Raw genomic sequence first — 57,671 nt, forward strand, 5'->3', positions numbered from 1 at the left:
ACCAGCCGCCGGTCAAGTATCGGCAGCTGGCTGCTTAAAGGTGTTTTGATCCCTGTCTCAAAAACGGGGTCAGTCCCCATACCCGTTTTCAACTTAAAGGTGTTTTTATTTGCCTCACTCTATGGGGTCAGTCCCTAATGACTAGTCCGGCTTTTTCGATTGTTCTGTAAAGCCCCTTCTTATTTCATATAAATATAACACAAGATGAAAGACAGATTTTATTATAAGAGAAAGCTACCCTTAACATGGTGCCAACTGTATTTTTCATTATCAGAAAATAGTCGTGAAAATTCAAAGTGTATTTTATTTGTTTTTGTAAAACGATCTATAAAGATGAAGGATTTGGAACATTTGTGTGGAATAAGTTATAGTTCAAATAAAATAAAGATTTAAGGAAGTAGTAAAAAGAAGGGGAGTAGTAAAAACGAAATATGAATAAAGTAAGTGTAAGTAGGAAGATTAGACAAAAGTATATAGGAGGATGTCATGGATAGGTTATTTAAAGGGTTGAATGTTTTTATGATTCTTTTGTTGATTGGTTCTCTTTTTCCACAGTTCGTTGCTGCGAATGAAAGGGAGACACCTAGTGCTGATATTCAGGCGGAAGCTGTGGTAATTGAAGACCCCTATTTAGAATGGATTATTCGTGCACAGCTTAATAAACCATCTGATCCGCTTACGGTGGAGGATTTAGAAAGTCTGACAGGGATTTCAGCCCAAGACACCAGTATAAGCAGCTTAAAAGGGCTTGAACCGGCCGTAAACCTTGAAATCCTTCATTTGGGTGGAAACGATATTACAGATTTAACACCAATCCGTAATTTTCAGAAGCTGAAAGCACTCACTATTAATGGAAACAAGGTGGAAGACCTGCAGGCGTTAGAAAATTTAAATGCGCTAGAATACTTAGACCTCTCTGGCAATCAAATCAGTGATATCAGCATTTTACATAACAAGACAAGTTTAAAAGAACTTTCTTTAAACGACAACACAATCAGTGATATCTCAGCATTGCGTGCATTAACAAACCTAGAAAAACTGTCACTTGATAAAAACAATATTGATAGTATTCAGGCCTTAGGTGAATTGACGAAGATCAATGAACTGTCTGTTTTTGCAAATCCGATCAATATTTTTACAGATCAAGCATCGGCAAATGTGGCAGCTGCTTTAATTGAACGGAAAGCTATTGTTATGGGGAATGATGAAACACCTGTCAATATTCCGGATGCCAATCTTGAAAGTGCAATCCGTGCAGAGATTGAAAAAACCGATGGCCCATTGAATAAAGGAGATTTGTCTAAGCTGTCCACTCTGGTGGCCGTTAAACAGGGAATCAGGGACTTAACAGGACTTGAGCAGGCTGTAAATTTGCGATCATTAAACGTAGATCAAAACCAAATAGAAAGTCTTATACCTATTAAAACACTGACCGCTTTGGAAGAACTAGAGTTGTTAGGAAACAACCTAACAGATTTAAGCCCAATAAGTGAAATGACTGACTTAATCAAATTAGACCTTGGCTCAAATAAAATTACAGATCTTCGTCCACTTGAAAATCTTAAAAAAGTAACAGAATTAACAATCAGTTCGAATGACATTACTAATTTAAACGGTATTTCCAATTTAACCGAGTTAGAATGGCTGGATCTAGAGGCCAACAAGGTAAAGGATTTGTCCCCTTTGCAGAATATGGAGAGTTTAAGTATGCTCGACATTTCGCAGAATGAAATTTCTTCAATGACCGAAATTAAGAATCTTCCAATCTCAGAGAAATCAGTGGAGTTTGCTGAGAATCCAGTTTCACAATTTGCTTCTTTGCCCGGTTCGGAAGAAGCCGTAACGGTTGATAGAAGAAAAGAGTGGACAATTACATTTAACCAGGCCGTAGACCCGGAAAGTATCCAACGAAACAGTGTTTATGTCATGGAAGGAAATGTACGGATTGAAAACGACCTTGTACCAGCTGTAGACGGAAAATCTGTAAAAATTTTACCGGTAGAAGGCGGATATGCACCGGGACAGGAATACACCATCTATATAACAAAATCGGTGAAGACGAAAAACGGGAAAAATTTAAAGCAGCCAATCATAAAGAAATTTCAAATAGCTCCTGAGGAAACTAGAGGTTCACAAAACTTTATTGCAGATCCTGCCATATCCGAAAGAAAATTATTGAAATTTGCAGATCTCGTTTATTTAGATTTCCATAAAGTCGATCATAATCAGCCGACAATCTACAAGGCTATGGGAAGAGAGCATTTAGAAGGGAATATCGAGTATCCTATTTCCACAACGCTGCAGAAAAAGTGGGAAAACTATTCAGATAAAACTCGGGAAAATTTAATCGAGCATGACAGAAACACCTCAGAACAAGATCGTTTCTACATTACTGGAATAGACTCAACAGTTAGCCTCAATGAAATTTACTTTTGGAAGGTATTGGATACCCGGAAAGGGAAGTCTGGATTTTATGCTGCGGCATTTCAAAGTCCTGATAATTCAAAAATTGTTATTGCTTACAGGGGATCTATTTCAGTAGCCAAACCGTTACGGGACCCTGGAGATTGGTTTGGGGATTGGATAAAAACAAATGGGTGGGCGAATTGGGGTCATGAAAATAGTAAACAAATAACACAAGCTATCGAATTTTATCAGGAAATAGAGGAAGAATATTCACAAGATTCACAACCGGATATCTTCCTTACAGGGCACTCTCTTGGTGGGTGGTTAGCGCAACGGGTAGCAGCAGAACAATTGGAAATATCTGAAGATAATCAGTTTAAAAAAGCTGTGACCTTCAATGCTCCAGGTTTTGAGAAACCGGAAGACGAAGTAGATAATAACTACTTAAAACCTGAGCAATGGAAGAATAAAGGCAAACAATCATATAGAGAGAAAATAGATAATATTTGGATAAATTACGATTTTACCGGAGGATGGAGAGAACATTTAGGTACAGATATACTTTTTCCGATTGATCACATAAAAAAACCTCTAGGAGAACCAGATAGTTGGTTAGATGAACGCGTACACTGGCATGGCATAGGACATTTTTATTCCCCAAGAGCGTATTTAAGCCTAGCGGAGATGAATGAAATTGATTACAATGAATCGGCTATTATTAGAGATTTGTGGAAATCAGACTTTGATGTTTGGTATCGTCCAAATCAAAACCCAGAAGATAGTTTATTCATGGAGTTACCCTTTACTTACAATGTACCGTTAGATATTTTTCTTGCAAAAAAGCCGGGTGAATTAGATGGAAGAAAAGGCTACAAATTTAAACTTCCAAACGAAGTAACAAGCTTTGATAAGTTAATTATTTCCCCAATTAAACCGGAGACAATGGAAGATTCCTTGAACATCAGAATTGAGGATAAAGATGGAAATATGATTATTCAACCACATGACTTCACTACTGAAGATGAAAAAATGGAGTTAGATATTTCAAACTTAAAACCGGACGAAACATATTTCCTTTTCATAAATGGGAGCAGTGGGGATGCGTATAAGCTTAAAATTGGTTCTGAAGGTTTAGGTAAGATAACCGGCAAAATTACAAATGCTTTAACAGGCAGAGGACAGGAAGATTTGACTTTAACCTTCCGAAATGGCACAAAAGATCGCCCGGGAGAAGTTGTAGGGTCTAGCTCTACAGATTCTTCAGGTAATTATTCTATGGACTTGCCAGGCGGTAATTATGTTTTAGAAATTGCTGGAGAGGGCTTTTTTACGGAAACGATAAACGTTGTATCTCTAGGGAATGGACAGATAAAGGAAAATCAAAATGCATCTGTTTCCCCGGTTTTACCGGACGGCGAAGTTAGGATTGTCTTAGAATGGGGTGAATCGCCATCAGATTTAGATTCCCATTTAACTGGGCCAATACCAAATTCAGCAGAACGTTTTCACGTTTATTATTCAAATAAACAACAGCAGTTGTCTGGAGCAACGCTTGCAGAGCTGGATGTAGATGATCTCGACTCGTATGGACCAGAAACAACCACTATTTATAATCAAACAAGCGGTACCTATAGATATTCGGTACATGATTACACAAATAAATCTAATACAAGAGAAAGCACGGGACTCTCAAGTTCAAGAGCAAAAGTGAGAGTGATTTTTTCAGATGGAAGAGTAGAGACATTTAGTGTGCCCCAAAACACTCCAGGTACGCTATGGACAGTTTTTGAGCTTAATGGAAATCGAATCAATCCCATCAACAGATTGAGCTTTGGAGAGAGCACATCTAGCATTCAAGAGGAAGGTCAGCAAAAAAGCAGAAGTGAAGAGAGCATTATTATTAATGATGTTAATAAAAAACCAAAAGAATAAACCAATCAAACAAGCAAACAAAGATAGCTGAGCTAAGTTTTTAAAGCAGCCTTTTAAGAAAATAAAAGGGCTGCTTTTTTTATGAAGTCATTTGGTCTGTTAAGCTATAACACTCTAAGAGTTGTCTATGTCCCTGACGCTCTACTGAGCAGCCTGAGAGCACATCGTGAGTGTGTCCTTCGTGAGCGAGCAGTGCTGGGAGATAAGTATCTTCCATGTGACTTAGTCGTATGCACGAAAGGCGGAAACTGGGTACATCCGAATAAATTTAGACGGGCGTTTAAAGTGACAGTTGACCAGTAATGAATTAAAAAGAATATTGAACCAAAATAGCATGAAACCATAACTGATTTGCGGTATTATACAGGTGAATACACATCTGAAGGGCTTTGGATGTGATAATTGGCTAATCGTCCATAACATTAATACTACGCGCCCGTATTTTGAATGGCCTTGAGTTTATGGGCGTTTACTGGGATCCAGCACTGAACAATACAGGCGGTAAAGAGCAGTTTATCAGCTACCCGCACTCACCAGTTAAAGTCATCGTTATTCCAACGAACGAAGAAGTCATGATTGCGCGTGACGTTTCCCGTTTAGCTGGTGTGTAAGGCGCTGCAGCAGCGTTTTACGTGAATGACTGGTTATGGTGACAAGTCAGGAAATGAGCTTTTGGATAGAACATTTGGTGAAATAAACCATGACCTGAATGTCACTTTAAAACCCTCTTATGTGTTGAAACCATTACACACTAAGAGGGTTTTTTCATTGGTAAAAAAGAAACGAAAAACACAGGCTCAGGAAACACTGTCGGTTGAAAAAGCCAGAGAGGCTGTTACAAGAATGAAGAAGCTTGAGAATCTATCAAAGCACACGCTGGAGAGCGGTCAGAAGCTGTTTAATGACCTTGAATGCCGCTTTTCCAACAGAAAGCTTGTTTCTAACTTTACCATTGCAGATGCCAGGCGATTACAACTAGAACATTGGATTTGCTTGAACAGTTTATCCCTGAAACAGAGGAATTTGATTTTAAGTATATCTTTTTAACGAATACGGGAAAACCGCTGGTGAGCGGCACAGTGCGAAAGCAGCTAAGAGACATTGCCGAAAAGGCAGGGGTTAAACGAAGAATTTATCCTCACTTATTCAGGCATACAGCATCTAAAATGTTTTTGGAACGTGGAGGCTTGATGGGGGTATTGCAGAAGATTCTCGGGCATCGTGATATTCAAACGACAATGATTTATTCTCACGTATTTGACACGGTTATAAAGAGTCAGCACGAACAGTTCCTGTATCCGGAAACGTTGATAACCGGTAAGAGGTGCGGGTATGAGCGTGGTTATACGAAATTGGCTGAAATGTGGCCGCGTCATATACGTAAAAAAGAGGTGTCTCCAGTTGGGGATGTCTTTTTTATAAACAAATATTTTTGTGAACAAGCTTTTACTAAGATACAGGGCAGTTTATACGGTTTCGGTTTTTGAAAAAAAGTATATTTTAGAAATGGATAAAATGGCACGATAGACTTGTGCCTGCCGTCGTGATGTAAGTTGACGTTTATGGTTTTAAACCAATAAATATAAAAATAATATAATAAGAAGAAACAAAAATGCTTTTGGAGAGAGATGGAAAGAGTGCCGGAATGGTGCCAGCATCGGATTTATCCAGGCAAAGCACAAGGGAAATCCATGGAGTCGTTTTACGGAGATGAAAATGGACAAAACAAGATTTGTTTATGTTTACTATTTTTTTCACTCAAAGGGCTTATTTTTCTTTTTTTAAATACGGAATAATTCGAAAGCGAGTGAGTGGGTTTTATGAAAAATTTATTCAATAAAGACGTGCAGTCACTCGAAATTTCCGGGATCATAAAAATGTCTGAAATCATTAAAGCATATGATGATGTTGTGGCACTAACAATAGGCGAACCTGATTTTCAAACGCCCTTTTTAGTAAAAGAAGCAGGGAAGGCTGCCATAGACAACAACCGCACGTTTTATGCACCAACGGCGGGGGAATCTGTACTGCGAAAAGCAGTATCATCATTTATGGAACGGAGATACCATTTATCGTATAATCCCGACACGGAAATTATTGTCACGAATGGGACAACAGAAGCCGTTTTTCTTACATTGAAAACCCTTTTGTCACCGGGTGATGAAGTGATCCTTGCAACACCCGCTTATCCAGGGTATGAGCCCGTTATAAAGTTGTGCGGCGGTATGCTCGTGCCTATTGATGTTAGCGGTACTCGTTTTAAGTTAACAAAAGAACAACTGGAGCAAGCCATTACACCTAAAACGAAAGCAATCATTCTAACATCCCCTTCTAATCCAACAGGTGCCATCCTAACAAAAGATGAGTTAATGGATTTGGCGAAAGTCATCGAAAAACATCATGTTTTCGTCATTTCAGATGAATTGTACAGTGAATTGGTTTTTGATCAGCCTCATCAATCCATCGCTTCATTTCCCTCTATAAGAGAAAAAGTAATTGTGATTAATGGAGTGTCCAAGTCTCATGCGATGACGGGATGGAGAATCGGATATACGCTTGCCCCTTCCTATATCACCAATGAACTGTTTAAAGTTCATGAATACCTCAATACAAGTATCTCTTCTATCTCGCAAGAAGCCGCTGCCTATGCCCTCAATCACGGAGAAAAAGAAGTGGAACAAATGAAACGTGAATATCAAAAACGGAGAGATTACCTGTGTAAACGATTAAATGCCCTGGGATTCGATACAATGGTCCCTGATGGCACGTTTTATGCATTTCCGAGTATAACAAGATTTCATCATGATTCCTACGCATTCAGCATGGAACTGTTAGAGCAAGCGAAAGTAGGTCTTCTGCCCAGTACCGTTTTTACAAAAGGAGGATCGGATCGGCTACGTATCTCCTTTGCTTATTCGATGGAAAAGTTGAATGAAGCGATGAATAGAATCGAGCAATACTTAAAAATAAATAAAAAAGGCATGTAACAGGATCCATTCATCCGTACACGAACTACGGGAAGCCTGGCACGAAACACGGGAAAATGGCGGAATACCGCATGATGAACCTGCCCTGTATCCAGAGACGGTGGATAGCCGGTAAGGAGAAAGGGAAGAGGATGGCCGCGCGAAAATTGGATGAAAGGTGACCAAATGTGTGGCCAGGAAAACAAAAAATATTGCAGGATGCGACTACGGTCATTTGCGTGAAAGAGGTGTCTTAATATGGCATCTCTTTTTTGTTCTGGTTGCTATACGCCTTACAGCCGCAAAAAGCCTGACGATGGCTCGAATCTATTAAGAAGCAACTATAAAAGCCAGTTGATGCCTATAGACTGCGGTGTGTACGTGGATATTGTGCTTTGCCATTCCTTTCATTTCACGCAGATTTAAAGAGTTTGTTTGGGAGGCAGCCAGGCACTCATCATCCGTTTATTTGGCTGGTATATAGCCCATAGAATCGGAACGAATCTTGCAGCACGTACACGCTATAAGAAAAACGATATGAACGACGCCATAAACAAATTATCAAAGGCTAAAGGCCAAGGCTTTAAAACTATGTTTGTTAAGGAGGCGTTTGAGAAGGTACTGCGTGAGAAATACGGCTGGGATCCGGATAAAGACCAGGACGGCTGGCCGAACACATAAAAAAAAGCGGTCTAGTGAAGTGACCGCTTGAATCGCAACTGGAGATACATTTAGTATATGCTTTATATTAAAGCCGTTGAGGGCGGCTGCCACAGTGTTTAGCAATCCATATAAAAAAAAGCCGCGGAAAGCTCCGCAGCGACAAAAATGCCATTTCTAAGCGCTTGAGAACTCCGGGGGGGGAGTCGCTGAAATGGCGCTGGATCCTTTAACTTAGCACTTGCCGTAGCCGCCTTTGAATGAAGCGCCGATGATAATTAAAAGAATGAACAACACTACAATCAGTGCAAAGCCATAGCCGTAGCCGCCGCTAGAACCGCCACTGCAACCGCAGCCTCCGTAGCCGCCGCCGTAACCGCCGCCGTCGTAACCACCGTAGCCGTAACCACCGAAGAAACCCATACTATTTCACCTCTTTTATAGAAAAGTAGTGAAGCAATTATATAAATCAATTTCATTGAATTGATCTATAATAATTGAATCTATGTTATAGGATATGAACAGATATACGTATTGGATTGAGCGGTTGTCTCCTCTGATCATCTTTTTCTATGAAAGAGAACAATAATTTAAACTGGAAGTATTATACGTACGACAAAACGTAAAAAAACGCAGCAATCAGCCCTCGCAGGTGCCGCCGCTGGAGGAACGGCATTACCTTGCCATGGAGCTGATGTTGAAGCCGTATTATGACCGAAAACGTGACCGTAACCACTGGCTAAACCGTTCAGAAATTGCGGAGGCCGCCGGCGTATCCTGTATACAGCTTGATCGTTGGGATCAGCGCAGAAACTTCCGGCATGAAGGCACCGCGTATACTTGCGTAAGACAACTCCAAAGAGTCCCAACGCAGGCGGAAATGGCTTTAAAAGGCTATGCAGTTCATTTCAGTGCCATAACTGAAAGGACTGGTACCGTTTTACAAATGCAGTAATACCATCTGCTGTACAAAGGCCCTCTCTGTCTTCATCTCTCATGCATCCAAGTACATTATTATGCGAAATGGATTTGGAACATCAAACCATTTACTGGCAGGTTGATAAAGAAAGAGACAATTTTAAAGCGGCAGTTTGCATAGAGGAGCATCGGGAAAGAGCTTGCTGCGGCCAGTATACCGCCAGTCATAATAAATCCCTTTTGCCTTATTCATCTACGCAATGCGGGGGGCTCGCCTCCACACCCCCAGCCAGCTGCCGCCCAAAAACAAGGGAAGAACACATAAAAAGAGCGGCTTAAACCTAAGTCGCTCTAGAATTATCTAAAACCCTTTATCGAATAGCCATATATTTTTGCTAATTCTTGGAATGATTTGTATGAATAAGTGATTGTCACAGGTGTTCCGTTAGCGACTTTATCATATAGCTTAATAATGTCGCTGTTATACATTCTGATACATCCAGAACTAACGTAACCACCGATAGAGGCCGGTTGATTGGTTCCGTGAAGGGCAAATACATTTCCTGTTTCAGTTCCCCAATTTCCCGGCACGCTGAAGCCAATCCATCGTGCGCCAAGAGGATTATTTGGTGAACCACCAGGGATATTTTTTTTGTAATAAGGTCTATTTTTGACCATATTCACCACTTTAAACTGCCCGACAGGGGTGAGCTCCCATGTGCGGCCTGTTCCTACTGGTGCAACCATTTCAATAAACCCATCGTTTATAAACACCATCTTATTATAAGCTTTGTTGACTATGATAAGGTCATTGTTTTTTTCATTACCAGCTTCCGCTTTCGTGGATAGAATACTTACGCCCAGTGCAAATGATGTTAACACTACAAATAGGTTTTTGAATAACTTTTTCATCAACAAATATATCACTCCTATGATTCTGCAACCCAGCCATCATAGTTTAAAACCTTAGACCTGTAGCTTTGCGTCCCAATCTTTTGAATGGTTTGCCTTTATCTTTTTAAAATTTAAAAAATACATTATTACAATTATATTACATATTTTTCAAATGTAACGAAAAATAACTTTAAAAATTAATTACATTTGAGGAAAAAGACGGTAAATAACGCAGTTTGCTTTATTGATCTGCACCATGCAGGGACTTGCCCCCGCCCTGCTGCAGGCTGCCGCCCAAAATCAAGGAGGAATTATTTAATTTGGAGAAACCGGCCAAACGGTATAGTCAGGTTATTAAATTTATGGGTAATGATGTCCGAATCTAAAATTTCCGCAAAAAAGGAAGCATTTTCAGTGCTGCATCAACGATTGTGATGGAAGAAGGCGTTACACAATTGACATTGGAAGCTGTTGAAAAAAACGGCTTAAGCAAAGGAGGATGGTTATATCATTTTCCGGGCAAGGACGCCTTGATTAAAGGAATGGTTGAAGACTGGAGTAATCAGTATTTTAAAGAAATACAAGAATTAGCTGCAAATGCGAACGGGAATGACGGGAAATGGAAGAAAACGTATATTAATCTGTTTTTTTCGATTTTGTTAAGAGCAAAAAATCGAATTCTGCACTAATGACTGCAATCAAATTCATTTCTTTATAATAAGAAAAATTGGTTAATGGATGATGGATGGTATTGGCGCTGAAAAAACAAGAAGTTAATGTTCAAAATGGTTCCATTACTTTCAATGAAACAAAAAACAGTTTGTACAGGATCATTGCCGGTCTCCCAAAAAACATGAGCCCTTTTAGAGAAGCTAAACGATCCTAATTGATTCACATGTTCTTGATGACACAATTAAAGAACAATATGAAACACTCAGTCCTGTAAAAAATTTAAACGATGGAAAAAACAAAAATACGAACTTCATAAGTAGGTTCCAAAAAAAGAACATAAAAGACTCCATTTTATAAAATATCTCATTTCCTTGTGTATGATGGATCGTGGCCTGTATACAAGACAGTGGACAATCGATAAGGAGCAGGGGAAAGAGTATAGCCGTGTGGAAGCTGAAGGAGAGAATCGCACCCATAAGGATTTTCCATGTTTCCGCGGCTTCGGCAAATACACACGCTGCCACGAGACCGGATATCAGACGCTTTATTTTGTTCACTCATTTTTCTCTGTTTCTTTTCTCAAATGGCTGTATAATGAGAAATAGACAATGAGAGAGGCAGGATACTGTGAATTACATCGTACTTGATATTGAATGGAATGCGTCCAAATGGAATCCGCACCACCTGGAAGAAATTATCGAAATCTCGGCTCTGAAAGTGTCACCCGCTACATTGGACGTGGTCGATGTCTTTTCATCCCTGGTGAAGCCGGCAGAACGGTTAACATCGTTTACGAAAAAACTAACAGGCATCACGGAGCGGGCTGTGTCTTCCGCCCCGACTTTTCCGGATGTATTAAAGAAGTTTAAGGCGTTTCTTGGCACGGAGGAATCTTGTTTTGTGACATGGGGGAAAGAAGATTATCGGTTCTTGGAAAAGGAATGCCAACGTTACCGGCTTCCTTCTCTGAACCTGTCCACCTATATTGACATATTGCCGATTCTTCAGTTTGGCCTGTATGATACCTTTAACGGCAACACCCCCAGCCTGACTAAAACCATGGAGGTGTTCCAAATCGAGGCAGACGGGCAGGCACACAACAGCTTAGATGATTCGATGAATACCTTAAAGGTGTTTCGCTATCTTCACGGAAAGCTGGATGTTCATGCGGCGTACAAATCAAACAAAACACCCGAAGAACGGTATCTGCACGAGGATACACTGAAATCCAGCGGAAAAAAGCAATTAATGAAATGCATCTTCACGTATATGAAAAAGCATGACGTAGACGATGTGGCATTCGATGCCTTTTTTAAGAGCCCTATCTGGCTGGATCGGGCCGCTGCACTTGATTTGAATGAACACGTAACGGCTGTTTTTAAAACTGATTTTGACGCGCAAAAACAAAAGGCATCCGAGAAATATATATCCCACAAAGCATTGCTGCTTGCCAAAAAATGAAATGTCAAGACGATAGTCTGCTTAAGAAGAGGTGCCCTGGCAAGGCATCTCTTTTTGCTGATCACACTTATGCACCTTGCAGCCGCATTTTTGGAATTCACTTGTAAAAGCCGGCTGGCGTTTATGGACCTCATCGTATATCTGGATCGCCAAAATGGAGCAGCGCAGTGTTACATCACGTAATGTTTCGTTGTGGTGGATTGTGGTAATATCCTTAAAAAAGGAGGGACAAAAATGCCCAATTACAAAGTTCAATACTATGAAAAAATACCGTTAGATTTAAAAACTATTGAGGTCGTAGAAGAAACCGCAGCTAAAGCCAAAGAAATCGCAATGGACAGGCTGGATAACCAATCCGGTGTAGGGCACTATACAATCCATAAAGTTGTTGAAATACGGAGCTGACTCTTTTAAGGAGTTAGTTCTTTTTATATAAAGCCCGTTAAACGATAGTGTTGATCGTTGACCAAAAGAAAAAGGACTGTTTTTTTATCTCCTTGTTTACCTCTTCTTTAACTGAAGACTCTGTTCATTTAAGTGCATTTCTTCACCATTATTAGGAAAAGCCTCAACAACCTTACACATAAAACATCCTCACTCTATCTTATTACTTAAATATTCTTCGAATGTAATTTTCCCTGCTTTTTGAACAGTATTAGTATTTTTTCCATCGAGGAAAGATCTATATAGCTTTCCTGGCAGGGAAATGCTTAAAATTTTATTTGTTTCATGATTTACTTTGATTTTCAGTTCAGCCATTTCTCTTAATGTCATTATATCCGGTCCGCCAAAATCATTCGCTCTTCCTTGTGGACCTTTATCCACTAAATCTATTAAATGACTGGCAAATTCACTTACATCGACACTTTGACATTTAATATTTCCAGGGACAATATATCTTTTAAAAAAAGGTTTTGATAAAAATGAATTTTCAACAAAGTGATGGAACTGAGTTGCACGTACAATTGTATAAGGGATAGAACTATTCTTTAATAAACCTTCTGCTTCATATTTTAGCTTATAATAATTGAGTGGTATTTCATCTATGCCAACAATTGATGGATAAATAAAATGTTGTATGTGTGGAATCCTTCTTAAAAATTCCTTAAAACCTGAAACCTCAACGCTTTTTGAATTTTTAATCGGGCTTGTTGCTGCATGAATAATGACATCTACATCCTTTACGGCTTCTTCTATACCTTTACAAGACAATAAATCGCTATAAACCCAATCGAAATCTCCTATTTCTTCAGGTTTTCTTCTCGAAGTTATTTTAACTGTATAACCAGAACCCTTAAGTTGATTTAGCAAAGCTGAACCCAGTTGTCCTGTTGCACCTGTAACCAATATCCTCAATTACAACACCTCTGTTTTTTGAATGATCGTTGTATTGTAATATTCAGATGTCGGGAGCTTTATTCAGTGAATCTGCCCGTTTATTCAACAAGAAAATCAACAGCAGCATGTAACAGAGCTTATATAAAAAATTATATTGTGAGCTGCGTAAATTACCGGCAGCAAAGCAGAAATGGAAATGGATACACCTTTAAAACATTTTGCCAGAGACTAGACAGCCTTTCATGGACAAGTGAATCGATCCTACGAAAAAGAACTGCACGAGCCAGCTGACGTTTACAGGCTATAGTGTTTACGTGGTAAACCCAGCGGAAACGAGACCGGAATATATGTGTTCAATGTGGCGTCCAAATTACTGTAAATGTAAAGAGCTATGACAGCAATCGGAGATAACCAGGCGGCACTTGCCAGGCGGCTATATGGTGTGTATAAAACATATTCTAGGCTGCTGGCTAAGTACGGAGTATTCGAGCAGGCAGCCGTTGAACATGCAGGGTGGGAAGCGTTATGGGCAGCTGTAAGGATGATGAAGATGAGGTAGATCCGGAATGTAGCTGGATATTATAACAGTACGCTTGATCGGATGCTGGACCATTTTATGTACAAAGATAGTCAGCGTTTGTTTACAGAAGCAGCGTCGTTAATCGCGCAAAAAAAGCCGCGGGGATAAATCCACAGCAGTAAGAAATAGGGGGGTCATTAGTTGGTGCGAAAACGATGTGTATCGTTACCCGTTTTGGCAATAAAATAAACCGCATACAAAAAAAGCTGCGGACGCGACTCCGCAGCAAAAGTCAGATGAGTGATGAAGGATAGGTGGTAAGAACCTTGCTTATTGTTACCCGATCTCCAGAACGATAAACAGCAAATGTGAAATTTGTGAAATAAAGCTCAGCGGACGCTATACAAAAAAAGGCCACGGAAAATCCGCAGCAAATCGTAACACATATGTAGAGAAACTAGGAGGTGGCAGGGTTGCCATGTTTAATCCTTTACCCGCTGCGACGAGAAGTTAAACCAAATACATAAAAAAAGCTACGGAAGCTCCGCAGCAAAACCCAGCTAGATATGGGGCAACGATTAATGAGGTATCCAAGATGTTAACATATCGCTGCATGTTATTTTTACCCGCTGTGATGAGAAAATAAACAATAAATGACATTTACAGGCCATAGTATGAACATGGATAAAGCCGCCGGAGAGGAGCCCGGAGTAGACGGTGCTTCGCCGCGCCTGCAATCGAAGGGCGGCCAGGCGCTCGTCAGTCATTTGTTTAGCGTGTATAAGGCATATTCTGCACTGTTGACAATCGAAAAGACTGACGTTGAAAACATCACCTGGTCCGCTTTATATATGTCTGTGATGCCCAAAAAAAGAAGCGTACCGTAAGCTGCCAGGCTTTTTCAACAGCTTGCTGAATAAGGCGATGGAACATTATGTACTCGGCGAATAAAATCCAGTGCTTGCGGGGGAGGAAGAACCGGCTAACTTTAGGGTTAAAGCCCGGATAAATGTAAAGAAGCCGGAAAATATTAACCCGACCTCAACCTGCTAAATTAAGAATTAAGCGGTGTTATAAAGATAAAGGCACTAATTTCACACAACGAAATATAAATGAATGTAGGAGTAGGTTCATCTATATCTTTGAGTACAAGGATATAGGAATCCACTCTTATTAATCTGCCGGTAAATTCAATATCACTTTTCGTTATGACAGAAATAACCTGACTTTCTAATTTTCTTAATTCACTCTCGAGTCCGGGGATGCAGCAGCAGTCACACCCTTTCTCTTGTTGCTCAATATTTTGATCTTCTTGTGAAGAGGAAGACATTCTTTAATCACTCCTTTCTTTAATAACTTATGAAGAAGTGTTTAAGTTTGTAACGATAATTACCTAGGTTTAAACTGTTTTTGAAGATATAGATATATCCGCAGGCATTATTTGACGTGCCTTGGATGAATTACAATATTTGAATGATAACGATAGCCATAAAAAAGGCGGGGTTTTAATAAAAGAAACCGCTAAATTACTAAAGTCATATTTCGTGGAGAGTGCTGTTATTTCAGGGGTTGGCTGGCGGGGACGAGTTCGCTGTCATTTTAGTAAATACAGATCAAGCACAGGGTGGAGCCTTTGTAAAAAGCTTCCTGAAAAAATAAAAGAATATAATATAAATAAAAAAGACGTAAAACTCAACATGTCGATTGGGTATGCAGTTAGCGGCCATTCTATAGGACAAATGGACATGTTATTTGCGGAAGCTGATAAAAATACCTATGAAGATAAGAAAGCGAAAAAGGAACAGCATCAAATTAAATTGGACCGGTGATGATTGAGACTGCATAAATATTATAGGGATAATTTGATCGAAATTATGCACCATAAAGCCGAGAAGCCAAAAGAAAATCAAAAGGTAAAATCATTTTAAAAAAGCTATTCTGATGAACGCGAAGGTCGCGGCCACTCGCGGCGTGCTTCAGTTAGCTGGTATTCCGTCCGCCTTTTTGAACATACTCATTCAGCCCCTTTTATTTGTAAAGCAAATCGCCACACAAAAGGAAGGGGCTTTTTGCGGCGCCAGCATTTTCCGCGTATACATTCGCCCGGCTCATTCAAAATATAAAGAGCGGACTGTAAAGCGAAAGGAGCTGGGCAAGATGAAGAAATATGTACTTCTTAGGATGACGTTATTATCGGTTGTGGTCATACTGGCTGCCGGCTGTGCCAATCAAAATGAAGAGGCCCATCAACTCGACTATGAAGAAACGAAAAAAATGGTTGTGGATATATTAAAAACAGACGAAGGAAAAAAAGCACTGCAGGAAGCGATAAAAGACAAAGAAGTCCGGCGGGAAGTGATCATGGATGAAAAAGTGATCAAGGAAACGGTTCAAACGACGTTAACATCTGATAAAGGCAAGGAGTTCTGGCAAAAAGCCTTTGAAGATCCCAAATTTGCCGAAACGTTTGCCAAAAGCATGAAAAAGGAACATGAAGCACTCCTCAAAGAGCTGATGAAGGACCCTGATTATCAAAAAATGCTGATCGATGTTATGAAAGACCCTGAAATGCAGAAAACGATGCAGACAGCGATGAAAAGCCAGGAATTCAGAAAATATCTTCAAGGCGTCATAGAGGAAACGCTGGCTAGTCCTTTGTATAAAGCAAAAATGGAGGAAGCCATTAAGAAAGCGGCGGAAGAAGCGCAGAAAAAAGAGCAGGGCGGAAGCTAAGAAGTGTTAGCTTCCTGTTTTTTTGCCGTAAAGTCCCTTTTTAAAGGGCCTTTTTTCTTATTTATAAATGTAAGCGATTTAATTGATTCTTTTTCATTTTGGACATGTTTATACAAGTAAAAAGGGAGGTAGATGTAGTTTTACCTCCTGCACTTCTTTGCAACTAGGTACATATAAACCATAACGATCATGAAAGGGAGAGGGGATAAAATGAAAACAACGAAAGAAAATGGTACAGGAAGGCTTATGTCTGCGGATGGAGCTCCTGTCGAAACGGAAGTGCCGCAGAAAAAACAGTCTTTATCTCAAAAAGCTTACTTAAAGCTCATTACGCTCATTTCAACATTCGGCGGTCTTTTGTACGGATACGATACAGGCGTGGTGAATGGAGCACTTCCTTTTATGTCCAGGGAAGACCAGTTGAATTTAACGCCGTTTACACAAGGACTTGTGACCAGCTCACTGCTTCTTGGAGCCGCGTTTGGAGCCATATTTGGCGGAAGGATGTCTGATAAAAAAGGAAGACGGAAAACCATTTTAAGTGTTGCGTTTGTTTTTTTACTTGCTACAATCGGCTGCGCCGTTGCACCAAACGTGGAAATAATGGTTTTTTGCCGGATCGTATTGGGTCTCGCTGTTGGAGCCACTTCGGTTACCGTCCCCGCTTTTTTAGCGGAAATGGCACCTGCTGAACGCAGGGGGAGAGTCGTCACCCAGAACGAGTTGATGATTGTTACAGGCCAATTGCTTGCATACATATTTAATGCCGTTTTAGCCAATTCTTTCGGTGAACTTGCTCATGTCTGGAGATATATGCTTGTTATTGCGACCTTACCGGCGGTGGTGCTGTGGATCGGGATGCTGATGGTTCCGGAGAGCCCGCGCTGGCTCGCTTCAAAAGGAAGATCAGTTGAGGCATTGAATGTACTAAAAAAAATTCGGGAAGCGCAGCGGGCGAAAACGGAATTTAATGACATTGAACATACGATTCAGGAAGAGGGCAAAATCAAAAAAGCGACTTTTAAAGATTTGAAGCTGCCTTACGTCCGCAGACTCGTTTTGATTGGAATCGGGATTGCAATGATTCAGCAGTTAACGGGCGTCAATTCGATTATGTATTACGGAACCGAAATTTTAAAAGACGCAGGATTTTCAACAGAAGCGGCTTTGGTCGGCAATATCGCCAACGGTGTGATTTCTGTATTGGCGACCTTTGTGGGTATTGCGCTGCTTGATAAAGTAGGAAGGCGCCCAATGCTGTTTACCGGCATGGCGGGCACGAGTACATCCCTGCTGTTAATCGGGATCTTGTCTATTGTGCTGAAAGACAGCAGCATGCTGCCGTACATCATCCTTGGTCTCACCGTTGTTTTCCTTGCTTTCCAACAGGCAGCTGTTTCTCCGGTAACCTGGCTGATGCAGTCGGAAATCTTCCCGCTTCATCTGAGAGGGCTGGCAATGGGGATTACTGTTTTTTGTCTTTTCATGATGAATTTCCTTGTGGGACTGCTGTTTCCAGTTTTGTTTGATGCATTTGGTTTATCGAATACGTTCTTCGTTTTTGTTGGACTCGGTGTTTTATCACTTTTATTTATTAAGCGGTTTGTACCGGAAACAAAAGGGCGTACACTTGAGGAAATTGAGCATTCTTTCCAGGCATCGGAAGAACGTTATCTGGCCAGGGCAAAAAGAAAATAAACGCATTGTTTTCCCCTTCATGCCTTTTCAAAAGGTAGGAGGGGTTTTTTCATTTCTCTCTTACTTGTAGTTGTGTACATATGCAGGTGGGGCCATAAAACGGAATGGTAGACAAGCAGGCGCTTTGTGCTATTTCGGGCAAAAAGAAATAGAATCATATGGTTGTCGTTATTTGACGACCGAAAAAGATTGATTATGTAAACGCTTTCTTTTATAGTAGAACTTGGGTTGGATGGCACGCGTGGCCATCACGGTATTTGGCGTAGGCGGGGCCGATACTAAAGGAAGCAATATGTGCAGGATGCATCAGAAAACGTTTTTAAAAATGAAAATATACAGAAAGGCGGATGAAAAAGAAAGAGAGACTTTTAAAATATTTTGAACAAGACAGCCGAAGGCCGAAGCAAAAGAGATAAAGAAACACATGCTTTAGTGAGAGAAAAGATGATGGTGCTTTTAAGCGCTTTTTATCTGAAATATGAATGAGAATGGCCGCAGACTAAAATGATGTGTGGATGAAAAGGTTTTATAAACACAAAGATTGCTATGAAAGAAAAATCTTGATTAGCAGCTTCCTGCTTTTTATCACTGCTGGGTAAAACATCCTCGTTTTCTTCAAAGAATCATTATCAGGGATGAAGATTCTTCCGTTTACTTTTTAAACGGCTCATCATCAGATCCTCTTGAACAAAATTCTATCGGAAGGCCGTTGGTGTTTATGCGCCGGCGGCCTTCTTTCGGTTTTGTCTGCTTTTTGTTATGGATTACCCAATGGATTCCTCTATGTTTTTCACCCGGACATTTTCTTTTTATTTTCACATGCAGTTGGAGAATAAATAAATATTCCTATTTAATGGGAAGGTTTCAGGAAAATATGATATAATGCTCACAATACAATTGTATCGTGTGTGTGCGATTTGCTGTAAATGAGCAATAGAACAGAAATCTCCGATAAAGGCAAACTTTCCGAAAGGCAAGGACGCAAAGCCAAGGGTCTAACGTTTTAAACTATGACAGCCGGTTACCGAAAAGGATTGGATTATTGAAGTCAACAGGGTATCGTATCATGCTTATAGCAGATAAAACTCTTTATTTATTGACGCTTCCTAATCTTTTTAGGAAGCTTTTTTTGCATTCTGACTTTTATGAATCTTTACAAAGCCGGCTTCGTTTAAATTCATACCAGCAAGGAGTAGAGAATCGTTGAAAATTGGGACGAAACTATGGACAGGGTTTAGTATAGGGCTTGTTTTTGTCAGTATCATTGTTTTATTAGGCTTTGGGCAGTTTTTTCAGTTTAAGGATACACTGCACGATTTATCCGGCAGCCAGTACAGGAAACTCGATTTAACGACCACGATTCGAAGTGAAGGCAACACCATTGCAAAATCTATGCGTGATCTGCTTCTCGTTGATTCTTCTGCCGCAAAAGAGCAGCTCATAAATGAAATCGAGGACACGCAAAGAAAAATGGATACAAACCTATCCGAATTGGCTGCTATTACGACAAAGAATGATACAAAAGCTGCCGCTGAAAACCTTGAAAAGAACTATGTATCTTTTATTGGCCTGAGCGACCAAATCATATTGGATGTTAAAGCTGGCAGAATGGCGGAGGCTTCGGGTTATCTAGCAGGAACAGGAGCGCAGATCGAAAAAAGCTTTTTTGAAAATATTAACGAGTTGAATGATTTATACGAAGCAGGAATGGAAGAAAAATTGAATGCGTCTTTAAATGAATACAACAAGGCTTTACGTTACATAGGCTATCTTAGCCTGTCCGCTTTCATCGTCGTGCTTGGATTTCTGATCTGGATGCAGCGTACGCTTACAGGCGGATTAAAACATGTCTCAAATGTCATGTTGAGCTTTGTGGATGGAAAAGCCGGTCTCTCAACGAGAATTCACCTGAAACGCAAAGATGAAATTGGCGATGCAGCCAAAGCGTTTAATACAATGGCTCAATCACTGGAGGAACATGTACAGGAAATTGAAAAGCAAGGATGGTTAAAAGCCAACCTGGCTGAAATCGCGACGAAACTGCAGGGGATGGAGTCTGTTTTCCCTGTAGCCAATACCTATATCCAAACCATTACGCCGCTTGTTGGGGGAGTTCAAGGAGTATTTTATTTAAAAGAGGAGGGGCAGGAGGATCTGCAGCTGGCCGGCTCTTATGCTTTTAATGAAAGAAAGCATATGGAGAATCGGTTTTCAGTTGGCGAAGGCATAATCGGTCAATGCGCTCTTGAACAGCAGCCCATTCTGCTGAAAAAAGTGCCATCTGACTATATTACAATCCGGTCAGGGCTTGGGGAGTCGGCTCCTCTTTCCATTATGGCTCTTCCCGTCACGTTTGAAGGAAAACTGTGGGGGGTGGCAGAGATTGCTTCTTTCGATGGTTTTACCGCCATTCAGCAGGCCTTGCTGACGGAAACCGCGCAGGCGCTTGGAATCATTCTGGACAGCATTTACAGCAGAACGCAATTAGCCAAACTTCTTGAAGAATCCCAAGTAATGACAGAAGAACTGCAGGTTCAAACGGAAGAGCTGCAAGTGCAGCAGGAAGAACTGCGGAAGCTAAATGAAGAACTAGAAGCGCAGGCAATGGAATTAAAAGCGTCGGAAGAATCTCTTCAGCAACAGCAGCAGGAACTCGAGTATATGAATACAGACCTGGAAGAACAAAACAGCAAATATGAACAGAAAAACAGAGAAGTGGAAATGGCGAAGGCGGATTTGGAGCAAAAAGCAGAGCAGCTTGCCCTGAGCTCAAAATACAAGTCAGAATTTTTAGCCAACATGTCTCATGAATTGCGGACGCCGTTAAACAGTTTGCTTATTTTATCCCAGCTGCTGCTTGATAATCCACAGCGCAACCTGACAGAAAAGCAGCTGGAATTTGCCCGTACGATCCACTCTTCGGGCAAGGATCTCCTGCATTTAATCAATGAAATTCTGGATTTAGCCAAGATTGAATCAGGGAAAATTGAAACAGATGCGCAACCAGTTTCCCTCGTCCAAGTGGCTGAAGCGCTTCATGCCAAGTTTTCTTTTATGGCTGAACAGAAAGAAATTGATTTTAAAGTAGTAGTAGAAGAAAACGTTCCTGCCCACATATTCACAGATTCTATGCGTCTGCATCAAGTATTAAACAATTTGATCAGCAACGCCTTGAAGTTTACCGGGAAGGGACATGTAACAGTAAACATCAAACGGGAGGATGGCCATATCTCGTTTATCGTCAGTGATTCAGGAATCGGGATCCCTAAAGACAAGCTATCGTTAATTTTCGAGGCTTTTCAGCAGGTAGACGGCACGACAAGCCGCAAATATGGAGGCACAGGCCTTGGATTATCCATCAGCCTTGAGCTGGCCCGCCTTCTTTCTGGAGAAATTCATGTAGAAAGCGAAGAAGGAAAAGGAAGCACATTCCGTTTGTCTTTGCCGTATGAAGAAGCAAATCAGGTCCAAACCGTTCAAGCACCTGCATCATGGTTAATGGCCGAGGGACAGCTGGCATCCGCAGCTGAAGCGGCTGCGCCGGTAAGGGAAAAACCGGCTGGGACCCCGGAAAAGGAACAGGACGACCCGTTAAGAAAAAAGCTTCTCATTGTAGAGGATGAAGAGGGGCAGAGGATGAGCATAAAAGAGCTGATGAGCGTTTATCCAATTGATATTTATACAGCGGGAACGGGAGCAGACGCGATGCAGTCCTTAGCAGCGCATCGTTTTGACTGCATGATTTTAGATTTGCAGCTTGCCGATGTCTCAGGGCTTGACCTTCTTCAGCAACTGGAAAAACAGCCGGCCTTCAAGCCTGCCCATATGATCATTCATACAGGCAGGGAGGTCACGATAAAAGAAGAAATACATTTAAACAAGTATACAAACACGATTATTATCAAAGACACAATGTCGCCTGAAAGACTTCTTCAAGAAACGGCAGCTATCTTTCAGCTGCCGGCGGATTCCCTGCCGCAGAAAGCAGCATCTGCCGCAGCTTCCATAACAGACAATGTGTTAAAGAAGAAAAAGGTTTTACTAGTAGATGATGACGTTCGCAATTTGTTTGCTGTATCGAGCATTTTAGAAGATCACGATATGAATGTGACTTTTGCAGAAAACGGGAAGGAAGCTCTCCGGCTGCTGGAAGAAGGCATGTCATTTGACTTGATTTTAATAGATATTATGATGCCGGAAATGGACGGATATGAAACGATGCAGCATATCCGCCGAAAAATAAACTGGCGGTCACTGCCAATGATCGCTTTAACGGCCAAAGCGATGAAGGATGACCGGGAAAAATGCATAGAAGCCGGAGCATCGGATTATATAGCGAAGCCGATCAACCCGGAACAGCTCATTTCGCTGTTAAAAGTTTGGCTGTACGGACAGGGTGAAAAGCAGCATGAGGCATGAAGAAATAGAAAAGCTTGAAATAGAGCTTTTGTTAGAAGCGATTTTTCGAAGATACGGATATGATTTCCGGAATTATTCTTATCCATCGATCAAACGGCGTACCTGGCATCGAATTGCCGCAGAAAAACTGGCGGGTATCGCGGCGCTTCAAGAAAAAGTGATTCATGATCCGTCCTGTATGAACCGGCTGTTTTATGATTTTTCCATCAATGTGACAGAGATGTTCCGCGATCCATTATTTTTTCTTTCTATGCGTGAAAACGTGATGCCGCTGCTTCGGACCTATCCTTTTATCCGCATTTGGGTGGCGGGATGCTCGACCGGCGAGGAAGTTTATTCGCTGGCTATTTTGTTAGAGGAAGAGGGTTTGCTGGAAAAGTCTAGAATCTATGCCACAGATATGAATGCCCGCGTCTTAAAGCAAGCTGCAGAAGGGCTGTTTTCACTGAAAACAATGAAAGATAACACAGATAACTATATTAAAGCAGGCGGCAAACGGGCATTTTCTGAGTACTATACGGTGAAATCCAACGAAGCAGTGTTTCATCCGCGGATTAGAGAATGCCTTGTGTTTGCCCAGCACAATTTGGTAACAGACAAGTCTTTTAATGAATTTCACCTTATTTTGTGCCGGAATGTTTTAATTTATTTTAACCGGACGCTCCAGGAGGAGGTTCACGATTTGTTTTACAACAGCTTAAGCCCTTTCGGATTTTTAGGCCTGGGAAACAAAGAAAGCATCCGCTTTACAAAACATGCAAAGCAGTATGAGGACGTGGATGTTCAAGAAAAGATCTATCGAAAAATAAGGTGAATGCAGACAAGAAGGTAGGGAATTTAACATGGATAAGAAAAGCAAAATTTTATTAGTTGATGATCGTCCAGAAAATTTATTTGCCTTGGAATCTGTTTTAGAAAATGATTCTTATGAGCTTGTGAGTGCGTATTCAGGAGAAGAAGCCTTAAAGCTGTTATTAAAGGAAGAATACGCCGCTATTTTGCTGGATGTGCAAATGCCCGGGATAAATGGCTTTGAAACAGCCAAAATTATTAAAATGCGGGAGAAAACGAAGCATATTCCCATTATTTTTGTGACGGCTATTAACAAAGAGGTCGAACATGTTTATACGGGCTACTCTGTGGGTGCCATTGATTATATGTTTAAACCGTTTGAACCGGAAACACTCCGGGCTAAAGTCAGCCGGTTTGTGGATATTTATCAAAGCCAGAAATTGCTGAAAAAGAAAAATGAGGAATTGCAGCAAGCCCATATGGAGCTTTCGTCTCTGGCTAAAGAATTGGAAAAAACAAAGTCCCTGTATGAAGTAATCAGCGAAACCCATTTAGATGCCATTATTGTTTTTAATGAAAAAGGAAAAATTATTATGGCAAATCCTGCCGCCCACCAGATTTTTCAGTATGAAGGGATGAAACTGGCAGGTCAGCCGATTGAGATGCTCCTGCCGTTTTTTCAAGCGGAGGGATACAGACAAACAGAAAAATTAGTTGAAAAAAAGGGGAAGAAACGCGACAGCAGCACTTTTTCAACTGAATTGCAAGTGGCGCAGGCATATGTGGAGCAGGGAAAAGAGCGAATTTTTGTTTGTGCCCTGCGTGACATTACGGAAAGAAAAGAGCAAGTGGCAAAATTAGAATACCAGGCTACACACGATTCTTTAACAAACTTGCCCAATCGGTATTTTTTATACAAATGTTTAAAAGAAATGGTTGAGGGGCATTGTGCGGAAGAACCATCGTTCGCCCTCATCTTATTGGACTTGGACCAGTTTAAAACGATTAATGATACGCTTGGCCACCATATGGGCGACCAGCTTTTAAAAGAAGTAGGATACTGCCTCCGGCATGTAAGCAGCACCGGGGGCATTGTGGCCCGGCTTGGCGGTGATGAGTTTGCCCTGCTGGTGAAGGATGCGGCAAAGGAAAACGTAATGGCAGTTATTCAGCGTATCCAGCGCGTTTTATCTCAGCCATTTATGATTGGAGGAAAACCTCTTACCGTTCATTACAGTGCAGGGATTGCCCTGTTTCCTGAACATGGGATTGATGAAGAAACCTTGTTCCGTAAAGCAGACATCGCTATGTATACAGCTAAAACAAGCGGCAGCGGCTATTCTTTTTATACGGACGATCAACAGCAGCAATCGAATTTGAATCAAGTGATGCTGATGGGGGAATTGGGCTCTGCTATTCAAAATAAAGAGCTGCAGCTGCACTATCAAGCTAAAGTGGATATTAAATTGAATATGGTAGTGGGGGTGGAGGCGCTTGTTCGATGGAAGCACCCGAAATTAGGATTGATTTTTCCTGACGAATTTATTCCGCTGGCAGAGCAAACGGGATTAATTCATTCGCTGACCCTTGATGTGTTTGACCAGGCTGCTTGCCAAATTCGACAATGGCTGGATAATGGATTAAATATCACTGTTTCCGTCAACCTCTCTGCCCGCAATCTGCAGGATGAAGGGCTTCCGGAAAAGCTCAAAGCAGTTTTAGATAACTATCAAGTGCCTCCTCAATGTTTTACTCTTGAAATTACAGAAAGCATTATTATGACGAACCCTGAGAGAGCGATGCAGGTACTGACACAATTACATCATATGGGGGTAGTGCTGTCTATCGATGATTTTGGCACCGGCTATTCTTCTTTAGCTTACCTAAAGCATTTGCCTGTTAATGAAATTAAAGTCGATAAATCATTTGTAATGGATATGATGCATGATGGGAACGATATGATTATTGTTAAATCCATTATCCATCTAGCGCATAACCTCTCGTTAAGGGTAACCGCAGAAGGAGTAGAAAACGAGGAAATACTAGAAAAGCTTCGGGAGTTTGAATGCGATACAGCCCAGGGGTATTTCATCACCAAGCCTTTGCCTGCCGATCAGATTTTTCAATCACTGGAAAAATCCGACTGGAAAGTGAGAAAAGTGAATTTAATATAATAGACACTGTATACAAACAGGGAAAAAAAGAAAGCCTGAATAAGCATTTTTTCAGACTGTAGACAAATGATATGGATGACCGTGCACATGAATAGGATCGGCGGCGTCCAGGCAGCTCTGCTTTCCACGGGGCAGGTGCTGAGCCCATAGGAGTCTGCGCGCCTCTCCCGCCGCCAGGTGGCTTGCGGCAAGATGATATAAGAGCGAATAAGGTCGCAATCTTTCTGTTTAAAAAAGAGAAAATGTCTATTCATTTTTGCCTGTGGATCTTCCACGCTGCCCTAAGGGGTGCGAAGTCCGGCAGGCTCGGCTTATTGGCTCTTTTTTAAAGCGAAAGACTTTTGCTGCACACTGAGAACGCCTAAATAGGCGTTCTTTTTTTAGTTATTCTTCGCTTTCATTTATTCATTAGCCATTAATCCAGCACGTTTTTGATTTGTGTTTTTTACATTTGCCTGTACTTCACTTTTGTATGGATCGTGTACGCTAAAAGCGCTTTTTAAAACGCTGGAATCGGCCGAACGTGTATACAAAGCACAAATCCGGGGAAACTGTCGATGATTGCTGGCAAGGCGAAAGGAGAGAGATTATGAAGCGGAAAGCCACAAAAGACGCGGTGGAAAAATATGCGAAAACACCAAAGAAAAACGTTGAAGAAACCGATTATTCCGTTGAATTTGCCCGCGGGGAGGACCCGATGAAAGGGGCAAACCGCAATTCAAAATTGGGGCGAAAAGGCAGAAGCTAACCATAAGAAAAGAGGAGGAAAAGGGCATTGTCACAAAACAACCAATTTAAGCCGGGACAAAAAGCGCCGAACAATGGTGTTTACATTGAAATCGGTGAAACAGGTTCGTCGGTCACCAATCCTCAAAAAATCGAGCTGAAAGCAGGCGATGATTTTCCGGACACAACCAATAAAGACCGAATTTGGACAAGGCATACAAAATCATAAAGCCAGCAGCCCTTCTTAGATTTCTTTTCTAAGAGGGCTTTTTGGCGCGTGAAAAAAGAAGCCTTTTTACTTTGTTTGCATATAAAAGGGACAAGCCGCATACATTTGATCATGAGAAGCAAATGTTTTTTAAGAGGAGAGGGGACGGGAATGGAGATGAAAGAAGACATTCAATTCATAAGGGATATTATGGTAGATAAGATTGAAGAATTAAATGATGTGATTGAAATGGGCGGGACGCTCAGCCCTAAAGTGGAATTAACCTTTGCCATCGGCCTTCAAAGCCTGCTCAGCCAGTCGATTCAAAAAGGAGATAAAGCGGGCAGAAACAATCCGCCTCCCGCCAAGAAGTCAGAGTATGAGACCCTTTCTTCCATTGCGAACAAGTAGCGGATGGACAAGCCATTAAAAACGGATCCTTTATGGGATCCGTTTTTGATTAAAGGAATGTGCGCTGTACTTTATGCCAGAATGAATTGTTTTTTAATTTAACCGTTTTAATAATGCTGCCGGTCATTTCTACTTCTATGTTTTGGATGTTTTGGATGCTGAGCGCTTCATTGTCTAGGCCAATAACCGGGTAGTTATTGCCGTCTTGTACGATGCTCAGCGTCAGCTTGCGGTCGCTGTGTAAGATAAATGATGAACCGAGCGTACGGAATTGGTTATTGTTTAGAGATGCCATTTCATTCACCTGCATACATGGAATGCGAGGGTCTACAACAGCTCCGTTTAAGGACCGGTTGTAAGCTGTGCTTCCCGTTGGTGTAGAAACAACAATGCCGTCACCGCGGAACGTTTCAAAGTGAAGGTCATCAATATGTACGTCCATGACTAATGTTTTAATAATGGAAGAGCGAACCGACAGCTCGTTCAAGCATTTAAAATGGGATTCACCGTCGATATGCACATCTATCACTGGATAGCGGCGCACTTCTACTCCAGCCGTTTGAATTGCTTCGATCATTTTCTCCGTATCGTGAATGTGAAAATCACAATACAAGCTTGCTTCCACTTCGTCTGTTACACCGACGTATAAGCAGTCATCACGAAATCCGGATTTGCGGACCGCCTGCAAAAACGCTCCGTCGCCGCCAACCCCCACAATAATATTGGCTTCTTTGTAATCATCTACTACGACAAATCCCTGTTCTTCAGCAAGTGTAATCAGCTTTTCAATATCAGGCAGTTTTTCAGGATCTTTTTTATACGAAAAAAACATGTTTCTTCTTGATTCCATTGGCTAAAACTCCTTTATCGTACAAGATACTTCCATTCTAATGTATAAGGGCGGCAATAGTAAAGGAGGACGTCAGGTAAAAAAAGCAATTGTGATCGGTGCTGGAATCGGGGGCCTGGCTACCGCTGTTCTATTACAGTCAAGAGGCATACATACAAGGTTTTTGACGAAAACCGCACGCAGGCGGCAAAATAATGAATGTTGATGTAAAAGGCTTTCATTTACTATACATGAGGCACGACCCATTCGGACGGGGGAAGCCCGGGTGGTTACGCTAAGCGGATTGAATGCGCCTTTTCATTAAATGTTGCAAAACCCATTACTGAGAATCGGAAAGATGGATTTGGAACACATAGGCATTCATATATTAACGAAGAACAGGATTGTTATCTTTCTTAAAAATGCTTTCACCCATATGCGTAAAGGGGCGGGCAATAAAATGCACGCTCTGGTTTCAGCAGGGGACGCTTATCTTTATGAAAGCTTTTTAAAAGAAAAGGAAGAAATGACTTTGCCTGCCGAACTTGTCATCCCGCCTGGCAATGCGCTGCATATGCGTTTAGAAAAGAATGGAAAGGGAACGTTTCTACTAAACAAGTAAGCGCAGGAGGGAAACAGCTTGGCAAACGAATGGTGGAAAAGGGCAGTCATTTACCACATATACCCCCGGAGTTTTCAAGACAGTAACGGAGATGGGATTGGTGATTTACAGGGCATCATCTCGAGGCTGGATTATATGAAAAAGCTGGGGGTGGATGCGATTTGGCTTTCACCGGTGTACCAGTCGCCGAATGTCGACTATGGATATGATGTATCAGATCACCGGGCTATATCGGAAGACTATGGCACGATGACAGACATGGAGGCATTGATTTTTGAAGCAAATCGCCGCGGGCTGAAAGTAATTTTAGACATTGTCTACAATCACACATCAGATCAGCATCGCTGGTTTTTAGATGCGAAAAAGTCGAAAACGAGCCGGTTTCGGGATTTTTATCATTGGCGCCCCGGCACCCCCGATGGCCCGCCGTCCGACTGGGTGTCTACCTACAATACAAGTGCATGGGAATTTGATGAAAAAACGGGTGAGTATTATCTGCATATGAACAGCCGGCGGCAGGTGGATTTAAACTGGGAAAACCCGGATGTCATCCATGAAGTAAAAGAAATGATGATTTTCTGGATCCGAAAAGGCGTCTCTGGATTTCGGATCGACCAGCTTGGCCACATTAACAAAAAAAAATCGCTGCCGTCATACGAACAATATGTAGACAAAGAAGCAAATCCTCATTTTGAAATCATTAAAGATGAAGGGGCGCATCCGTACATCCATCACTTAAATGAAGCCGTTTTTTCAAAATACGGCATCATGACGGTTGGAGAAAGCGGCTCGGCTACGCCGGAAGAAGCGCTCTTGTATACCGACCCGGACCGGCGCGAAGTGAATATGGTGTTTTCCTTTGACCACCTGCAGGTGGAAGAGGCAGGCCCGGAATCCGATGTAAAAATAAATGTGGTCCAGTTAAAAAAAGTAATGGAAAAATGGCAGAAAACCTTGGGGGAAAAGGGCTGGAATACGCTGTTTTGGTGCAATCACGATGAGCCGCGCATTGTTACGCGTTTTGGGGACGACAGCGGGCACCGTGCAGCATCTGCTAAAATGCTGGCCGCGACACTACATATGATGAAAGGAACGCCTTATATTTACCAGGGAGAAGAAATCGGCATGATAAATGCAGATTTTGAAGGAATAAACGAGTTTCGGGACAGCAAGTCCATTACCGAATTTCACCAGCGGCATTATGAACAAGACGAGGACAAAGAAAGCGTGCTGGCCGACTTAAATAAAAGAAGCCGTGACCAGGCAAGAACGCCCATGCAGTGGAATGACGGGAAACATGCCGGCTTTACGGAGGGAGAACCGTGGATTAAGGTTAATGATAACTATTTAAGTGTGAATGTACAGCAGAATTTGGACGACCCGGAATCGGTTTTCTGGTTTTACCATAAACTGATTCACATTCGGAAAACAGAACCGGTTGTGACCGAAGGAACCTTTGATTTAATGGCGCCGGATCATCCGTCTGTTTTTGCTTATACGCGGACAGGAGGAGGCGAAGTACTGCTTGTCATTAGTCATTTTGGCAAAAAGCCGGTTTCTTTTGCAGTAGACAGGGAGCAGATAAGCGGCCTGCCCGGTCACCTGCTTTTATCCAATTATACGGTGGAGGACGACGCATCATTCCTGGAGAAGCCTTTTGAGCTGCGTCCGTATGAAACAAGGATTTATCTGTTTAAAGAAACGGAAAAAGAACGATAAAAAGCCGGCTGCTGATGCAGCCGGCTTTTTTTGGGATTTTAAATTGTCTCAGTTGAATGAGCGTCACGGTTAAAACTCAACGCTTTACTAGTGAAGGAGTATGTGGACGAGGATAATTGGAATTGTTTGTTACGCTTCCATTGCCTGTTCGTTTTCCTGATCGTTACGCATTAAATAAAGCGTGAAGAGGTCTTTCGGTACTTCATATAAATCGAATACAGCTTCGTTTTGATTTAATTTAGCATACACATCGGGCCGTGTTTCATTAGCCAAAACAACATAAGGCAGTTTTTCTGCCGCTTTGCGCGAGCGGATATTGACTTTGCGAATGGACATATAAACCGATTCAATGCCCATTTCATAAAACAGCTCTCTGAAAAACTCTTCTTTGGCCGGTGCATTGTAGCCTTTCCCGTGATAAGGCTTGCCGAGCCACGTGCCGAGAAAGCCGGCGCCGTTTTCAATATCATACAAGTTGATTGTGCCGATTGGGCTGCCCCATTCGTCAAGAATCGTCCGCGAAATCAGTTCACCCCGTTCTTCTGCTTCAATCGTTTGCTTGGTGGCAAACACAAACTCCTCGTATGAGTGGACTTTTTGGCGCACAAAAGGGAACACATCCGGGTGCGTCATCAAATCAAATAAAACATGACTTTCATGAACATCGCGTTTCTTCAACATTTTCTTTCCCTCCTCTGTTTTACACAACGAGGGCATAGCGGTTCATACGTGTCCCGATCCACCCTCGAAATTTTTTAAAAAACAAACAAGACCGTCACAACTGCAGCCTGTCCATAAAAAAATTCCGGGATGGGAATCGAACCCATTAGAACCGATAGAAGAAACCGGTGGCGCACCATTTGCCTTCCCAACACAACTAGCATTAAAATGTCGTCGTTAATCACATCATATAAAATTTTTACCCATTTGAAAATAGATTTTAAACGCAAATTTAAAATTTTTTCGACACGATTTTAAATTTTAATTGAAAATGGTTTTCATTACCCTGTAATGATAGGAAAATCCAATATGCACCGGCTCGTATGCACTAAGAATGTGCGGGTCCGATTGCCGAAGTGCCTGGCGATACTGATCCGAAAACAGATGAGAATGAAGGTGATGTTCCCGAAACCGGCCTGGCAGGTTATCACCGGATTGAAAAAGGACTGCAGGCTGGCGGTACGACCAAAGGATGCGCATCATACACCAGCAGCTGATTGATAACACGAAGCTGCTTCATGCAAAAGTGGAAACGGTTGAAGCAACGCCGGTTCTTTTCATTACAGGAGCCGTCGATTTATTGAATGAAGTGCCGACACCAAAAGTAACAGATGAAGAAGACCGGTATTCACATATGGATTTGTATGATTTTGCAGCAAATGTAGAGGGAGCGGAAAAAATCTTTTCCCTGCTGCAGCCGAGACTGAAGAAAAAAGACGAAGCGCCGTCGACTGAAATCGAATTAAAATCCGATGACATATATACTCTGCCCAACAATCAGAAAAAAGCATAGGCACAGTGCCCTTTTAAGGAACACACCAGGCGGGCATTACAGCGCCTGCCCCAAACCTTAACCACAACAGAGCGGGCAGAAGTGATCGCTCTTTTAAAAGAATGGACGGCTGCCGCTGCTCAAATGGACGCAGTGAAATTGATCGGCCGGCTGAAAATGCACCTATGCCGCCTGAAGATACAGAGGCAGCAGACGGCTGGAGACACCTATATGGTTGTGTGCCGTGTACAGATGTTTATCGAAGTGTGGGCCCGGACAACATCGAAAGAACAGGAAGCGGCATTTGGGCGCCGCCGCTCAAGCGGTGGCCCGCCGGGAGGGAAAAACGAATTTGAAAAGCTGATCTTTCTAAAAGAGACGAAACAGGCCAAAAGCAAATACCGCCGAATTCCCATACAGCGCTTGCGCATGGAAACAAAAGCATCATCAATATTTTGCGCCGGTCGTATCCGTACGCGGATTGATTGGATCCAAAAACAGGCAGCTTTGACCGCAGGGCTTTTGTTTATGAGTTTTCAGCGGAGCATTCGAAAGCAATTCATGCCATTGAAACACGCCTGGCAAATAGCGATAAGCTCAATGAATAGGCGGCGGATCCAACGAAGGAATGCCATATTTGCCTGCCTGGTGTGAAAAAGGGAGGCTGGCCCGGTGAAACGTTATTTTCTTAAAGTGGCTGTTGTTTTCGTTATTATATGCGGAATAGAGATGCAAAGTGCATCGGCAGCAACCGATGCGGACGCTTTACTTATGCCGGCTGGCAGGGCAATGATGAAAGGGCTGACGGGCATTGCCGCTGCTCTAATGACGATTGGGGCTGGCATCTGGCTGCATGGAAAATCGAATATTGCAAAGTGGAACGCTTTTGTGGAGCAGCCGATGGGAAAAGCCGCAGCGTCAGGAAGCATCCTGTCCTTTGCGTTTATCAGCTTTTTATCGGTATTTAGAGAGGGTGCGGAAACGATTATTTTTATGCCGGCATGGCGCCGGATATGAGGGCAGGGGCACTTGCCGCCGGTGCGTCTTTTTTTCACACGCGCAGCGCTGTTAATCTATTGTATGGGCCTTTAACATTTTAGGTAAAAGCATTCATTCTCGTCAGGCTGCAGGGGTCATTGATACTCATACAGCTCCTGCTGTGGCGTTTATTGATGTAATTGGCTTATACCCGGCGCTTGAAACGATGCTGCCGCAGGTTATTCCCCTTATTATCATGGTCATTTTAGCGCTTTGGTTTAAAAAACAGGAATCAGCTGCTTGACAGTATATTGAAACAAAGTTCATAATGGTAACAACATTCGAATAAACCTTTCCGGGGCAGGGTGCAACTCCCGACCGGCGGTGTTGGGCATTGAGGCCCTCAGTCCGTGACCCGCATCATGTGCATGCGGTGGATCTGGTGTGATTCCGGAGCCGACAGTGAAAGTCTGGATGGGAGGAAAGGACAGTGTACGTTTTCTGATTTTTTGGAAGGGAAACGTTTATTTCTTGATGCTAAAAGCCCCGTATTGACTGTCAATGCGGGGCTTATTTTGTCTAGCTCCAGGCGCCATCGGAGGTCCACACGATGTGGATCACAAAAGCGTTGCAGCATGATGCTGCGTTTTAGCTTTTGCTCCTTATGAGCCGATAAGCAGGCGCCCTGCGCTTTTCTTGTGTACAGGCGGTATTTTGATTAAGGAGGATGGCTATTCTCGTGAATAAAGAACAATATATGAATCTTGCTCTTTCGCTCGCCGAAAGCGCGGCTTACCAAACATCACCAAACCCTCCTGTGGGCGCAGTTGTCGTCAAAGACGGCCGAATTCTCGGAATGGGTGCTCACCTGAAAGCAGGAGAAGCTCATGCAGAAGTGAATGCGCTCATGCAGGCGGGTGAGGCGGCACAGGGAGCAGATATTTATGTAACACTTGAACCGTGTGCTCATTTTGGCAAAACACCGCCCTGTGCAGATCTTATTATTGAAAAAGGTTTGCGCCGTGTGTTTATTGCTGCGGTTGACCCCAATCCGCTTGTAGGCGGCAAGGGTATTCAAAAGCTTCAGGAAGCTGGTATTGAAGTTGAAACTGGCGTTTGTGAACAACGGGCACTTGAAGTATTAACACCATTTTTTCATTTTATCCAAACAAAACGGCCTTATGTGACGATTAAAACTGCTGTTACCGCCGACGGCAAAACGGCTGCCCATACCGGGCACAGCCGCTGGATCACAAGTGAAGCCGCCAGAGAAGACGTACACCTTCTCAGAAGCCGTCATGATGCCATCCTAACAGGTATCGGCACGGTTCTGCTTGACAACCCGCTCTTGACTTCCCGACTGCCCCAGGGAGGAAAAAACCCGATTCGAATTTTACTGGATACGCATTTGCGCGTTCCGCTTGATTTTCACATTGTTCAAAACAAAGAAGCAAAAACAATTATTTTCTGTGCGTCCGATGCCCAGACAAAAAAACAGCGTGCATTAGAAGATGAAGGGGTTACGGTGATCCGCCTGCCTCATATGTCGATTGATGCGGTGCTGGATGAGCTCGGCAAAATGAACATTATGACACTGTTTGTAGAAGCAGGTGCTGAAATGAACGCCTCCTTTTTAGACATCGGTGCGTTCAACCGGCTCATTATGTATATGGCGCCAAAGCTGATCGGCGGCAAATCGGCTCCATCTTCTTTTGGAGGATTGGGCGGATCGTCGATGGATGAAGCACTCGACCTTGCTTTTGTTTCAATGGAGCAAGTAGGGCCGGACTTGAAAATTGTCATGGAAAAAAGGTGATCCTATGTTTACAGGAATTATAGAAGAACTTGGCACAGTCGAACGAATTGTGCGCGGAGGCCGGTCGCTGCAGCTTACCATTGCTGCCAAAAAAGTGCTGGAGGATGTTCACCTTGGCGACAGTATTTCAGTCAGCGGTGTTTGTTTAACCGTTACGACTTTTACAAAAACTCACTTTACCGCTGATGTAATGCCTGAAACCTTTATATCTACCGCTCTTGCTGCTCTTACGCCGGGAGCGCGTGTGAATTTAGAGAGGGCGATGGCGGCTAATGGCCGGTTTGGCGGACATTTCGTCTCCGGACATGTAGATGGCGTCGGTCATATTGTCTCAAAGAAGCACGAAGAAAATGCCCTGTACGTGACGATCTCGTATCCAGAAGAGCTGAGCCGCTACTTTTTGTATAAAGGCTCCGTCGCTCTGGATGGTACTTCTTTAACGCTTTTTGGGGTGACAGACGAAGGGATTACCGTATCTCTTATCCCGCACACACAGGACGAGACCATTTTAGCTTCTAAAAGTGTGGGTGATCCTGTGAATATTGAGTGCGACATGCTCGCGAAATATGTCGGCAGTATGCTGGAGAAAAAAGAAGCGCCGAAACGCGGCATTACGATGGATTTATTAAAAGAGAACGGTTATTTGTAAGGAGGAATATCCATGTTTTCGACAATTGAAGAAGCAATTGCGGATTTAAAAGAAGGTAAAGTCATCATTGTAGTGGACGATGAAGACCGTGAAAACGAGGGCGACCTTGTCGGCATCGCCGACCTTGTGGACGGTGCCATGATTAATTTTATGGCAAAAGAGGGCCGCGGCCTTATTTGCGTGCCGGTTGAAGAACAAATTGCGAACCGGCTTCAGTTCCACTCTATGGTGGAACGCAACACGGACAGCCATGGAACGGCGTTTACAGTGAGTGTGGACCATATCAATACGACAACCGGCATCAGTGCCTTTGAACGGGCGGATACCGTAAAAGCGATTGTAGACGATGCGGCTGTGCCTGCTGACTTTAAACGGCCGGGACATATTTTCCCGCTGATTGCCAAGTCAGGCGGTGTGCTGCGCAGAACCGGCCATACCGAAGCTGCCGTAGACCTTGCCAAGCTTGCCGGATACAAGCCGGCTGGTGTGATATGCGAAGTGATGAATGATGATGGAACGATGGCCCGCATGCCGGAGCTTGAAGTAATGGCGGAAAAATTCGGCCTGAAGATTATTACGATTGAGCAGCTTGTTGCTTACCGCCGCGGTCGTGAAACGCTTGTCCGCCGCGAAGCGGATATTCAGCTTCCAACGGATTTTGGACAGTTCCGCGCGGTTGGCTATGAGGAAGATTTAACAGGCCAGGATCATGTAGCGCTTGTAAAAGGAGATATTTCTGGTGAGGAGCCCGTGCTTGTCCGTGTTCATTCAGAATGCCTGACAGGCGATATCTTCGGCTCACACCGCTGCGACTGCGGGCCGCAGCTTCATGCTGCCCTTGCACAAATCGAAGAAGAAGGCCGCGGCGTACTGCTTTATATGCGTCAGGAAGGCCGGGGTATCGGGCTGATTAACAAGCTGAAAGCATACGAGCTTCAGGAGCAGGGCTACGACACGGTCGAAGCAAACGTAAAACTCGGATTTAAAGATGATCTGCGTGATTACGGCATTGGCGCCCAGATTTTGCGTGACCTTGGCATTTCCAAAATGCGGCTGTTAACAAACAACCCGCGCAAAGTTACCGGCTTAAACGGGTACGGTCTCGATATTGTCGAGCGTGTGCCGATTGAAATGCCGGCCAATGATGATAACCGCAGTTATTTAAAAACGAAAATCTCAAAGCTTGGCCATTTATTACATGTAGAAGAGGGGAATAAATAATGGGAAAAACATTTGAAGGACATTTAATTGGAGCAGGATTGAAAGTAGGCATCGTTGCCGGCCGTTTTAATGAATTTATTACAAGCAAACTTATCGCAGGAGCAGAAGATGGGTTTATCCGCCATGGTGTAGACGCAGACGACATTGATATCGCCTGGGTGCCGGGGGCATTTGAATTGCCGCTCGTTGCAAAAAAAATGGCGGAAAGCGGAAAGTATGACGCTGTCATTACACTGGGTGCTGTTATTCGCGGAGCCACTGCTCACTTTGATTATGTCTGCAATGAAGCAGCAAAAGGAACTGCCCAGGCTGGCATGCAAACGGGAGTACCTGTAATCTTTGGGCTTTTAACAACAGATACGATTGAGCAGGCGATTGAACGCGCCGGTACAAAAGCGGGCAATAAAGGCTGGGATTCAGCGATGTCAGCTATTGAAATGGCGAACTTGCTCCGCTCATTTGAGGCGTGATATAATGGCCTCTGTGGCTGGCTGCCAGACGTTCGTCTGACAGCACAGCGGGTAGGGAGAGGGCGCTTCACAGTAAGCAGGTTTTAACAATGAATGGAGGAATTTTTAAGCTTCGCGAGCACGGAACAACCTTCGCGAAGGAATGGTCTGCGGGTGTAACGGGCTTTTTAACCGTTATTTACATTATCGCAGTGAATGGGCTCATTTTATCTGAAGCAGGCATGCCATTTGAGGCTGCTGCTGCCGCAACAATCGTGTCAGCGGCTGCAGGGTGCTTGATTATGGCGCTCTGGGCAAATGCCCCGATCATTATCGTGCCGGGCATGGGGATTAATGCCATGTTCACATACACGTTTGTCCAGGAGATGGGCATGACTTGGCAGCAGGCACTTGGCGTTACCGTTACATCGGGCCTTTTATTTGCCGTCGTGACATTTACGCCGCTTGCCGCCAAGTTAAACAGCGTGGTGCCTGCATCCTTAAAAGAAGCGATCACGATTGGCCTCGGTTTATTTCTGATTGTAATCGGCGTAGAGAAAGCCGGATTTTCCTGGGCTGCTCTCTTAACGCTTCTTGTAGCCGTCATTCTTTATTGGCGCAAGGTGCCGGGAACATTCATCTGGGTGATTGCAGCCGGAACCGGCATTGCCTGGCTGTTCGGCAGTCTCCCGGAATCATCGGGCAGTGTTGGAATCAAAAGCTATGGGGAAGTATGGGGTGCCTGGACGATTCAAGGCCTGTCCCCGTTCGTTTTTATACCAGCGGTTTTTTCGTTGACGATGGTGCTGGTGTTTGAAAACATCGGGCTTGTGCACGGGCATTTGAATTTGGCCCGGCAGCCGGAAAAATTCAAGCGTGCCATCCAGGCCAATGCTGCTTCTGTTCTGGCAAGCGGGCTGGCCGGATCAAGCGCGAATGTATCAGCTGTGGAGAGCGCAGCGCCGATCGCATCCGGCGGACGGACAGGTTTAGTGCCGCTGACGGCAGGCCTCTTGTTTCCGCTCGCTTTTATCGCAGCGCCATACCTAAATATGGTACCGGGCTCTGCAGTTGCCCCGATTTTGATGATTATCGGTACGCTGATGGCGATGAATATCCGCCGCCTGCCCGTTTCAGACTGGACTGAATCGATTCCAGCCTTGGCGATTATCGCCATCATACCGCTTACCTCAAGCATTGCAGACGGTATTGCGGCTGGCTTCATTCTGTATCCTATTTTAAAAGTGACCCGCGGGCGATTCCGCGAAGTGCCTGTTTCGATGTATATTATCGCGGTGCTTTTCCTAATGAATACAATTGTTCACTAAAAACCCGCCTGCAGGAGGCGGGTTTTTTCTTTTGTTAAAAATGGAACAAACCCTTTCAAAATGCAACACCAATGGCTTCAAATCTGCTATACTAAACAACAAATCAGCTGTGAAAGAGGGAGTTATGTTGGAGATTTCGTATATTAAAGGCCACGGGTCGGGAAATGATTTTATTTTGATCGATGAGTGGACGAATGCATATACATTTACAGAAGAGAACCGCCGCGATCTTGCTTTAGCGCTTTGCGACCGGGAAAAGGGCATTGGAGCGGACGGAATTGTATTTGTGATGGAAAGCGCGCATGCCGATGCGAAAATGCGTATTTTCAACAGTGACGGTTCGGAAGCGTCTATGTGCGGCAACGGGCTTCGTTTGCATGGACGGTACGTGCTGGATAAACTTGGGGAAAATGAGATTGTCGTTGAGACAAATAAGGCCGACCTTTATGTGAAGCGGGACGGCGATATTTATGAAGGCGTGCCGGCGTACCGTGTTCAAATTTCACCGGTCCTGTTTAATCTTGCGGATTTACCAATGACGATCGGAAAAGAACGTTTGTTTGATGAAGTGGTGCCTGAACTGTCTGATTCTATCCGGTTCTCCGCGCTTGCCGTACCGAACCCTCACTTAATTGTTGTGGCAGACCGGGAGCTTATTGCTTCAGATGAGCAAAAACGGATTTCAGAAATGCTGAACGGGAAAAACGATATTACGCCAGATGGTGTAAATGTCAGCTTTGTGTATCCAATCCAAAAAGGAACGCTGTATGTGCGGACGTTTGAGCGCGGCGTCGGCTTCACCAATGCATGCGGTACAGCGATGTCCGCTTCTACGCTGACCACATGCCAGCTCGGTTTAAATGAAATGGAAACGCCTATTGATGTATATAACAACGGGGGAAAAGTCCGCTGCGAAGTGCATGTGCATGAAGACGGGCAGTACTCTATTGATTTAATCGGAAACGGCACGTATATGTTCGGCGGTACAATCAGCATTGACCTTGATACGCCGGCTCATTTCACCGTTCATAACCAGGAGGCGTTTGCTGAACAAAACGCCTATGAGCAATTACGCGAGGAAGTAAAATCGTATCTGGCTTCAACCGTTTTTTAATCCAGGAAGGCTTTCTGGATTTTTTGAACGGGCACGGAGTGAAAAACCTTTACAGCTAAGAAAGGAAGATTGCGATTGCAGCAAAAAAACCGGCGCGCCTATGCTTATTACGGCTCACTTGTACTGTTCCTCGTCCTGTTTACGTGGGGATTTTTCGAAGTGGTCGAGGCCCTTCAAAGAAATGAAGTGGCGGCGTTTGACACGAAAATTATCAACGAGGTGCAGTCCTGGATCAACGAAGGCCGGACAGCGCGGATGATCTTTTTAACCAATCTTGGTTCCGTCATGTTTTTCACCGTGGCAACCGGGGTTATTTCACTTTTTCTCGTTTTCCGCAAACGGTATGGATGGGCGCTGTTTTTTGTTCTGGTAAACGGCCTTGGCGGCGCGTTTAATCATTTTTTAAAAGGGCTGTTTCAGCGCCAGCGGCCGGATATTCTGCCGTTGATTGAACAGGGCGGCTACAGTTTTCCAAGCGGTCATTCTATGGGATCTTTTATTTTCTACGGGGCGCTTTCTTTTATGCTGTTTCGGCTTTTACACGGAAAGTGGCAAAAAACCGTATCAGCGCTTGCGGCCGGCTCTATGATTTTTTTAATCGGCTTATCGCGCATTTATCTCGGTGTTCATTATCCAAGTGACGTAGTGGGCGGCTTCTCCATAGGCGCTGCCTGGCTGTTTTTTTGGATTATGCTGTTTCATTTTACCGAATATCGGCTGGCCCGCCGGCTTTCTCCTCGTTGAGAAAGCCGTTTTTTTGTTTATAAGAGCCAATTTTTTGGCTGAATGAGCCGAAAAATCAGCTGAAACCCAAGCAACTCCCTTTAATGTCAGTATTTTCATTGTTGGCACAGTACTTGCAATAAAAGAAACAAATGACCAATTAAACAGAAGAAAGTGGGAGGCGGCCATCAGTATAGCGGTGACGAAAAAAGCATTTGAGCAGGCATACCGTTCTGTGAAACGCGGGGGCACACTTGTTGTCATCGGCCTTCCAAAGGATGAATTGCCAATTCCCATTTTCAATACCGTTTTAAATGGCGTATCTGTGAAAGGCTCCATTGTCGGAACACGTTTCGGCATGAAGGAAGCACTGGATTTTGCGGCACGCGGTAAAGTAAGAGCGCAGGTGGAAACGGCGCCGCTTGATGAAATTAATACCGTATTCGATAAAATGACACAAGGAAAATTCACGGCCGCATTGTGCTGACTTTGTAAGCGTCTCGGTTGACATTCAAGTAGGGAACCGTTATTTTGGAAATGTAAGCGTTTTATATAACAGTTTCCATCATTCAAAGGGGGAAGGGTATATGATTTACGCAAATCCAGGGCAGGAAGGATCAAAGGTTACATTCAAGCAAAGATACGAGAATTATATTAATGGAGAGTGGACAGCGCCGCTCGGCGGCCAGTACTTTGAAAATATCACGCCTGTTACAGGTGAAGTATTTTGTGAAGTCGCCCGCTCTCAGGCTGAGGATATTGAGCTGGCTTTGGATGCCGCCCATGCCGCAAAAGATGCGTGGGGGAAAACGTCGGCGGCCGAGCGTGCCAACATTTTAAATAAAATTGCCGATCGTCTTGAAGAAAACTTGGAAATGCTGGCGGTTGCGGAAACATGGGACAACGGAAAAGCGGTTCGTGAAACATTAAATGCCGATTTGCCGCTGGCCATTGACCACTTCCGTTACTTTGCCGGAGCAATCCGGGCTCAGGAAGGGTCCTTGTCACAAATTGACAATGACACCGTTGCGTATCATTTCCATGAGCCGCTTGGTGTAGTCGGACAGATTATTCCGTGGAATTTTCCGCTCCTCATGGGTGTGTGGAAGCTTGCACCGGCTCTTGCTGCCGGAAACTGTGTAGTCTTAAAGCCGGCTGAACAGACTCCAGCGTCTATTCTTGTATTCATGGAGCTGATTGAAGATCTGCTTCCGCCTGGAGTCGTAAACATTGTCAACGGCTTTGGACTTGAAGCCGGAAAACCGCTGGCCTCGAACAAACGGATTGCTAAAATTGCTTTTACCGGCGAGACAACAACCGGACGCTTGATTATGCAGTATGCATCGCAAAACTTGATTCCGGTCACACTAGAACTCGGCGGGAAATCACCGAATATTTTCTTTGAAGACATTATGGAAAAAGATGATGCATTTTTAAACAAAGCGGTTGAAGGCTTTGTCATGTTTGCGCTCAATCAGGGAGAAGTATGTACATGCCCATCCCGTGCGCTCGTTCATGAAAGCATTTATGACCAGTTTATGGAGCGGGTCATCAAGCGGGTGAATGAAATTAAAACAGGCAACCCGCTGGATACGGATACGATGATGGGGGCACAGGCTTCAAACGAGCAGATGGAAAAAATCCTTTCTTACCTGGATATCGGCAAGCAGGAAGGTGCTGAGTGCCTGACAGGCGGTGAGCGAAATACGGTCGAGGGACTAGAAAACGGCTATTATATTAAACCGACTGTTTTTAAAGGCAGCAACAAAATGCGCATATTCCAAGAAGAAATTTTTGGGCCTGTTGTATCGGTGACAACGTTTAAAGATGAAGCAGAGGCGCTTGAAATCGCTAATGATACATTGTACGGACTGGGTGCCGGCGTTTGGTCCCGCCATCAAAACCGGGCATACCGGTTTGGGAGAAACATCCAAGCGGGCCGCGTTTGGACAAACTGTTACCACCAGTACCCGGCACATGCGGCATTTGGCGGCTATAAGATGTCCGGCATCGGCCGTGAAAATCATTTGATGATGCTGAATCATTACCAGCAGACGAAAAACCTGCTTGTCAGCTACTCAGAAGATGCCCTTGGATTCTTTTAAATCAAAAAGGCGCTGCCGCTTTAGCGGCGGCGTTTCTTTCGTAGGAGGGAAAACAGGATGGTTGACCGCGTTACCGCAACACCGGCTGCTCTGGCTTTAATAGATCAATTGAGGAAAAAACACGGACCGCTTATGTTTCATCAGTCTGGCGGGTGCTGCGACGGCAGCTCGCCGATGTGCTACCCGGACGGGGAGTTTATAACGGGTGATGCGGATAAGAAGCTTGGCGAAATTGGCGGGGCACCTTTTTATATTAGTGAAGCCCAGTATGAATATTGGAAACATACCCAGCTTATTATCGACGTTGTAGACGGGCGGGGAGGCATGTTTTCTCTTGAAGGACCGGAAGGAAAAAGGTTTCTGACAAGGTCACGTGTATTTACAGAAGAAGAGAAGCGTGAACTGAATCAATAACCGAAAAAGCCTCTAGAAGTTTCATATTTCTCTTTCTTTTTCATGCAAGAAGTGTAGGCGGTTGAGACAAGAGCCGATAAGGCAGCGGGCGTGCAGCTTCGCTTTCCATGGGGCAGGCGCTGAGCCCATCTTTGCAGCACAGCTGCCCAGCCGGTCTCAGCAGGCCCGCTCGTCCCATAGGAGTCTTCGCTGCACACCCGCTGCCTATGCGGTTGGACAAAACTGTACAGTCTGACAGATACAATCACCAAAGCGGCAAGAAGAATATGTGGATACCCTCTTTGCTGCTCTTTTAAAACACATGGGGAAGCCGGCCGGACGAAGACTCCTACAGGAAGTACAGTGAGTCGGAAGACCCCGCAGCTTCACTTATCGGCTCTTTTTAAAAAACGAAAGACTTTGTCTACACAATTGAAGCCTCCATAGAAAGGAGGCTTTTTGGATTTTGGCTGCTGAGCCATTGACCATGTTACGTTTCATTTAAATAGCAGCGGATTTTCCGTTTGGAAATACCGAGCCGTTCAGCGGTCTTTACGCGGCTTCCGGCCGTTTCCCGGAGTGTTTTTTGAATAAACGCTTCGCCGCTCTTTTTTCCATCCCTTTCATTTCCTGTATCCGTTCATCAAGCGAAATGGCCTCGTTTCCTGTATATAAATCGGCTATGTAACCGGAAAACCGGCGCCATTTCTGATCAAATGACGGCTGGGGCGTTGCAGTCATTCTTTTTGGGAAAAGCGTTTCTGTCATTTTTTGCACCAGCATCTCCGGCGTAGCAAACGGCTCCTCTGGATAAAGCGCCGCCAAACGCTGCAGAAGATTCACAAGCTCGCGCATATTGCCGGGCCAGTGATACCGCATGCAAAATTTTTTCTGGCGTTTACTGTCCACAATGACCGAAAACCGGGAAACTTCTGATCCGGAACCCGCAGTTGTCGGTATCATTACGAGCGGGGGAAGAGGATGGAGGATACGGTCCACTCCCTCATAACCCCGAATATGCCCTCCATTTGTTACAAGAGCGGCGGCTGCTTTTCCCATATCAATCGGACTTCCGCCGCCTGCGCACATAATGGCAGCACACCCGTGTTCTTTATAAACACGGGCACAGGCTGCCGATTCGGCATCGGCTGGATTTACAGATACCTCATCAAAAAAAAGCTGCAAGTCCTGCGTTCTGACAGCCCGTTATTACAGGCTCCGTCCAGCCGGCATCCACAACGCCGCGGTCTGTTGCCGCAAGTCCGCTTCCAAAAATCACTTCGGGCGTCACAAATTTAAACATGCCGTTTACATCCGTTTCTTTCCTTGTTTGTTCTATCGTAACACTCCTGCGTATAATGAAGAAAAAGGAAATGAGGAAAGTGCATGTGTTTAATTGCCATTGCTCACCAGGTGAACACGGATAAACCACTCGTTGTAGCAGCAAACCGGGATGAGTTTTGGGAGCGGCCTGCCCTGCCTTCTCACTGGTGGGAAGAAGCGCCTATATTGGCCGGCCGTGATGTAGAAAGGGGCGGGGCCTGGATGGGGATTTCTAAAACCGGGCACTTTTGCGCACTCACCAATTACCGCGACCCGGGGGAAGAAGGAGGAGAAAAGCAGTCACGCGGCTATATTGTCCGTTCGTTTCTAGAAAGCAATCTGGAAACAGAATTGTTTTTGAAAGAACTCGACCGGGAAAAAAATCGTTATCCGGGTTTTAATGTGATTGCCGGTACGGCTGAAGCATTATGGGTGTACAGCAGCCGCTCCGGAAGCCGTCCATTTCGGCTGCCGCCGGGAATTCATGCGATCAGCAATGCTTTTTTAAATACACCGTGGCCGAAAATCGTAAGAATCAAGAAAAAAATGGCCCAATCAATGGACAGCAGAGAGAAGCTGTTTTCGATGCTGCAGGATGGAAGGACGGCAGCAGACGAAGACCTTCCAAATACCGGCGTATCTCCCGAGTGGGAACGGCTGCTGTCTTCTATTTTTATTGAAAGTGCCCACTACGGCACACGCTGCTCCACCGTTCTTGAAGTAAACAGCCGCAAGAGGGCCGTTTGGACAGAACGGACCTTTACACCGGGGCAGCCATTTGAAGAACGAACCTTTACATTTGATTTTTTCTAATAACATAATGTGCAAAATTCAAATAGAAAGGACAAAAGAAATGCCTCTTAAAAAAAACCATGATCCAAGAATGAATGCCCAGCTTATTGACTCTTATTTTAAAAACGGTGTTCCACTGTCGGAAGCTGTCCAGGAAACAGATGCGCTTTTTTTCGCTTCAGCAGCAAAGTGGAAGCCAGTTGAAGAAAGAAGGTCGCTGTTTGACCGGCTCAAACGGTTATGGACCAGAGGTGAAGAGCCGCTGAAGCTGCATCACACGCTTGTTGATGAAACAGGCGCTTATCCGGACTGGAAGCCAGTATTAGACCGGGAATACCAGGTACTTGAAGAACGGGCCGCCCATACCGTTTACGTAAAGCCGGGAGAAGACATTCAGGCAGCTCTTGCCGGAGGAGGCAAAACGGTTAAACTCTCAGAAGGCACGTACATCGTGGATGAACTGCATGTGCCGTCTAACACCATCGTCAAGGGAGCGGGGGCAGGCAAAACGATTTTAAAGCTGCGGGATACGGCGCCAAAAAGAAGCTTTGTGATCACAAATGAAAATCATGTAAAAGGCAATCATCACATATTAATAGAAGGCATGACGCTCGACTGGTCGCTTGAACGGCTGCATCCGGATGAAAAATCAGCAAGCGGCAATAACCGCTCAAGCTGCGTAACCTTTGCAAATGTGGCCTACGGCTGGATACGAAACTGTGACGCCATCAATCCCGGCCTTCACTGCTATGATGTGTCTTCAACGTTATACGATTATTCAGGAGACGGGCACCGTGCCCGGGGCGGCAGCCGTTTTGTCTGGATTGACGGATGTACGGGTTCTGGCTTTGGGGATGATGGGGTTACAACACACCACAGTGATTATATTTTAATCTCTAATTGTTTTATGTGTGACCCGTCGGGACGAAGTCATAAAAAAGGCGTTTCCAATTCGAATGGCTTTGAAGTCGACGACGGATCACGCACCGTCTGGCTCATTAATAATGTGTCGGCCCGCTGCTTCGGCGGCGTTGAAATTAAAGCCCATGCAACCAGTTCAGCAGCAGCGAATGTTCATATTATCGGCCACCTGTCTGAAAACGATAACCGGTCATACAATTTCCGGCATATCGGCCATCATACAGCGGAAGATCCGGATTCAAAAACAGCCCGCTTTATCACTGCCACACGGATCGTGTCCATTCGGCCTGTTTACACAGAGCTGTATACTGTATCAAAGCCGCGTGTTTTGACTGTGTCCGCTTACCGTCATGTGGTGGTAAACGGGCTGCGCGCGATCGGTGATCCGGCTTATGATTATAAGAATCTGCCTATCGCGGGTATTCAATATAAAGCAAAATATGTGCATATTCGGGATATAGAGATGCGTGATTTTGCGACGGCCGGGGCTGCGCTGAAAGTTTTTGGCGGCGACAACAGAGCTGATTATGTGACGATAGAGAATGCCCGCTTTGCGAATTGCGGACCATGTCCGCTCTCGATTGCAGTAGATATAAAAAGCGCCTCGCCGAAAAACACGACAACCGCTTGAAACGAGCGGTTGTTTTCTATAATATAAGAATTGTATGAAAATATTGTTTTATTAAAAAAATAATTCTGTTTAATTTCCAAAAGAGAGGGTTGTATTCCACCCAAAAGACCGATATAATGTCTACTATACAAAAACAAATGTACATCAGAAAAATACATAGTTGAGGTGACGTTTAGGATGAAGGAGAATGTAAAAGTAGGGTTACTCGGTCTTGGAACAGTCGGCACAGGTGTTGTCAAGATGATTCAGGATCATCAGGAGCAGCTTGCTCACCGCGTTGGCTGCTCGGTTGAAGTAACAAAAGTATTGGTTAAAAACGTAGAGAAAAAGCGTGAAGTAGAATTGCCAAAAGAGTCCCTCACACTTGATCCATATGAAGTGATTAACGATCCTGACGTAGATGTGATCGTGGAAGTAATGGGCGGCGTAGATGAAACAAGAAAATTGCTGCTTGATGCATTTCATCAGAAAAAACACGTGGTCACGGCCAACAAAGACCTTGTCGCGCTGTACGGTTCAGAGCTGATGAAAGCAGCGGCTGAAAACGGCTGTGACTTTTACTACGAAGCAAGCGTAGCCGGCGGTATTCCTATTATCCGCGGTCTTGCAGACGGACTTGCTTCCGATAAAATTAGAACGATGATGGGAATCGTGAACGGGACAACGAACTTTATCCTGACGAAAATGAACAAAGAAGGCATGTCATACGAAGCCGCACTTCAAGAAGCACAGGATCTTGGCTTTGCAGAAGCAGATCCGACTTCTGACGTAGAAGGGCTTGATGCTGCACGTAAAATGGCGATTCTGGCACGCCTTGCTTTCTCAATGGATATTGAACTTGAAGACGTAGATGTGAGCGGCATTTCAAAAGTATCAGACAGCGATTTAAAGCACGGCCAGACACTCGGCTATACAATGAAGTTAATTGGATATGCAGATCAGCAAAATGGCGGAGCTGAAGTGAGCGTTCAGCCAACGTTTCTATCAAACAATCACCCGCTCGCATCAGTAAATGATGAATTTAATGCTGTTTACGTATACGGAGATGCGGTCGGTGAAACGATGTTCTACGGACCAGGAGCCGGCGGACTTCCAACAGCAACATCAATCGTAAGTGACCTGGTTGCCGTTATTACCAACATGAGACTTGGTGTAAACGGAAAAAGCATTACCGTACCGCAATTTGAAAAGCAGCTGAAATCATCAGAAGAAAAATTTGCGAAATACTTTATTCGTCTTCATGTGCAGGATGAAGTGGGCGCGTTTTCTGAGCTTACAAAGCTGTTTTCAGCCAACGGCATCAGCTTCGAAAAAATTCTTCAGCTGCCGCTTGAAGAAGAAGGTGTAGCTGAAATTGTAATTGTGACACATAAAGCATCACATGAAAGCTATCAAAAAATGCAAGAACAAATTAAAGATTTGGCGGTTGTTCGTTCAATTGAAAGTTTCTACCGCGTTGAAGGAGAAGGAGCATAATCATGGCAAAATGGGAAGGTTTATTACATCAGTACAAAGAATTCTTACCGGTTACCGAAAATACACCGGCACTTTCATTAATGGAAGGAAACACACCGCTTATTCCACTTGTGAACATTTCTAAAAAATTAGGTGTGAACATTCATGTTAAAGTAGAAGGTGCCAATCCGACCGGCTCCTTTAAAGACCGCGGTATGGTTATGGCTGTCGCCAAAGCAAAAGAAGAAGGAAGCAACACGGTCATCTGCGCGTCAACAGGGAATACCTCAGCGGCCGCAGCTGCTTATGCATCCCGCGCTGGAATGAAAACAATCGTAGTGATTCCAGAGGGCAAAATTGCTCTTGGTAAATTAGCGCAGGCCATGATGTACGGAGCAGAAATTGTTGCGATTGAAGGAAACTTTGATGAAGCACTGGCGATGGTCCGCAATATCAGTGAAAAATCACCGATCACTCTTGTGAATTCAGTAAACCCATACCGGATCGAAGGGCAAAAAACAGCTGCGTTTGAAGTATGCGACCAGCTGGGACAAGCACCAGACGTTTTAGCGATTCCAGTTGGAAATGCCGGCAATATTACGGCATACTGGAAAGGCTTTAAAGAATACAATGAAAAATTCGGCACAGGCCTTCCACGCATGCACGGATTTGAAGCCGAAGGAGCGGCAGCGATCGTTCAGGGTGCACCCATTGCACAGCCGGAAACAGTCGCAACGGCAATCCGTATCGGCAACCCGGCCAGCTGGAAATTTGCAGAAGCAGCGCGTGATGAGTCTGGCGGTAAAATCGATTTTGTAACAGATGCAGAAATCCTAGAAGCGTATGAAATGATGACACGCGAAGAAGGAATTTTCGCTGAGCCGGCTTCAAATGCTTCTATCGCTGGTATCATCAAACACGTAAAATCAGGTGAAATCGAACAGGGAGCAAACATTGTCGCTGTACTGACTGGAAACGGCTTGAAAGATCCGCAAACAGCGATTTCTCAAATCGAGAAAAAACCAACAGTTCTGCCAAACAATGAAGAAGCGGTGTTCAGCTTTATCCGTGGAGTGGTCGAGGCATGATGTCTTCCGGCTCTTTGAAAGTGCCGGCATCAACGGCCAATTTAGGGCCTGGATTTGACTCGATCGGCCTGGCTTTTAACCTTTATTTAACGGTGGACGTCAAGCAGGCGGAGGAGTGGGCATTCTCCCACGAATCCGATCTGCTTGCCGGTCTTCCGGAAGATGACCGCCATTTAATTGCGGTTGTAGCGAAGAAAACAGCCGCCCTGCGCGGCGTCGAGATGACGCCGGTAGAAGCCGTGCTGAAAAGTGAGATTCCGCTTGCACGCGGGCTTGGAAGCAGCGCAGCAGCGATTGCGGCAGGTATTGAGATTGCAGACCGTTTTGCAAACCTGGGATTATCAGATGAAGAAAAATTAAACATTGGCGATCAATTTGAAGGGCATCCTGATAATATTGGTGCGTCTTTGTTTGGCGGAATGGTATGCGGCGTGTCTCTTGGCGGGCATGCCGAACTATTGACACTTCCTGCACCAGATGTAGACCTGGTTGCACTTGTGCCGCCGTATGAGCTGAAAACCGAGGATGCCCGTAATGCGCTGCCTGATTCGTTCAGCCGGAAAGATGCGGTTTTAGCGAGTGCGGTTTCCAATATGCTTGTTGCGGCTTTTATGCAGCATGATTATGAAACAGCAGGACGCATGATGGAGCGTGATGTTTTTCATGAGCCGTACCGTGCTGCACTCATTAAAGAATTTCATCCGGCACGTACACTGGCAAAATCATTGGATGCTTATGCAACGGTGATCAGCGGTGCAGGCCCAACCGTGCTGACACTTGCCCCGCGCGGCAAAGGTGAAAGCATTGCGGCGGCATTCCGGGAGCAGTTTTCAGATTGTGATGTTTTACAGTTAAATGTAGAAGCAAATGGCCCAGTGTGGCAGTAAAAACCGGCGGAGCGTTCCGCCGGTTTTTTTGCATGAAAAAGGGCAGATAAAGGAGTTGACATTTTCGCAAAACACTTTATAATTGAAATTGATATTCATTCTCATTAACCCCCTCTTATGAGTATGAATTGAACATCCGACTTGTGACGGCTTTCGAGCCGTCTTTTTTCTTGCAAAAAACGCCCATTTCTACTACCGTAGAAAAAGATGAAAGGGGCGATGAGCATGAAAATGAGAGTATCAGCCGTGCAGTATCACCTGCACACTATTGATTCATTTGATGAATTCGCAAAACAATGCGAACACTACATAAAAACGGCGATGGAATTTGAAGCAGAATTTATCCTGTTTCCGGAGTTCTTTACAACACAGCTTTTGTCCATCGGCGATGAGAAAACGGGTGAAGCGCTCCAAATTACCGATCTGCCGCTGTTTACAGAAAGGTATGAGCGGCTGTTTTCAGGTTTTGCCAAAGAATATGACGTCCACATTATCGGCGGCACGCATGTAACAGAATGGAAAGGCGGCATTCAAAATACGGCGTATTTGTTTTATCCGGACGGATCGTATCAAATGCAGTCGAAATTGCATATTACACCGGCCGAAGTAGAAGGCTGGAATATGCAGCAGGGCGAGACGTTCCGCATTTTCGAAACGGAAAAAGGAACCATTGCCATCCTGACCTGCTATGATATTGAATTTCCTGAAGTGGTCCGCATGGCAAAAGCAAAAGGTGCAGATGTGATTTTTTGCCCGTCTTGTACAGATGACATGCACGGTTTTCACCGTGTCCGCTATACGAGCCACGCCCGGGCAGTTGAAAACCAAATTTATGTGGTCGGCGCCGGCACGGTCGGCTCACTGCCAACGGTTGACTTAATGCGGTCGAATGTCGGGCAGGCGGTCGTGATTTCACCGAACGACATTCCATTCCCGCCGGGCGGCATTGTCGCAGAAGGGATTATGAATGATGATATGATTATTACAGCTGATCTGGATTTAGCGCTTTTGTACGAAGTGCGCAAAAGAGGGTCCGTTACCACATGGCGTGACCGGCGGACAGACCTATATCCAGATTGGTGGGATCAGGATTGACCTATTACCAGGAATATTTTGCGTTTCAGGATAAAAAGCCGATAAAAGCCATTCTCCGTAATTATACGAAGCAGGACTTTAATGGATTGCTTGATGTGCAAAGGGCGGCTTTTCCGCCGCCATTCCCGCCGGAGCTATGGTGGAATACCGGGCAATTGCAAAATCATGTTGACCTGTTTCCGGAAGGAGCACTTTGTGTCGAAATCGAAGGAGAGATAGCCGGTTCGATGACCGCATTGATCATTCAATACGAGCCCGGCGATACACATTCATGGGAAAAGGTAACGGACAATGGATATATCCGTAATCATAATCCAGACGGCAATACGCTGTATGTGGTCGATATTTGCGTCAAGCCGGCTTTTCGAAAGCTGGGCCTCGCGAAAAAAATGGTCGAGGCCATGTACCAAACCGTTGTTCACTTAAATCTTGAACGGCTGCTTGGCGGCGGACGGATGCCCGGCTATCATCTTTATGCAAATACGCTCACTCCAGAGCAGTATCTACAAAAGGTCATCTCCGGAGAGATTTATGACACAGTCGTTACGTTTTTAATGCGTGCCGGCCGCGTGCCCATCGGCGTTCTGCACGATTACCTGGATGATGAGGAATCCAAAAACTGTGCAGCTCTCATGGAATGGAAAAATCCTTTCCGAAAGGGTTGATATTTTAAATTGATTGTATTATGATAATAATCAGTCAAATAACAAAGCGTTGAAGAAGAAGAGTAGCGCTGTGAAATGCTAAAGAGAGCCGGCGGTTGGTGCAAGCCGGTGCGGGAAACAGTGTGAATGGGCTTCTGAGCTCCGGACCGAACATAATGAGTAGGCTCCGGCGTCCGTCTTACGTTACAAGGAACAGGCAGAAATGAATTCTGCTGTTAAAGTGGGCTGCAGTTTGCGGCCAATAAAGGTGGTACCACGGCTCCCCGTCCTTTTAGTGATGAGGGGGCCTTTTTGTATATAAAAATACGTTGATCGGAAAAAGTAAAGCAGACAAGCGCGTTAAAGAGAGCCGGGATGGTGGAAACCGGTACGAAGCCTCTGCTTGAATGGGTCCGTGAGTGGCAGCTTGAACGAGAAAGTAGAGCGCCCGGCAGCCGGCCGTTAACCGGATTTTAAGGGGAAGCATTTGCTTCAACGAGAGGTGGCACCGCGGGAAACCGTCCTCCATAGATGATGATCATCTATGGAGTTTTTTTATGCCTTGAGAGGAGAATGGAAGATGAATTTACAAACAACGCTAGCCTACAAACTAAAAGAAATCGAAGGGGATATGATTACACCGATCTCTATTTACCGTCTGCTTTCCGGCTCCCAAAAAATGCTGTTTGAATCATCAGCTAAACATGAAGAAAGCGGGCGCTACTCTTTTATTGCAGTAGATCCAATCGCCGAGTTCAAAGCGGATGCAGCCGGATATGAATTGAGCAAAAAAGATGGAACAAAAGAAACCGGGTCGGGCAAATTTATGGACAAGCTCAAGTCTATTATGCCTGTTCAGGAAGAGCAGCCATATCCGTTCCCATTCTTCGGGGGAGCAGCCGGCTACATTGGCTATGATACGGTTTTCTTTGAGGAAAAAATTGGCAAGCCGCTCACAGATGAGCTCGGCATGCCGGATGTGCACATGCTGTTTTACGATACATTCGTCGTTTACGATCACTTGATGCAGCGTGTAACGATTGTTGCAGTTGACTTGTTCGGCGGCCGGACAGAAGAAGAAATGGAAACGGCGATCGAGACGATTTACAATGATATTCATACCGGCCAAAAGCCGGATAGCGGGCAGGAAACACAGGCACTTATGTTCCGCTCGAGCCTTGAGCGGAATACCTTCTGCCAAATGGTTGAGCGGGCGAAGGAGCATATCATTCGCGGAGATATTTTCCAGGTCGTTCTTTCCCAGCGCTTATCTTCTCCGTTCGAAGGCGATCCATTTACGCTTTACCGCCGTCTGCGGACGTCTAATCCGTCGCCGTATATGTTTTATATTGATTTTGAAGGCTATACCGTTCTTGGAACATCGCCAGAAAGCCTTGTAAAGGTAAGCGGCCGGACGGTTACAACCAATCCAATTGCCGGCACACGCCCGCGCGGCAGCTCGCCGGAAGAAGATGCGCGCCTGGCAGAGGAGCTGCTCGCAGATGAAAAAGAAATCGCCGAGCACCGTATGCTTGTGGACCTCGGCCGTAACGATGTAGGAAAAATTTCTGAAATTGGTTCTGTTACACTCGATAAATATATGAAGATTGAAAGATATAAGCACGTCATGCATATCGTCTCTGAAGTATCGGGCGAATTAAAAGAAGACTATCATCCGCTTGATGCCCTAACCGCCTGCCTGCCTGCCGGAACTGTATCCGGTGCACCGAAAATCCGCGCCATGCAGATTATTAACGATTTGGAGCCGGTAAAACGAGGCGTTTACTCGGGTGCAGTCGGCTATTTATCCGCAACCGGCAGCATGGACTTTGCGCTGGCGATCCGTACGATGGTGATTAAAGACGGCAAAGCGCATGTACAGGCTGGCGCAGGAATTGTATACGATTCAGTGCCGGAAACCGAATACGAAGAAACCATGCATAAAGCAAAAGCATTACTGGAGGTGCAAAAATGATTTTATTGATTGATAATTATGACTCTTTTACTTATAACCTGTATCAGCAAATCAGCCGGATCGGCAAAAACGTCCGGGTTGTGCGAAACGATGAAATAACGATTGATGAAATTGAAGCTCTTGAGCCGGAAGCGATCGTCATTTCTCCTGGACCTGGCACACCGGAAGAAGCGGGCATCTCCATTGATGTAGTTCATGCTTTTTACCACCGCATTCCAATACTCGGCATCTGCCTTGGACACCAGGCGATTGCGGCCGCATTTGGAACGGATATTATTCAGGCAAAAACAATTAAACACGGCAAGCTCTCGATGGTCCGCCATGAAGGAAAAGGGTTGTTTGCAGCTGTACAGGGCCCGGTTCCAGTCATGCGCTACCATTCTTTAGTCGCGGATCCGAAAACGCTCAGCTCAAAGCTTGAAGTGATCGCAGAATCGGTCGATGACAATGAAATTATGGCGCTCCGCCACAAGGAATATCCGGTATTTGGCCTGCAGTTCCATCCGGAATCAATCGGTACGGAGACCGGGGACGAGCTGATTGCTGAATTTTTCCGTTCTTACCGGAAAGAGAAAAATATGAAAAAGTATTTATTGAAGCTTGCAGAAGGCCAGTCTCTTTCATTTGATGAAATGACGGATGCGGTTGAAGAAATTTTACAGGAAGATATTTCTGACAGTGAAATCGCTGCATTTTTAATGGCGCTGAAAGCAAAAGGCGAAACGGTCGATGAAATTGCGGCACTGGTGCATGTGCTTCGCCAAAACGCGGTATCCACCCGCACTGCCTGGAAAAACGTCATGGACAACTGCGGAACGGGAGGCGACGGCTCTCAAAGTTTTAATATTTCGACGACTTCTGCTTTTGTACTGGCCGGTGCGGGCGTCACAGTCGCGAAACACGGCAACCGGAGTGTATCGAGCAAAACCGGAAGTGCCGACGTGCTTGAGCACCTCGGCGTGTCACTGGACTTTGTAGCGGGTGAAACTGATAAACTTTTAGATGAAAACGGGATTACGTTTTTGTTTGCCCCGCATGTTCATCCGAAAATGAAACGGATTATGAAGGTGCGGCGCGATTTGAAAATCCCAACTATTTTTAATTTGATCGGACCGTTAACCAATCCGGTTCAGCTCGATTCACAGCTGCTCGGTATTTACCGTCGTGATATGCTTGAGATGATGGCAGATGTGTTAAACCGGCTTGGACGCAAGCGAGCCGTTGTGCTGAATGGTGCCGGCTACATGGACGAAGCGTCTTTAGCAGGGGAAAACCATCTGGTTGTGCTTGAGGGCGGCGAGGTAAACAAAATGATTATTACACCGGAATCTGTCGGCCTGCCTGCTTATTCACTCGATGAAATTAAAGGCGGCGAAGCAGTTGAAAATGCACAAATTTTAAAGCGTATTTTAGAAGGGGAAGAACAGGGTGCCTGCCGGGATACGGTTCTCCTCAATGCCGGCATTGGATTGTTTGCCTGCGGAAAAGCGAAAACGGTGAAAGAAGGCGTAGATATGGCAAGAGAAAGCATTGACTCGGGTGCTGCACTCTCGAAGCTGAACTACCTTGTTAATTACTCGAAATCCAGACAGAAAGAAGCGGTATTCGGATGACAACCATTTTAGATAAAATTATTGATAAAAAAAGAGAAGAAGTGACCCTGCTGAAAACAGCCGGTCTGTCTTACTCGGCGGACCGGAAACCGGTTTCGTTTTATGAACGAATTGCCGCTTCCAAGACAATGGCACTGATCGCGGAAGTAAAAAGGGCATCGCCTTCAAAAGGGGATATCAATATCGGTGTGGATCCTGTCCAGCAAGCATCTATTTATGCCGAAAACGGTGCAGATGCTGTATCGGTTTTAACGGATACTCCCTTTTTCAAAGGAACGATGAACGATTTAGAAGCGGTAAAAACAAGAATTGAGATTCCTGTGCTGAACAAAGACTTTATCATTGACCCGATCCAGATCGACCGTGCTTTTGCATCAGGCGGGGATATTATTCTATTAATTGCAGCGGCGCTTGAAGACGAAGACATGAAGCGTCTGTACACACACGCAAAGGAAAAATCGCTTGATGTGCTTGTGGAAGTACACGATGAAGCGGAAATGGAACGGGCACTCCGCCTTGGCGCAAACTTGATTGGGATTAACAACCGGAATTTAAAAACATTCGATATTGATTTGGCCGTGACAGAGCGGCTGCTGCGTTCATATGGACGGGAAAACGCCTTTTTTGTTTCCGAAAGCGGTATTCAGACAGCGGATGATGCCGTCCGTATGAAAGAAGCGGGGGCACGTGCTCTGCTTGTGGGGGAAACATTAATGAGAGCGGGTAATGTTGGGGAAACGGTTCGCTCACTGAAGGTGGGGCTGTAAATGAACGTAAAAATTTGCGGCATTCAATCCTTTGAAGCGGCGAGCTGGGCCAGGGAAGCGGGAGCGGATATGATCGGCTTTGTTTTTGCGGAAAGCAGCCGGAAAATTCCTTCCGAATTCGCACGCCAGCTTGCAGAAGCAGTAGGCTCGGATGTAAAGAAAGTTGGCGTTTTTGTCAATGAATCTGAAAAAACGATTCGCTCGATTGTTGAAGAAGTTGGACTTGATTATGTACAGCTGCATGGCGATGAAACAGCCCAATTTGCGCGCCGGATGCCGGTGCCCGTCATTAAAGCTTTTTCTGTCAAAGACGATCTTTCCTTTGAAGAAATGTTTGCCTTCCCGGCCGACTATATTTTAGTCGACAGCCCGCCCGCTGCGTTCCGGGGTGGAAGCGGCCGGACGTTTGACTGGTCCGTTTTAGAAAATCCAGGTGTAGATAAATCCCGCTTGATTTTGGCAGGCGGTCTGCATCCTGATAATATTGAGGAAGCGGTCCAGTCGGTTGGTCCATTTGCGGTTGATATATCAAGCGGGGTCGAAACCGATGGACGAAAAGATGAAACAAAAATATTTCAATTTGTAGAGCGTGCGAAAGGAGCCCATCAATCATGAGTAAAGTATATAATCAGCCGGACGAAAAAGGGCATTTTGGAGAATATGGAGGCCGGTACGTACCGGAATCCCTCATGCGTGCCGTAAAAGAATTAGAGGAAGCTTATCAGTCAGCGATGAAAGACGAAGCATTTTTATCCGAGCTGAACCGCTATTTAACCGATTATGTCGGACGTGAAAATCCGCTTTATTTTGCCGAAAATCTAACGAAAGCAGCAGGCGGCGCGAAAATTTATTTGAAGCGGGAAGATTTAAATCATACAGGCGCCCACAAAATCAATAACACGATCGGACAAGCTTTGCTTGCTGTAAGAATGGGCAAGAAAAAAGTCGTAGCCGAAACCGGTGCCGGCCAGCACGGAGTCGCAACAGCAACTGTATGTGCGCTTTTAAACCTCGAGTGCGTCATTTTTATGGGGGAAGAAGACATCCGCCGCCAGGAGCTGAATGTGTTCCGAATGGAGCTTCTTGGCGCGCGCGTTGAAAGTGTTTCCCAGGGAAGCGGCACGCTGAAAGACGCTGTTAATGAAGCGCTTCGCTACTGGGTAACGAATGTTGAAGATACCCACTATATTATGGGCTCCGTGCTGGGTCCGCATCCATTCCCGCAGATTGTGCGCGATTTCCAGGCGGTCATTGGGCAGGAAACAAAAAAACAGCTGCAGGAAAAAGAAGGGCGCCTCCCGGATGCTGTTGTAGCCTGCATTGGCGGCGGCAGCAACGCGATGGGTATGTTCTATCCATTTATTGAAGATGAAAGCGTGAAAATGTACGGTGTTGAAGCATCCGGCAGCGGAGTTGATACAGACAAGCATGCTGCATCCATGACGATGGGCAGCGTCGGTGTCTTGCATGGCAGTAAGATGTATTTGCTGCAGGATGAAGCAGGCCAAATTCAAGAAGCTCATTCGATCTCAGCCGGTCTTGATTATCCGGGTGTCGGACCGGAACACAGCTTTTTAAAAGATTCCGGACGGGTCATCTATGAACATATTACCGATGAAGAAGCACTGGAAGGATTTAAAGCACTGACAAAAACAGAAGGCATTATCCCGGCACTTGAAAGCTCTCATGCGATTGCGTACGCCCTGAAGCTTGCACCGAAAATGAATCAAGACGAGATTATTGCCATTTGTTTATCCGGCCGCGGCGACAAAGACGTGGCGCAAATTAAAGAGCGGTTTGAAAGAGAGGGCAAGCAGGCATGACCAAGTTTAAAATGGCCGAAGCATTTCAAAAAGTAGAGCAAGAAGGAAAAAAAGCATTCACCGCTTACATTATGGCGGGGGATGGCGGGCTTCACACACTAAAAGACACCATTTTGCTTTTAGAGAAGTCCGGCGTAACCGTGATTGAGCTGGGTATACCGTTCTCCGACCCTGTCGCCGACGGCCCTGTTATTCAGGAAGCCGGCAAGCGGGCGCTCAAAGAAAAAGTCACCCTTACTCAAATTTTGGGAGAGCTTGCTTCCTTTAAAGAAGAAATCAGCGTACCGATTG

General features: G+C 44.6%; 56 protein-coding genes, 4 pseudogenes, 3 riboswitches and 2 other annotated features (1 of these 65 running past the window's edge). Of the genes and pseudogenes, 50 read left to right on the forward strand and 10 right to left on the reverse strand.

Features of this window, described 5'->3' with window-relative positions:
* Positions 1-486 precede the first annotated feature (486 nt).
* The 7 genes and pseudogenes from L2D08_RS05870 (at position 487) to L2D08_RS05900 (ending at position 7,985) form a co-directional block, all read left to right on the forward strand.
* The gene (locus tag L2D08_RS05870; RefSeq protein ID WP_242232830.1) at positions 487-4,338 is read left to right on the forward strand and encodes a leucine-rich repeat domain-containing protein; all 3,852 of its coding nucleotides are present in this window, start codon (positions 487-489) and stop codon (positions 4,336-4,338) included.
* A gap of 428 nt (positions 4,339-4,766) precedes the next feature.
* A pseudogene (locus L2D08_RS05875) lies at positions 4,767-4,949 on the forward strand (acetate kinase); the annotation flags it as partial.
* A 25-nt stretch (positions 4,950-4,974) separates the two neighbouring features.
* Complete coding sequence (locus L2D08_RS05880; RefSeq protein WP_242232831.1) at positions 4,975-5,385, forward strand: hypothetical protein; 411 nt, start codon at positions 4,975-4,977, stop codon at positions 5,383-5,385.
* Positions 5,328-5,825: a tyrosine-type recombinase/integrase gene (locus L2D08_RS05885; RefSeq protein ID WP_242233163.1), complete on the forward strand. Its 498-nt coding sequence runs from the start codon at positions 5,328-5,330 to the stop codon at positions 5,823-5,825. Before L2D08_RS05880 ends, L2D08_RS05885 begins: the two co-directional genes overlap by 58 nt.
* 333 nt (positions 5,826-6,158) lie before the next feature.
* The gene (locus L2D08_RS05890) at positions 6,159-7,325 is read left to right on the forward strand and encodes an aminotransferase class I/II-fold pyridoxal phosphate-dependent enzyme (RefSeq protein WP_242232832.1); all 1,167 of its coding nucleotides are present in this window, start codon (positions 6,159-6,161) and stop codon (positions 7,323-7,325) included.
* Between the two features lie 5 nt (positions 7,326-7,330).
* Positions 7,331-7,440, forward strand: a pseudogene (locus L2D08_RS05895) (preQ(1) synthase); the annotation flags it as partial.
* Between the two features lie 299 nt (positions 7,441-7,739).
* On the forward strand, positions 7,740-7,985 hold the full coding sequence (locus L2D08_RS05900; RefSeq protein WP_242232833.1) for a hypothetical protein: 246 nt from the start codon (positions 7,740-7,742) through the stop codon (positions 7,983-7,985).
* A gap of 213 nt (positions 7,986-8,198) precedes the next feature.
* Here the strand turns inward: L2D08_RS05900 and L2D08_RS05905 are convergent.
* Positions 8,199-8,288, reverse strand: a pseudogene (locus L2D08_RS05905) (YjcZ family sporulation protein); the annotation flags it as partial.
* A 951-nt stretch (positions 8,289-9,239) separates the two neighbouring features.
* Positions 9,240-9,794 (reverse strand): L,D-transpeptidase, encoded by a 555-nt coding sequence (locus L2D08_RS05910; RefSeq protein WP_242233165.1) that lies wholly within the window; start codon positions 9,792-9,794, stop codon positions 9,240-9,242.
* 23 nt (positions 9,795-9,817) lie between these two features.
* Positions 9,818-9,901, reverse strand: a riboswitch (cyclic di-GMP riboswitch).
* Positions 9,902-10,231: 330 nt separating this feature from the next.
* On the opposite strand from L2D08_RS05910, the gene L2D08_RS05915 reads away from it, so the two are divergent.
* From L2D08_RS05915 to L2D08_RS05925, 3 genes are all read left to right on the forward strand, one after another.
* The gene (locus L2D08_RS05915; RefSeq protein WP_242232834.1) at positions 10,232-10,465 is read left to right on the forward strand and encodes a TetR/AcrR family transcriptional regulator; all 234 of its coding nucleotides are present in this window, start codon (positions 10,232-10,234) and stop codon (positions 10,463-10,465) included.
* A 610-nt stretch (positions 10,466-11,075) separates the two neighbouring features.
* Positions 11,076-11,909: a 3'-5' exonuclease gene (locus L2D08_RS05920; protein ID WP_242232835.1), complete on the forward strand. Its 834-nt coding sequence runs from the start codon at positions 11,076-11,078 to the stop codon at positions 11,907-11,909.
* 234 nt (positions 11,910-12,143) lie between these two features.
* Positions 12,144-12,314, forward strand: a complete 171-nt coding sequence (locus tag L2D08_RS05925; RefSeq protein ID WP_242232836.1) for a hypothetical protein — start codon at positions 12,144-12,146, stop codon at positions 12,312-12,314.
* A gap of 189 nt (positions 12,315-12,503) precedes the next feature.
* Here L2D08_RS05925 and L2D08_RS05930 read toward each other — a convergent pair whose 3' ends face one another.
* Positions 12,504-13,265, reverse strand: coding sequence for an SDR family oxidoreductase (locus tag L2D08_RS05930; protein WP_242232837.1), 762 nt, complete (start codon positions 13,263-13,265; stop codon positions 12,504-12,506).
* A 373-nt stretch (positions 13,266-13,638) separates the two neighbouring features.
* Here L2D08_RS05930 and L2D08_RS05935 point away from each other — a divergent pair, with 373 nt between their 5' ends.
* Entirely contained in the window at positions 13,639-13,806 is a 168-nt protein-coding gene (locus tag L2D08_RS05935) for a hypothetical protein (protein ID WP_242232838.1), read from the forward strand.
* Between the two features lie 635 nt (positions 13,807-14,441).
* Positions 14,442-14,654 (forward strand): hypothetical protein, encoded by a 213-nt coding sequence (locus tag L2D08_RS05940; protein ID WP_242232839.1) that lies wholly within the window; start codon positions 14,442-14,444, stop codon positions 14,652-14,654.
* Positions 14,655-14,821: 167 nt separating this feature from the next.
* Here the strand turns inward: L2D08_RS05940 and L2D08_RS05945 are convergent, their stop codons facing one another.
* Positions 14,822-15,097: a hypothetical protein gene (locus L2D08_RS05945; protein WP_242232840.1), complete on the reverse strand. Its 276-nt coding sequence runs from the start codon at positions 15,095-15,097 to the stop codon at positions 14,822-14,824.
* Between the two features lie 139 nt (positions 15,098-15,236).
* On the opposite strand from L2D08_RS05945, the gene L2D08_RS05950 reads away from it, so the two are divergent.
* The 9 genes from L2D08_RS05950 (at position 15,237) to L2D08_RS05990 (ending at position 26,928) form a co-directional block, all read left to right on the forward strand.
* Entirely contained in the window at positions 15,237-15,596 is a 360-nt protein-coding gene (locus tag L2D08_RS05950) for a nucleotidyl cyclase domain-containing protein (protein ID WP_242232841.1), read from the forward strand.
* Positions 15,597-15,708: 112 nt separating this feature from the next.
* Complete coding sequence (gerD, locus tag L2D08_RS05955; RefSeq protein ID WP_309241329.1) at positions 15,709-16,500, forward strand: spore germination lipoprotein GerD; 792 nt, start codon at positions 15,709-15,711, stop codon at positions 16,498-16,500.
* Positions 16,501-16,710: 210 nt separating this feature from the next.
* Positions 16,711-18,198, forward strand: coding sequence for a sugar porter family MFS transporter (locus L2D08_RS05960; RefSeq protein WP_255821853.1), 1,488 nt, complete (start codon positions 16,711-16,713; stop codon positions 18,196-18,198).
* 946 nt (positions 18,199-19,144) lie between these two features.
* A riboswitch (cyclic di-GMP riboswitch) is annotated at positions 19,145-19,227 on the forward strand.
* Positions 19,228-19,401: 174 nt separating this feature from the next.
* A complete protein-coding gene (locus L2D08_RS05965) occupies positions 19,402-22,617 on the forward strand; it encodes a response regulator (protein WP_242232842.1) in 3,216 nt (1,071 codons plus the stop codon).
* Positions 22,607-23,431, forward strand: a complete 825-nt coding sequence (locus L2D08_RS05970; protein ID WP_242232843.1) for a CheR family methyltransferase — start codon at positions 22,607-22,609, stop codon at positions 23,429-23,431. Before L2D08_RS05965 ends, L2D08_RS05970 begins: the two co-directional genes overlap by 11 nt.
* A 28-nt stretch (positions 23,432-23,459) precedes the next feature.
* Complete coding sequence (locus L2D08_RS05975; protein ID WP_242232844.1) at positions 23,460-25,583, forward strand: EAL domain-containing protein; 2,124 nt, start codon at positions 23,460-23,462, stop codon at positions 25,581-25,583.
* 589 nt (positions 25,584-26,172) lie between these two features.
* Complete coding sequence (locus L2D08_RS05980) at positions 26,173-26,331, forward strand: hypothetical protein (protein WP_242233181.1); 159 nt, start codon at positions 26,173-26,175, stop codon at positions 26,329-26,331.
* A gap of 27 nt (positions 26,332-26,358) precedes the next feature.
* Positions 26,359-26,538 (forward strand): YjzC family protein, encoded by a 180-nt coding sequence (locus tag L2D08_RS05985; RefSeq protein WP_242232845.1) that lies wholly within the window; start codon positions 26,359-26,361, stop codon positions 26,536-26,538.
* Between the two features lie 150 nt (positions 26,539-26,688).
* A complete protein-coding gene (locus tag L2D08_RS05990; RefSeq protein WP_242232846.1) occupies positions 26,689-26,928 on the forward strand; it encodes a hypothetical protein in 240 nt (79 codons plus the stop codon).
* A gap of 49 nt (positions 26,929-26,977) precedes the next feature.
* Here the strand turns inward: L2D08_RS05990 and L2D08_RS05995 are convergent, their stop codons facing one another.
* Positions 26,978-27,778, reverse strand: coding sequence for an NAD kinase (locus L2D08_RS05995; RefSeq protein WP_242232847.1), 801 nt, complete (start codon positions 27,776-27,778; stop codon positions 26,978-26,980).
* Between the two features lie 337 nt (positions 27,779-28,115).
* Between L2D08_RS05995 and L2D08_RS06000 the strand changes: the two genes are divergently transcribed.
* Both L2D08_RS06000 and L2D08_RS06005 read left to right on the forward strand, forming a co-directional pair.
* On the forward strand, positions 28,116-28,379 hold the full coding sequence (locus tag L2D08_RS06000; RefSeq protein ID WP_242232848.1) for a hypothetical protein: 264 nt from the start codon (positions 28,116-28,118) through the stop codon (positions 28,377-28,379).
* An 18-nt stretch (positions 28,380-28,397) separates the two neighbouring features.
* Positions 28,398-30,098: a glycoside hydrolase family 13 protein gene (locus L2D08_RS06005; RefSeq protein WP_242232849.1), complete on the forward strand. Its 1,701-nt coding sequence runs from the start codon at positions 28,398-28,400 to the stop codon at positions 30,096-30,098.
* 129 nt (positions 30,099-30,227) lie between these two features.
* On the opposite strand, the gene L2D08_RS06010 is transcribed toward L2D08_RS06005, so the two are convergent.
* Both L2D08_RS06010 and L2D08_RS24250 read right to left on the reverse strand, forming a co-directional pair.
* Positions 30,228-30,779: a GNAT family N-acetyltransferase gene (locus L2D08_RS06010; protein WP_242232850.1), complete on the reverse strand. Its 552-nt coding sequence runs from the start codon at positions 30,777-30,779 to the stop codon at positions 30,228-30,230.
* Between the two features lie 300 nt (positions 30,780-31,079).
* A complete protein-coding gene (locus L2D08_RS24250) occupies positions 31,080-31,301 on the reverse strand; it encodes a hypothetical protein (protein ID WP_309241330.1) in 222 nt (73 codons plus the stop codon).
* Here L2D08_RS24250 and L2D08_RS24255 point away from each other — a divergent pair.
* The 14 genes and pseudogenes from L2D08_RS24255 (at position 31,291) to L2D08_RS06075 (ending at position 42,387) form a co-directional block, all read left to right on the forward strand.
* On the forward strand, positions 31,291-31,611 hold the full coding sequence (locus L2D08_RS24255; RefSeq protein WP_309241331.1) for an imelysin family protein: 321 nt from the start codon (positions 31,291-31,293) through the stop codon (positions 31,609-31,611). The two genes, L2D08_RS24250 and L2D08_RS24255, sit on opposite strands and share 11 nt — an antisense overlap.
* 81 nt (positions 31,612-31,692) lie before the next feature.
* Positions 31,693-32,244 (forward strand): Dyp-type peroxidase domain-containing protein, encoded by a 552-nt coding sequence (locus tag L2D08_RS06020; protein WP_242232851.1) that lies wholly within the window; start codon positions 31,693-31,695, stop codon positions 32,242-32,244.
* A gap of 18 nt (positions 32,245-32,262) precedes the next feature.
* The gene (locus L2D08_RS06025) at positions 32,263-32,607 is read left to right on the forward strand and encodes an FTR1 family protein (RefSeq protein ID WP_242232852.1); all 345 of its coding nucleotides are present in this window, start codon (positions 32,263-32,265) and stop codon (positions 32,605-32,607) included.
* A gap of 142 nt (positions 32,608-32,749) precedes the next feature.
* Positions 32,750-32,872: a hypothetical protein gene (locus tag L2D08_RS24020; protein ID WP_255821854.1), complete on the forward strand. Its 123-nt coding sequence runs from the start codon at positions 32,750-32,752 to the stop codon at positions 32,870-32,872.
* Between the two features lie 43 nt (positions 32,873-32,915).
* Positions 32,916-33,058: riboswitch (FMN riboswitch) on the forward strand.
* A 249-nt stretch (positions 33,059-33,307) separates the two neighbouring features.
* On the forward strand, positions 33,308-34,384 hold the full coding sequence (gene ribD / locus L2D08_RS06030; protein ID WP_242232853.1) for a bifunctional diaminohydroxyphosphoribosylaminopyrimidine deaminase/5-amino-6-(5-phosphoribosylamino)uracil reductase RibD: 1,077 nt from the start codon (positions 33,308-33,310) through the stop codon (positions 34,382-34,384).
* A gap of 4 nt (positions 34,385-34,388) precedes the next feature.
* Positions 34,389-35,033 (forward strand): riboflavin synthase, encoded by a 645-nt coding sequence (gene ribE, locus L2D08_RS06035; protein ID WP_242232854.1) that lies wholly within the window; start codon positions 34,389-34,391, stop codon positions 35,031-35,033.
* A 12-nt stretch (positions 35,034-35,045) separates the two neighbouring features.
* Positions 35,046-36,254 carry a bifunctional 3,4-dihydroxy-2-butanone-4-phosphate synthase/GTP cyclohydrolase II gene (locus L2D08_RS06040; RefSeq protein ID WP_242232855.1) on the forward strand — a complete coding sequence of 403 codons (1,209 nt, stop codon included), beginning with the start codon at positions 35,046-35,048 and terminating at the stop codon, positions 36,252-36,254.
* Positions 36,254-36,724 (forward strand): 6,7-dimethyl-8-ribityllumazine synthase, encoded by a 471-nt coding sequence (ribH, locus tag L2D08_RS06045; protein WP_242232856.1) that lies wholly within the window; start codon positions 36,254-36,256, stop codon positions 36,722-36,724. The genes L2D08_RS06040 and ribH overlap by 1 nt, the downstream gene beginning before the upstream one ends.
* Before the next feature lie 89 nt (positions 36,725-36,813).
* Complete coding sequence (locus L2D08_RS06050; RefSeq protein ID WP_242232857.1) at positions 36,814-38,031, forward strand: NCS2 family permease; 1,218 nt, start codon at positions 36,814-36,816, stop codon at positions 38,029-38,031.
* Between the two features lie 127 nt (positions 38,032-38,158).
* Positions 38,159-39,145, forward strand: a complete 987-nt coding sequence (gene dapF, locus L2D08_RS06055) for a diaminopimelate epimerase (RefSeq protein ID WP_242233168.1) — start codon at positions 38,159-38,161, stop codon at positions 39,143-39,145.
* A 75-nt stretch (positions 39,146-39,220) separates the two neighbouring features.
* Positions 39,221-39,889 (forward strand): phosphatase PAP2 family protein, encoded by a 669-nt coding sequence (locus L2D08_RS06060; protein ID WP_242232858.1) that lies wholly within the window; start codon positions 39,221-39,223, stop codon positions 39,887-39,889.
* Between the two features lie 160 nt (positions 39,890-40,049).
* Positions 40,050-40,363, forward strand: a pseudogene (locus L2D08_RS06065) (zinc-binding dehydrogenase); the annotation flags it as partial.
* 92 nt (positions 40,364-40,455) lie between these two features.
* On the forward strand, positions 40,456-41,973 hold the full coding sequence (adh, locus tag L2D08_RS06070; protein WP_242232859.1) for an aldehyde dehydrogenase: 1,518 nt from the start codon (positions 40,456-40,458) through the stop codon (positions 41,971-41,973).
* Between the two features lie 57 nt (positions 41,974-42,030).
* Positions 42,031-42,387, forward strand: a complete 357-nt coding sequence (locus L2D08_RS06075; RefSeq protein WP_242232860.1) for a DUF779 domain-containing protein — start codon at positions 42,031-42,033, stop codon at positions 42,385-42,387.
* Between the two features lie 469 nt (positions 42,388-42,856).
* Here the strand turns inward: L2D08_RS06075 and L2D08_RS24445 are convergent, their stop codons facing one another.
* Genes L2D08_RS24445 through L2D08_RS24025 form a run of 3 tightly spaced genes read right to left on the reverse strand, consistent with a single transcriptional unit; the run spans position 42,857 to position 43,669 of the window.
* Positions 42,857-42,958, reverse strand: coding sequence for a helix-turn-helix domain-containing protein (locus L2D08_RS24445; protein ID WP_375337567.1), 102 nt, complete (start codon positions 42,956-42,958; stop codon positions 42,857-42,859).
* Positions 42,919-43,551, reverse strand: coding sequence for an iron-containing alcohol dehydrogenase (locus L2D08_RS06080; RefSeq protein WP_242232861.1), 633 nt, complete (start codon positions 43,549-43,551; stop codon positions 42,919-42,921). The genes L2D08_RS24445 and L2D08_RS06080 overlap by 40 nt, the downstream gene beginning before the upstream one ends.
* Positions 43,535-43,669, reverse strand: a complete 135-nt coding sequence (locus tag L2D08_RS24025) for a hypothetical protein (protein ID WP_255821856.1) — start codon at positions 43,667-43,669, stop codon at positions 43,535-43,537. Before L2D08_RS24025 ends, L2D08_RS06080 begins: the two co-directional genes overlap by 17 nt.
* An 83-nt stretch (positions 43,670-43,752) precedes the next feature.
* Here L2D08_RS24025 and L2D08_RS06085 point away from each other — a divergent pair, with 83 nt between their 5' ends.
* The 13 genes from L2D08_RS06085 to trpA all read left to right on the forward strand — a co-directional run.
* Positions 43,753-44,502: an NRDE family protein gene (locus L2D08_RS06085; RefSeq protein ID WP_242232862.1), complete on the forward strand. Its 750-nt coding sequence runs from the start codon at positions 43,753-43,755 to the stop codon at positions 44,500-44,502.
* Between the two features lie 40 nt (positions 44,503-44,542).
* Complete coding sequence (locus L2D08_RS06090; protein ID WP_242232863.1) at positions 44,543-46,033, forward strand: polysaccharide lyase domain-containing protein; 1,491 nt, start codon at positions 44,543-44,545, stop codon at positions 46,031-46,033.
* A gap of 177 nt (positions 46,034-46,210) precedes the next feature.
* Positions 46,211-47,509 (forward strand): homoserine dehydrogenase, encoded by a 1,299-nt coding sequence (locus tag L2D08_RS06095; RefSeq protein WP_242232864.1) that lies wholly within the window; start codon positions 46,211-46,213, stop codon positions 47,507-47,509.
* 2 nt (positions 47,510-47,511) lie between these two features.
* The gene (gene thrC / locus L2D08_RS06100) at positions 47,512-48,576 is read left to right on the forward strand and encodes a threonine synthase (protein ID WP_242232865.1); all 1,065 of its coding nucleotides are present in this window, start codon (positions 47,512-47,514) and stop codon (positions 48,574-48,576) included.
* Positions 48,573-49,463 carry a homoserine kinase gene (gene thrB / locus L2D08_RS06105; protein WP_242232866.1) on the forward strand — a complete coding sequence of 297 codons (891 nt, stop codon included), beginning with the start codon at positions 48,573-48,575 and terminating at the stop codon, positions 49,461-49,463. Before thrC ends, thrB begins: the two co-directional genes overlap by 4 nt.
* Positions 49,464-49,688: 225 nt before the next feature.
* The gene (locus tag L2D08_RS06110; protein ID WP_242232867.1) at positions 49,689-50,558 is read left to right on the forward strand and encodes a carbon-nitrogen hydrolase family protein; all 870 of its coding nucleotides are present in this window, start codon (positions 49,689-49,691) and stop codon (positions 50,556-50,558) included.
* Positions 50,555-51,223, forward strand: coding sequence for a GNAT family N-acetyltransferase (locus L2D08_RS06115; protein ID WP_242232868.1), 669 nt, complete (start codon positions 50,555-50,557; stop codon positions 51,221-51,223). The genes L2D08_RS06110 and L2D08_RS06115 overlap by 4 nt, the downstream gene beginning before the upstream one ends.
* 40 nt (positions 51,224-51,263) lie before the next feature.
* Positions 51,264-51,497: a binding site (T-box leader), on the forward strand.
* A 25-nt stretch (positions 51,498-51,522) separates the two neighbouring features.
* Positions 51,523-51,731, forward strand: a binding site (T-box leader).
* Positions 51,732-51,782: 51 nt separating this feature from the next.
* Entirely contained in the window at positions 51,783-53,177 is a 1,395-nt protein-coding gene (gene trpE, locus L2D08_RS06120) for an anthranilate synthase component I (protein WP_242232869.1), read from the forward strand.
* Complete coding sequence (locus tag L2D08_RS06125; RefSeq protein ID WP_242232870.1) at positions 53,174-54,790, forward strand: bifunctional anthranilate synthase component II/anthranilate phosphoribosyltransferase; 1,617 nt, start codon at positions 53,174-53,176, stop codon at positions 54,788-54,790. The genes trpE and L2D08_RS06125 overlap by 4 nt, the downstream gene beginning before the upstream one ends.
* Entirely contained in the window at positions 54,787-55,557 is a 771-nt protein-coding gene (gene trpC, locus L2D08_RS06130) for an indole-3-glycerol phosphate synthase TrpC (protein WP_242232871.1), read from the forward strand. The genes L2D08_RS06125 and trpC overlap by 4 nt, the downstream gene beginning before the upstream one ends.
* Complete coding sequence (locus L2D08_RS06135; RefSeq protein ID WP_242232872.1) at positions 55,558-56,172, forward strand: phosphoribosylanthranilate isomerase; 615 nt, start codon at positions 55,558-55,560, stop codon at positions 56,170-56,172. It abuts the gene before it with no gap.
* Positions 56,169-57,380: a tryptophan synthase subunit beta gene (trpB, locus tag L2D08_RS06140; RefSeq protein WP_242232873.1), complete on the forward strand. Its 1,212-nt coding sequence runs from the start codon at positions 56,169-56,171 to the stop codon at positions 57,378-57,380. The genes L2D08_RS06135 and trpB overlap by 4 nt, the downstream gene beginning before the upstream one ends.
* Positions 57,377-57,671, forward strand: the start of a protein-coding gene (gene trpA / locus L2D08_RS06145; protein WP_242232874.1) for a tryptophan synthase subunit alpha. 470 nt of this gene lie beyond the right edge of the window; only the first 295 of its 765 coding nucleotides appear in the window; it begins with the start codon at positions 57,377-57,379; its stop codon lies off the right edge, out of view. The genes trpB and trpA overlap by 4 nt, the downstream gene beginning before the upstream one ends.

The organism is Domibacillus sp. PGB-M46, from assembly GCF_022668875.1.
In the GTDB taxonomy this organism is placed as follows: domain Bacteria; phylum Bacillota; class Bacilli; order Bacillales; family Domibacillaceae; genus Domibacillus.

Excerpts from the sequence above, each read along its gene's own strand:
- L2D08_RS05870 (WP_242232830.1), top strand. The coding sequence starts at position 487 with ATGGATAGGTTATTTAAAGGGTTGAATGTTTTTATGATTCTTTTGTTG.
- L2D08_RS05880 (WP_242232831.1), top strand. The coding sequence starts at position 4,975 with ATGACTGGTTATGGTGACAAGTCAGGAAATGAGCTTTTGGATAGAACA.
- L2D08_RS05890 (WP_242232832.1), top strand. The coding sequence starts at position 6,159 with ATGAAAAATTTATTCAATAAAGACGTGCAGTCACTCGAAATTTCCGGG.
- L2D08_RS05910 (WP_242233165.1), bottom strand. The coding sequence starts at position 9,794 with ATGAAAAAGTTATTCAAAAACCTATTTGTAGTGTTAACATCATTTGCA.
- L2D08_RS05925 (WP_242232836.1), top strand. The coding sequence starts at position 12,144 with ATGCCCAATTACAAAGTTCAATACTATGAAAAAATACCGTTAGATTTA.
- L2D08_RS05935 (WP_242232838.1), top strand. The coding sequence starts at position 13,639 with ATGACAGCAATCGGAGATAACCAGGCGGCACTTGCCAGGCGGCTATAT.
- L2D08_RS05940 (WP_242232839.1), top strand. The coding sequence starts at position 14,442 with ATGAACATGGATAAAGCCGCCGGAGAGGAGCCCGGAGTAGACGGTGCT.
- L2D08_RS05945 (WP_242232840.1), bottom strand. The coding sequence starts at position 15,097 with ATGTCTTCCTCTTCACAAGAAGATCAAAATATTGAGCAACAAGAGAAA.
- gerD (WP_309241329.1), top strand. The coding sequence starts at position 15,709 with ATGAACGCGAAGGTCGCGGCCACTCGCGGCGTGCTTCAGTTAGCTGGT.
- L2D08_RS05960 (WP_255821853.1), top strand. The coding sequence starts at position 16,711 with ATGAAAACAACGAAAGAAAATGGTACAGGAAGGCTTATGTCTGCGGAT.
- L2D08_RS05970 (WP_242232843.1), top strand. The coding sequence starts at position 22,607 with ATGAGGCATGAAGAAATAGAAAAGCTTGAAATAGAGCTTTTGTTAGAA.
- L2D08_RS05975 (WP_242232844.1), top strand. The coding sequence starts at position 23,460 with ATGGATAAGAAAAGCAAAATTTTATTAGTTGATGATCGTCCAGAAAAT.
- L2D08_RS05980 (WP_242233181.1), top strand. The coding sequence starts at position 26,173 with ATGAAGCGGAAAGCCACAAAAGACGCGGTGGAAAAATATGCGAAAACA.
- L2D08_RS05990 (WP_242232846.1), top strand. The coding sequence starts at position 26,689 with ATGGAGATGAAAGAAGACATTCAATTCATAAGGGATATTATGGTAGAT.
- L2D08_RS05995 (WP_242232847.1), bottom strand. The coding sequence starts at position 27,778 with ATGGAATCAAGAAGAAACATGTTTTTTTCGTATAAAAAAGATCCTGAA.
- L2D08_RS06000 (WP_242232848.1), top strand. The coding sequence starts at position 28,116 with ATGGATTTGGAACACATAGGCATTCATATATTAACGAAGAACAGGATT.
- L2D08_RS06010 (WP_242232850.1), bottom strand. The coding sequence starts at position 30,779 with ATGTTGAAGAAACGCGATGTTCATGAAAGTCATGTTTTATTTGATTTG.
- L2D08_RS24255 (WP_309241331.1), top strand. The coding sequence starts at position 31,291 with ATGCGCATCATACACCAGCAGCTGATTGATAACACGAAGCTGCTTCAT.
- L2D08_RS24250 (WP_309241330.1), bottom strand. The coding sequence starts at position 31,301 with ATGATGCGCATCCTTTGGTCGTACCGCCAGCCTGCAGTCCTTTTTCAA.
- ribE (WP_242232854.1), top strand. The coding sequence starts at position 34,389 with ATGTTTACAGGAATTATAGAAGAACTTGGCACAGTCGAACGAATTGTG.
- L2D08_RS06040 (WP_242232855.1), top strand. The coding sequence starts at position 35,046 with ATGTTTTCGACAATTGAAGAAGCAATTGCGGATTTAAAAGAAGGTAAA.
- ribH (WP_242232856.1), top strand. The coding sequence starts at position 36,254 with ATGGGAAAAACATTTGAAGGACATTTAATTGGAGCAGGATTGAAAGTA.
- L2D08_RS06050 (WP_242232857.1), top strand. The coding sequence starts at position 36,814 with ATGAATGGAGGAATTTTTAAGCTTCGCGAGCACGGAACAACCTTCGCG.
- adh (WP_242232859.1), top strand. The coding sequence starts at position 40,456 with ATGATTTACGCAAATCCAGGGCAGGAAGGATCAAAGGTTACATTCAAG.
- L2D08_RS06075 (WP_242232860.1), top strand. The coding sequence starts at position 42,031 with ATGGTTGACCGCGTTACCGCAACACCGGCTGCTCTGGCTTTAATAGAT.
- L2D08_RS24025 (WP_255821856.1), bottom strand. The coding sequence starts at position 43,669 with ATGTTTAAATTTGTGACGCCCGAAGTGATTTTTGGAAGCGGACTTGCG.
- L2D08_RS06085 (WP_242232862.1), top strand. The coding sequence starts at position 43,753 with ATGTGTTTAATTGCCATTGCTCACCAGGTGAACACGGATAAACCACTC.
- L2D08_RS06090 (WP_242232863.1), top strand. The coding sequence starts at position 44,543 with ATGCCTCTTAAAAAAAACCATGATCCAAGAATGAATGCCCAGCTTATT.
- L2D08_RS06095 (WP_242232864.1), top strand. The coding sequence starts at position 46,211 with ATGAAGGAGAATGTAAAAGTAGGGTTACTCGGTCTTGGAACAGTCGGC.
- thrC (WP_242232865.1), top strand. The coding sequence starts at position 47,512 with ATGGCAAAATGGGAAGGTTTATTACATCAGTACAAAGAATTCTTACCG.
- thrB (WP_242232866.1), top strand. The coding sequence starts at position 48,573 with ATGATGTCTTCCGGCTCTTTGAAAGTGCCGGCATCAACGGCCAATTTA.
- L2D08_RS06110 (WP_242232867.1), top strand. The coding sequence starts at position 49,689 with ATGAAAATGAGAGTATCAGCCGTGCAGTATCACCTGCACACTATTGAT.
- trpE (WP_242232869.1), top strand. The coding sequence starts at position 51,783 with ATGAATTTACAAACAACGCTAGCCTACAAACTAAAAGAAATCGAAGGG.
- L2D08_RS06125 (WP_242232870.1), top strand. The coding sequence starts at position 53,174 with ATGATTTTATTGATTGATAATTATGACTCTTTTACTTATAACCTGTAT.
- trpC (WP_242232871.1), top strand. The coding sequence starts at position 54,787 with ATGACAACCATTTTAGATAAAATTATTGATAAAAAAAGAGAAGAAGTG.
- L2D08_RS06135 (WP_242232872.1), top strand. The coding sequence starts at position 55,558 with ATGAACGTAAAAATTTGCGGCATTCAATCCTTTGAAGCGGCGAGCTGG.
- trpB (WP_242232873.1), top strand. The coding sequence starts at position 56,169 with ATGAGTAAAGTATATAATCAGCCGGACGAAAAAGGGCATTTTGGAGAA.